At 52.5% G+C, this 55825-nt stretch carries 58 protein-coding genes and 3 pseudogenes (1 of these 61 cut by a window edge); 12 read left to right on the top strand and 49 right to left on the bottom strand.

What is annotated here, in order from left to right; genetic code table 11:
* The 4 genes in view from DWY76_RS12055 to DWY76_RS12040 are tightly spaced (at most 9 nt apart) and all read left to right on the top strand, a layout consistent with a single transcriptional unit that may run on beyond the window.
* Window positions 1-631 carry the 3' portion of a class I SAM-dependent DNA methyltransferase gene (locus DWY76_RS12055; protein WP_243112035.1) on the top strand. It extends 1202 nt beyond the left edge of the window, so the window shows 631 of its 1833 coding nt (coding positions 1203-1833); its start codon lies beyond the left edge, outside the window; its stop codon occupies window positions 629-631.
* A complete protein-coding gene (locus DWY76_RS12050) occupies window positions 628-1779 on the top strand; it encodes a restriction endonuclease subunit S (protein WP_120081453.1) in 1152 nt (383 codons plus the stop codon). The genes DWY76_RS12055 and DWY76_RS12050 overlap by 4 nt, the downstream gene beginning before the upstream one ends.
* A gap of 5 nt (window positions 1780-1784) precedes the next feature.
* The gene (locus tag DWY76_RS12045; RefSeq protein ID WP_120081452.1) at window positions 1785-3710 is read left to right on the top strand and encodes a hypothetical protein; all 1926 of its coding nucleotides are present in this window, start codon (window positions 1785-1787) and stop codon (window positions 3708-3710) included.
* Window positions 3711-3719: 9 nt separating this feature from the next.
* Window positions 3720-6857: a type I restriction endonuclease subunit R gene (locus tag DWY76_RS12040; protein ID WP_120081451.1), complete on the top strand. Its 3138-nt coding sequence runs from the start codon at window positions 3720-3722 to the stop codon at window positions 6855-6857.
* A 187-nt stretch (window positions 6858-7044) separates the two neighbouring features.
* On the opposite strand, the gene mcrC is transcribed toward DWY76_RS12040, so the two are convergent.
* The 4 genes from mcrC to DWY76_RS12020 form a co-directional block, all read right to left on the bottom strand.
* Complete coding sequence (gene mcrC / locus DWY76_RS12035; RefSeq protein ID WP_120081450.1) at window positions 7045-8112, bottom strand: 5-methylcytosine-specific restriction endonuclease system specificity protein McrC; 1068 nt, start codon at window positions 8110-8112, stop codon at window positions 7045-7047.
* Window positions 8102-10531: an AAA family ATPase gene (locus DWY76_RS12030; RefSeq protein WP_120081449.1), complete on the bottom strand. Its 2430-nt coding sequence runs from the start codon at window positions 10529-10531 to the stop codon at window positions 8102-8104. Before DWY76_RS12030 ends, mcrC begins: the two co-directional genes overlap by 11 nt.
* A gap of 116 nt (window positions 10532-10647) precedes the next feature.
* Window positions 10648-12294: a 23S rRNA (uracil(1939)-C(5))-methyltransferase RlmD gene (rlmD, locus tag DWY76_RS12025; protein ID WP_120081448.1), complete on the bottom strand. Its 1647-nt coding sequence runs from the start codon at window positions 12292-12294 to the stop codon at window positions 10648-10650.
* A gap of 12 nt (window positions 12295-12306) precedes the next feature.
* Window positions 12307-13167, bottom strand: coding sequence for an AraC family transcriptional regulator (locus DWY76_RS12020; protein ID WP_005939008.1), 861 nt, complete (start codon window positions 13165-13167; stop codon window positions 12307-12309).
* 230 nt (window positions 13168-13397) lie between these two features.
* On the opposite strand from DWY76_RS12020, the gene DWY76_RS12015 reads away from it, so the two are divergent.
* Window positions 13398-14690, top strand: a complete 1293-nt coding sequence (locus DWY76_RS12015) for a galactokinase family protein (protein WP_120081447.1) — start codon at window positions 13398-13400, stop codon at window positions 14688-14690.
* Between the two features lie 67 nt (window positions 14691-14757).
* On the opposite strand, the gene DWY76_RS12010 is transcribed toward DWY76_RS12015, so the two are convergent.
* From DWY76_RS12010 to rpsF, 10 genes are all read right to left on the bottom strand, one after another.
* On the bottom strand, window positions 14758-15117 hold the full coding sequence (locus DWY76_RS12010; RefSeq protein WP_005939003.1) for a hypothetical protein: 360 nt from the start codon (window positions 15115-15117) through the stop codon (window positions 14758-14760).
* Window positions 15118-15164: 47 nt separating this feature from the next.
* On the bottom strand, window positions 15165-15623 hold the full coding sequence (locus tag DWY76_RS12005) for a hypothetical protein (protein ID WP_120081446.1): 459 nt from the start codon (window positions 15621-15623) through the stop codon (window positions 15165-15167).
* A gap of 281 nt (window positions 15624-15904) precedes the next feature.
* Window positions 15905-17368: a 4-alpha-glucanotransferase gene (gene malQ, locus DWY76_RS12000; protein WP_120081445.1), complete on the bottom strand. Its 1464-nt coding sequence runs from the start codon at window positions 17366-17368 to the stop codon at window positions 15905-15907.
* A 15-nt stretch (window positions 17369-17383) separates the two neighbouring features.
* The gene (locus DWY76_RS11995) at window positions 17384-18226 is read right to left on the bottom strand and encodes a carbohydrate ABC transporter permease (RefSeq protein WP_120081444.1); all 843 of its coding nucleotides are present in this window, start codon (window positions 18224-18226) and stop codon (window positions 17384-17386) included.
* Window positions 18226-19077 (bottom strand): sugar ABC transporter permease, encoded by an 852-nt coding sequence (locus DWY76_RS11990; RefSeq protein ID WP_005938991.1) that lies wholly within the window; start codon window positions 19075-19077, stop codon window positions 18226-18228. The genes DWY76_RS11995 and DWY76_RS11990 overlap by 1 nt, the downstream gene beginning before the upstream one ends.
* Window positions 19078-19180: 103 nt before the next feature.
* Entirely contained in the window at window positions 19181-20521 is a 1341-nt protein-coding gene (locus tag DWY76_RS11985; protein ID WP_120081443.1) for an ABC transporter substrate-binding protein, read from the bottom strand.
* Window positions 20522-20591: 70 nt separating this feature from the next.
* A complete protein-coding gene (locus DWY76_RS11980) occupies window positions 20592-21599 on the bottom strand; it encodes a LacI family DNA-binding transcriptional regulator (RefSeq protein WP_005938985.1) in 1008 nt (335 codons plus the stop codon).
* Window positions 21600-21962: 363 nt separating this feature from the next.
* Window positions 21963-22220 (bottom strand): 30S ribosomal protein S18, encoded by a 258-nt coding sequence (rpsR, locus tag DWY76_RS11975; RefSeq protein WP_015538096.1) that lies wholly within the window; start codon window positions 22218-22220, stop codon window positions 21963-21965.
* Window positions 22221-22266: 46 nt separating this feature from the next.
* Window positions 22267-22749 carry a single-stranded DNA-binding protein gene (gene ssb, locus DWY76_RS11970; RefSeq protein WP_120081442.1) on the bottom strand — a complete coding sequence of 161 codons (483 nt, stop codon included), beginning with the start codon at window positions 22747-22749 and terminating at the stop codon, window positions 22267-22269.
* Window positions 22750-22779: 30 nt separating this feature from the next.
* On the bottom strand, window positions 22780-23064 hold the full coding sequence (rpsF, locus tag DWY76_RS11965) for a 30S ribosomal protein S6 (RefSeq protein WP_005938979.1): 285 nt from the start codon (window positions 23062-23064) through the stop codon (window positions 22780-22782).
* Window positions 23065-23393: 329 nt separating this feature from the next.
* On the opposite strand from rpsF, the gene DWY76_RS11960 reads away from it, so the two are divergent.
* Window positions 23394-24590: a cation:proton antiporter gene (locus tag DWY76_RS11960; RefSeq protein WP_005938977.1), complete on the top strand. Its 1197-nt coding sequence runs from the start codon at window positions 23394-23396 to the stop codon at window positions 24588-24590.
* A gap of 57 nt (window positions 24591-24647) precedes the next feature.
* Here the strand turns inward: DWY76_RS11960 and DWY76_RS11955 are convergent, their stop codons facing one another.
* Together DWY76_RS11955 and DWY76_RS11950 are read right to left on the bottom strand one after the other, a co-directional pair.
* Entirely contained in the window at window positions 24648-25523 is an 876-nt protein-coding gene (locus DWY76_RS11955) for a UTP--glucose-1-phosphate uridylyltransferase (protein WP_120081461.1), read from the bottom strand.
* Window positions 25524-25591: 68 nt separating this feature from the next.
* A complete protein-coding gene (locus DWY76_RS11950) occupies window positions 25592-26566 on the bottom strand; it encodes an RING finger protein (protein ID WP_082210830.1) in 975 nt (324 codons plus the stop codon).
* A 216-nt stretch (window positions 26567-26782) separates the two neighbouring features.
* Here DWY76_RS11950 and prfB point away from each other — a divergent pair, with 216 nt between their 5' ends.
* Window positions 26783-27904: a peptide chain release factor 2 gene (prfB, locus tag DWY76_RS11945; protein ID WP_097775423.1), complete on the top strand. Its 1122-nt coding sequence runs from the start codon at window positions 26783-26785 to the stop codon at window positions 27902-27904.
* 64 nt (window positions 27905-27968) lie between these two features.
* Here the strand turns inward: prfB and DWY76_RS11940 are convergent, their stop codons facing one another.
* Window positions 27969-28517, bottom strand: a complete 549-nt coding sequence (locus tag DWY76_RS11940) for a DUF1836 domain-containing protein (RefSeq protein WP_120081441.1) — start codon at window positions 28515-28517, stop codon at window positions 27969-27971.
* Between the two features lie 267 nt (window positions 28518-28784).
* Here DWY76_RS11940 and DWY76_RS11935 point away from each other — a divergent pair, with 267 nt between their 5' ends.
* The 3 genes from DWY76_RS11935 (at window position 28785) to DWY76_RS11925 (ending at window position 30479) form a co-directional block, all read left to right on the top strand.
* Entirely contained in the window at window positions 28785-29618 is an 834-nt protein-coding gene (locus DWY76_RS11935; RefSeq protein ID WP_120081440.1) for a DegV family protein, read from the top strand.
* An 85-nt stretch (window positions 29619-29703) separates the two neighbouring features.
* The gene (locus DWY76_RS14420) at window positions 29704-29964 is read left to right on the top strand and encodes a DUF6061 family protein (protein WP_081028504.1); all 261 of its coding nucleotides are present in this window, start codon (window positions 29704-29706) and stop codon (window positions 29962-29964) included.
* Between the two features lie 158 nt (window positions 29965-30122).
* Entirely contained in the window at window positions 30123-30479 is a 357-nt protein-coding gene (locus tag DWY76_RS11925) for a hypothetical protein (RefSeq protein WP_055187024.1), read from the top strand.
* Window positions 30480-30669: 190 nt separating this feature from the next.
* Here DWY76_RS11925 and DWY76_RS11920 read toward each other — a convergent pair whose 3' ends face one another.
* From DWY76_RS11920 to DWY76_RS11890, 8 genes are all read right to left on the bottom strand, one after another.
* A complete protein-coding gene (locus DWY76_RS11920; RefSeq protein ID WP_055187025.1) occupies window positions 30670-31185 on the bottom strand; it encodes a hypothetical protein in 516 nt (171 codons plus the stop codon).
* Window positions 31186-31380: 195 nt separating this feature from the next.
* Entirely contained in the window at window positions 31381-31566 is a 186-nt protein-coding gene (locus DWY76_RS14095; RefSeq protein WP_165852634.1) for a hypothetical protein, read from the bottom strand.
* Complete coding sequence (locus DWY76_RS11915) at window positions 31563-32342, bottom strand: ABC transporter permease (protein WP_002594767.1); 780 nt, start codon at window positions 32340-32342, stop codon at window positions 31563-31565. The genes DWY76_RS14095 and DWY76_RS11915 overlap by 4 nt, the downstream gene beginning before the upstream one ends.
* Before the next feature lie 2 nt (window positions 32343-32344).
* A complete protein-coding gene (locus tag DWY76_RS11910; protein ID WP_120081439.1) occupies window positions 32345-33130 on the bottom strand; it encodes an ABC transporter permease in 786 nt (261 codons plus the stop codon).
* On the bottom strand, window positions 33123-34049 hold the full coding sequence (locus tag DWY76_RS11905) for an ABC transporter ATP-binding protein (protein ID WP_117485112.1): 927 nt from the start codon (window positions 34047-34049) through the stop codon (window positions 33123-33125). The genes DWY76_RS11910 and DWY76_RS11905 overlap by 8 nt, the downstream gene beginning before the upstream one ends.
* Window positions 34050-34183: 134 nt before the next feature.
* Window positions 34184-35101 carry a HAMP domain-containing sensor histidine kinase gene (locus tag DWY76_RS11900; protein ID WP_120081438.1) on the bottom strand — a complete coding sequence of 306 codons (918 nt, stop codon included), beginning with the start codon at window positions 35099-35101 and terminating at the stop codon, window positions 34184-34186.
* Between the two features lie 5 nt (window positions 35102-35106).
* Window positions 35107-35799, bottom strand: a complete 693-nt coding sequence (locus DWY76_RS11895; RefSeq protein WP_120081437.1) for a response regulator transcription factor — start codon at window positions 35797-35799, stop codon at window positions 35107-35109.
* Window positions 35792-35980, bottom strand: a complete 189-nt coding sequence (locus DWY76_RS11890; RefSeq protein WP_120081436.1) for a helix-turn-helix domain-containing protein — start codon at window positions 35978-35980, stop codon at window positions 35792-35794. Before DWY76_RS11890 ends, DWY76_RS11895 begins: the two co-directional genes overlap by 8 nt.
* Window positions 35981-36127: 147 nt before the next feature.
* Between DWY76_RS11890 and DWY76_RS11885 the strand changes: the two genes are divergently transcribed.
* On the top strand, window positions 36128-36493 hold the full coding sequence (locus tag DWY76_RS11885) for a helix-turn-helix transcriptional regulator (RefSeq protein WP_207665856.1): 366 nt from the start codon (window positions 36128-36130) through the stop codon (window positions 36491-36493).
* Between the two features lie 169 nt (window positions 36494-36662).
* On the opposite strand, the gene DWY76_RS11880 is transcribed toward DWY76_RS11885, so the two are convergent.
* The 24 genes and pseudogenes from DWY76_RS11880 to DWY76_RS11760 form a co-directional block, all read right to left on the bottom strand.
* Window positions 36663-38078 carry a relaxase/mobilization nuclease domain-containing protein gene (locus DWY76_RS11880; protein ID WP_120081434.1) on the bottom strand — a complete coding sequence of 472 codons (1416 nt, stop codon included), beginning with the start codon at window positions 38076-38078 and terminating at the stop codon, window positions 36663-36665.
* A gap of 79 nt (window positions 38079-38157) precedes the next feature.
* Window positions 38158-38448: a CD1845 family protein gene (locus DWY76_RS11875; RefSeq protein ID WP_120081433.1), complete on the bottom strand. Its 291-nt coding sequence runs from the start codon at window positions 38446-38448 to the stop codon at window positions 38158-38160.
* Between the two features lie 175 nt (window positions 38449-38623).
* Complete coding sequence (gene mobC / locus DWY76_RS11870; protein WP_015564333.1) at window positions 38624-38965, bottom strand: plasmid mobilization relaxosome protein MobC; 342 nt, start codon at window positions 38963-38965, stop codon at window positions 38624-38626.
* Window positions 38965-39147 carry a DUF4316 domain-containing protein gene (locus DWY76_RS11865; protein WP_003500078.1) on the bottom strand — a complete coding sequence of 61 codons (183 nt, stop codon included), beginning with the start codon at window positions 39145-39147 and terminating at the stop codon, window positions 38965-38967. The genes mobC and DWY76_RS11865 overlap by 1 nt, the downstream gene beginning before the upstream one ends.
* A 12-nt stretch (window positions 39148-39159) precedes the next feature.
* On the bottom strand, window positions 39160-39750 hold the full coding sequence (locus DWY76_RS11860; protein ID WP_227618033.1) for a hypothetical protein: 591 nt from the start codon (window positions 39748-39750) through the stop codon (window positions 39160-39162).
* Between the two features lie 132 nt (window positions 39751-39882).
* Window positions 39883-40284, bottom strand: a complete 402-nt coding sequence (locus DWY76_RS11855; RefSeq protein WP_015567060.1) for a cysteine-rich VLP domain-containing protein — start codon at window positions 40282-40284, stop codon at window positions 39883-39885.
* Window positions 40285-40482 (bottom strand): hypothetical protein, encoded by a 198-nt coding sequence (locus tag DWY76_RS11850; RefSeq protein ID WP_005927616.1) that lies wholly within the window; start codon window positions 40480-40482, stop codon window positions 40285-40287.
* A complete protein-coding gene (locus tag DWY76_RS11845) occupies window positions 40479-41126 on the bottom strand; it encodes a DUF4366 domain-containing protein (RefSeq protein ID WP_120081431.1) in 648 nt (215 codons plus the stop codon). The genes DWY76_RS11850 and DWY76_RS11845 overlap by 4 nt, the downstream gene beginning before the upstream one ends.
* Window positions 41113-41379 (bottom strand): DUF4315 family protein, encoded by a 267-nt coding sequence (locus tag DWY76_RS11840; RefSeq protein ID WP_005927622.1) that lies wholly within the window; start codon window positions 41377-41379, stop codon window positions 41113-41115. Before DWY76_RS11840 ends, DWY76_RS11845 begins: the two co-directional genes overlap by 14 nt.
* 22 nt (window positions 41380-41401) lie before the next feature.
* Window positions 41402-43069: a C40 family peptidase gene (locus DWY76_RS11835; protein WP_120081430.1), complete on the bottom strand. Its 1668-nt coding sequence runs from the start codon at window positions 43067-43069 to the stop codon at window positions 41402-41404.
* A gap of 279 nt (window positions 43070-43348) precedes the next feature.
* Window positions 43349-45616, bottom strand: a complete 2268-nt coding sequence (locus DWY76_RS11825; RefSeq protein WP_120081460.1) for a VirB4-like conjugal transfer ATPase, CD1110 family — start codon at window positions 45614-45616, stop codon at window positions 43349-43351.
* A gap of 79 nt (window positions 45617-45695) precedes the next feature.
* Window positions 45696-46082 (bottom strand): PrgI family protein, encoded by a 387-nt coding sequence (locus DWY76_RS11820; RefSeq protein WP_120081428.1) that lies wholly within the window; start codon window positions 46080-46082, stop codon window positions 45696-45698.
* Window positions 46083-46126: 44 nt separating this feature from the next.
* Window positions 46127-46780, bottom strand: a complete 654-nt coding sequence (locus tag DWY76_RS11815) for a hypothetical protein (RefSeq protein ID WP_120081427.1) — start codon at window positions 46778-46780, stop codon at window positions 46127-46129.
* Between the two features lie 9 nt (window positions 46781-46789).
* Entirely contained in the window at window positions 46790-47431 is a 642-nt protein-coding gene (locus DWY76_RS11810) for a septation protein SpoVG family protein (protein ID WP_015567066.1), read from the bottom strand.
* Window positions 47432-47473: 42 nt separating this feature from the next.
* Window positions 47474-48340, bottom strand: a complete 867-nt coding sequence (locus tag DWY76_RS11805; RefSeq protein WP_005927637.1) for a VirB6/TrbL-like conjugal transfer protein, CD1112 family — start codon at window positions 48338-48340, stop codon at window positions 47474-47476.
* Between the two features lie 40 nt (window positions 48341-48380).
* A pseudogene (locus DWY76_RS11800) lies at window positions 48381-48476 on the bottom strand (Maff2 family protein); the annotation flags it as partial.
* 87 nt (window positions 48477-48563) lie between these two features.
* Window positions 48564-48893: pseudogene (locus DWY76_RS11795) on the bottom strand (DUF4368 domain-containing protein); the annotation flags it as partial.
* Between the two features lies 1 nt (window position 48894).
* A pseudogene (locus DWY76_RS11790) lies at window positions 48895-49845 on the bottom strand (type IV secretory system conjugative DNA transfer family protein); the annotation flags it as partial.
* Entirely contained in the window at window positions 49842-50312 is a 471-nt protein-coding gene (locus tag DWY76_RS11785) for a PcfB family protein (RefSeq protein WP_120081425.1), read from the bottom strand. The gene DWY76_RS11785 and the pseudogene DWY76_RS11790, both read right to left, overlap by 4 nt.
* A 91-nt stretch (window positions 50313-50403) precedes the next feature.
* Window positions 50404-51453, bottom strand: coding sequence for a hypothetical protein (locus DWY76_RS11780; RefSeq protein WP_120081424.1), 1050 nt, complete (start codon window positions 51451-51453; stop codon window positions 50404-50406).
* 14 nt (window positions 51454-51467) lie between these two features.
* Window positions 51468-52181: an antirestriction protein ArdA gene (locus DWY76_RS11775; protein ID WP_007887903.1), complete on the bottom strand. Its 714-nt coding sequence runs from the start codon at window positions 52179-52181 to the stop codon at window positions 51468-51470.
* A gap of 4 nt (window positions 52182-52185) precedes the next feature.
* Entirely contained in the window at window positions 52186-53271 is a 1086-nt protein-coding gene (locus DWY76_RS11770; RefSeq protein ID WP_120081423.1) for a DNA cytosine methyltransferase, read from the bottom strand.
* The gene (locus tag DWY76_RS11765) at window positions 53258-53614 is read right to left on the bottom strand and encodes a hypothetical protein (RefSeq protein ID WP_055247181.1); all 357 of its coding nucleotides are present in this window, start codon (window positions 53612-53614) and stop codon (window positions 53258-53260) included. The genes DWY76_RS11770 and DWY76_RS11765 overlap by 14 nt, the downstream gene beginning before the upstream one ends.
* A gap of 309 nt (window positions 53615-53923) precedes the next feature.
* Window positions 53924-55312: a ParB/RepB/Spo0J family partition protein gene (locus tag DWY76_RS11760; RefSeq protein WP_120081422.1), complete on the bottom strand. Its 1389-nt coding sequence runs from the start codon at window positions 55310-55312 to the stop codon at window positions 53924-53926.
* Window positions 55313-55575: 263 nt separating this feature from the next.
* Here DWY76_RS11760 and DWY76_RS11750 point away from each other — a divergent pair, with 263 nt between their 5' ends.
* On the top strand, window positions 55576-55758 hold the full coding sequence (locus DWY76_RS11750; protein ID WP_005924684.1) for a hypothetical protein: 183 nt from the start codon (window positions 55576-55578) through the stop codon (window positions 55756-55758).
* Window positions 55759-55825: the final 67 nt, after the last annotated feature.

The raw sequence follows: 55825 nt of genomic DNA, 5'->3' as shown, positions 1-55825 counted from the left end.
GGGCAAGCCGGAACATCTGCTGGACACCGTACTGTTCATCGACGCCCGCAACTATTATACCGTGGTGGACCGCACTCAGAACGAGTGGAGCGACTGGCAGCTGAAGAACCTCAACGCCATTGTCTGGCTCTATCGCGGCGAGGTGGACAAGTACAAGGCGCTTCTGACAGAGTATCATGCAGAGCTGGCGGACGACCGCCCCTTTGCAGAGATTCAGGCCGCACTGGAACAAAACGTGCAGGCCAAGCGGGAAGAAGCCAAAGCCGCTGTGGAGGCAGCACCCCGCAAGGAGCGCAAAGCTACGCAGGAAAAGTTCGACAAGGAGCTGGAAGCCCTCAACGAGAAGCTGACCGTTGCCAAGGAGGCTGTCTGGCTCACCGAAAAGTTTGGCGAGGGCGTTTATCAGGATATCCCCGGTCTGTGCAAGGTGGCCAGCCGAGATACCATCCTCAACGAAAAAGGCGCATCCCTGACGCCCGGTGCCTATGTGGGCGTTGCACCCGTGGAGGACGACGGTGTGGATTTTGCCCAGCGGATGAAGGAAATCCACAAGGAACTGCTGGAATTGCAGGCAGAGTCCAACCGCCTGATGGAAACCATCTCGAAGAATCTGGAGGAGATGGGGGTATGATGTGGGAAATTGCAAAGTTAGGGGATATATCAAAAAATATTCAGACAGGACCGTTCGGGTCACAGTTGCATCAATCGGATTATTCGGAATGTGGAATACCAGTTGTAATGCCGAAGGATTTGGTTGGTGGAAAGATTTCAGAAGAGTCGATTGCGAGAGTTGATAAAACACATGTTGAGCGTTTATGCCGCCATAAAATTGAAGTAGGAGATATTTTGTATTCGAGAAGAGGTGATGTTGGACGCTGTGCTCATGTAACTAAAAAAGAAGAGGGATGGCTATGCGGGACAGGATGTTTGAGAGTAACTATTGATTCCGAAAAAGCGGATTCTCGTTTTGTTTTTTTTCAATTGCAACATCCCGATACGGTTGGATGGGTTGAAAAACACGCAGTTGGTGCAACAATGCTGAATCTTAATACCACAATTTTGAGTTCGGTTCCGATTCGTCTACCTACACTGGAAATTCAAAAAAGAATTGCTGATATCCTCTCTGCCTATGATGACCTGATTGAAAACAACCAGAAACAAATCAAATTGCTGGAAGAAGCAGCCCAGCGGCTTTATAAAGAGTGGTTTGTGGATTTGCGCTTTCCGGGGCATGAAAACACGAAAATTGTGGATGGCGTGCCGGAGGGGTGGAGCAGGACAAATATCAATGAAATATTGACATTTCATCGAGGATATGATTTGACAAAAAACGAGATGAAAGCTGGACGATATCCAGTTGTTGGCTCAACTACGGTGATTGGATATCATAACGAATTTAAGATTAAGGGGCCGGGCATTGTAACGGGTCGTTCTGGAAGCTTGGGTAAGTATCAATTTATTTGGGATAATTTCTGGCCGCATAATACATCGCTTTACATAAGCGATTACAAGGATCATAATATTTTCTTTGTTTACAGCTTGCTACAAACAGTGGACTTTGCATCGCTAAATAATGGGGGAGCCATTCCGACATTGAATCGAAACGTGCTTTCTAATATTGAAGTAATTGAGCCGACAGACGAATTGCAAGAGATGTTTGCAAAGATTGCAGAAGCGCAATATCGGAAAATCAGAAATTTGGAAAAACAAAATAACCAATTAAAGATGGCAAGAGATGTACTGTTGCCTAAATTGATGAGCGGGGAAGTGGAGGTGTAATATAGATGGATGCGTATTTCGGTGTCGATTTTTATGGAAATGGCGAAGTTGTTAATCTGGGAGAATTAAAAAAGTGCGAGATAGTTTTTGACGATTATGATAATTGGAAAAGCTACACAGATATAAATAAAGTTATAGAACTTTATAATGTGAAAAAATATATCGACACTGGAATACGACTTGAGGACTGGACAAATCCTCAATATACAGATTATCAAAATAAGGCTAATCAGGTGTTCGGAGTTGTTGGCTGCTTCCTTAATTCAAAAGATATAAATGAGTTGGCAACATTATATAACGAAACTAATATAATGTACCGTCAAGATTTTGTTGAACTGGTTTGCAAGATAGGATTGTACAAAAAGTTTGATGATTTGCAATTTGCTGAATTTCTGGAAAAGGCTAATATTAGAATTGATCGAATACTGAGAGAAAAAGATATTGTATATAAATTTGGGAAGGTTGTGCGTGAATACATTTTAAAGGATGCAGAGAATGCAGAATTCTTTGTCAATAAGTTTTTGGAACGTTCTGAGGACAAAGAACTGTATTACATTCCAAAAGAATTGACAGTAGAAGATAAGGAAGGGTTAGTTCAAAGGTACATCGAATTGGATTCTCCTAATATGAATTATTTGACTGTGATTATGCAAGAAGAGAATCCGGACAAGCTTAAACTTAGCGAAATGACACGCTTTAAAGCATATAAAAAACTAGAAATCATGCGAAAAAAACTTTTTGAAACTGGCCTATCGTTTAGAACAGGAGTAGGAATCGGCTTTAAACCGATGGATGGTACCGGAAAGATAGAAAATGAATCAGAAGATCAGAATGAACTAAAAGTTTCATATGACAGTAAATGGATACTAGATAATCTTGATTATGCAACGCTTCTTAATAATTTCTACTGGTTTGAATTTGCTGATTTTTTTAACAGATGCCTATTGGTTTCGCAACCCTCTGAGTATGGTCTTGAAAACTTTTTGTTTGGAACAAGAGGATTGAGAGAGTACCAAGTCGGAACAAGTTTTCGTATAAAAAACACTATGGCATTTCTTCAAATGACAGGGTATTATAACATTTTGTGCCAGCGAGAAATAGAAATAGAAGATATTTATAAATGGTTTTTTGAAACATACCTAAAAGATGAGTTTAATGTGGAGGGGTTTGTTTATGAGAAAGTGAGGAGGGATGCGCCATTTGGGGAAAGAAACAGACTGATTTCTAGTAAAATAGATCATGTTTTAAAGCAATTTGATTTATACAGTAAATATGGAGCAATTGATAGAGATTATCTGGAGTTCTCATCTCAAAGCGTTGAGTTTTCACAAGTTGCAAGTCTAAGCACACAAAAGTATGCCTATTGTAATGATGAAAATATTAGATCGGAATATATAAGTATCTTTTCATCACAATCACTTTTAACTTACGTGGAAAGAATAGGAAAGGCCTATGATTCTTTCTTTAAACTTCTAGAGAATGAAACTGTATATTATAATGATTTTAAAACTATTCAGAAAGAAAAAATCGACTTCTTATTAAGTCAAGGTACTATAAGAATAGATGAAGCTGGGGAAATTGAACTGAAGTATGATAGATTGAGAATGTTGATTCAACTTTATAGATATGAATATCTTTGCTTGGCCTATGAAAAAACAGAAAATGATCCATTGAAGGATGCACTGAAAAATAATAAGTTGCTGGTAGAGAATACATTGTTCTCACGACCAGAACAAGATTATCTTGATTATTTACTTAATAAACATAAATTTTCAAATGGACTAGATTTGAGAAATAAATATATTCACTCGACTAATTCATTAGATGAAAAGGTACATAGAGATGATTATATGCGATTCTTAATTGTGATGGCAATTATAATCATTAAAATCAATGAAGAATTCTGCTTAAAAGAAAAGTTGAAAAAATGAGGTGATCCTATGAGCCGCGAATACTCCGAAAATGTCCTTGTCCAGAACAGTGCAGGCAACTTGCTGCAAAATGTTCTGGGCTGGGAGGTGGTGCTGGCTTACAACTCCGAAAAGCTGGGACCGGACGGGACGTTAGGCCGCACCAGCTATGGGGAAGTGTTGCTGACCCGGTATTTTCGGCAGGCACTTTTGCGGCTGAACCCGTGGCTCACCCCGAACCAGCTGGACGAGGTGCAGAAGAAATTCACGGCGCACGTTTCCACCGCATCTCTGATGCAGGTTAATGAGGAAAAGTATTTTCTGCTGCGGGATGGCATCCCGGTGACGGTCAAGCGGCCGGATGGCCGCACCGAAATCCGAAGCGCGGCGGTGATCGACTTCAAAAACCCGGAAAACAATCATTTCCTCGCCGTAAAAGAAATGAAGATCCACTCGCAGCTGTACCGCCGCCGTACAGACATTGTGGGCTTTGTCAATGGCATTCCGCTGCTGTTTATCGAGCTGAAAAAGCCCACCGTGGATGTGCAGAACGCCTACATAGACAATTATCGGGATTACCTCGATACCATTCCGCAGTTGTTCTATTACAATGCCTTTCTTATGCTGTCCAATGGATTGGAAGCCAAGGTGGGTACGCTTGGCAGCAAGTACGAGTTTTTCCACGAGTGGAAGCGTCTGAAGGAAAGCGATGCAGGCAGCGTGGAACTGGAAACCATGCTGCGGGGCATCTGCGAGAAAAAGACCTTCCTCGATCTGCTGGAAAACTTCATCCTTTACGACCATTCCGGTGGGCGCACCACCAAGATTCTGGCCCGCAACCACCAGTATCTCGGCGTCAACGAGGCCGTCAGTGCTTACGAGAACCGCAAGTTAAAAGACGGCAGGCTGGGTGTGTTCTGGCACACGCAGGGGTCTGGCAAGAGTTATTCGATGGTCTTTCTGGCGCAGAAGATCCGGCGCAAGTTTGCAGGCTCGCCCACCATTGTGGTGCTGACCGACCGTGACGAGCTGAACCGGCAGATCAGCGATACCTTTGAAAACTGCGGTCTGCTGGGCAAAACCAAGGCTTCGCAGTTCATTGCATCCAGCGGTACAGACCTTGTAAAAAAGCTGCGGGGCAACCCCAGCTTTGTGTTTACCCTGATTCAGAAGTTCAATCTGCCCAAGGAGCCGCCCATCTACCCGGATCACGACATTCTGATTTTGTCGGATGAAGCCCACCGCAGCCAGTACGGCATTTTTGCAGACAACATGATGCACCTGCTGCCCACGGCATCCCGCATCGGCTTTACCGGTACGCCGCTTCTGGCGGATGATCATATCACGGAACGCACCTTTGGCGGATACCTGTCGGTGTATGACTTCAAGCGGGCGGTGGAGGACGGCGCAACGGTGCCGCTGTATTATGAGAACCGCGCGGATAAGATCGCCCAGTTGGACAAGCCGGAGATCACCGGGCGGATCCTGGATGCCATTGAAGCAGCCGACCTTGATCCTTCGCAGGAGGAAAAGCTGGAACGAGAATTTGCCAAGGAGATCCATATTCTCACCGCAGATGAACGGCTGCGCTCCATTGCAAAGGATTTTGTGGAGCATTACTCTGACCTTTGGACCAGCGGCAAGGCGATGTTCGTCTGTCTGAATAAGGTTACCTGTGTGCGGATGTACAACTATGTGCAGGAATGCTGGCAGGCAAAGATCAGGGAGCTGGAAGCCCGGCAGGGCACAGTGACCCAGCAGGAAGCACAGGAGCTTGCCCGTAAACTGGCATGGATGAAAGAAACCGAAATGGCAGTGGTGATCAGTCAGGAGCAGAACGAGGTGCAGACCTTCAAAAAGTGGGGACTGGATATTTTGCCGCACCGTGCCAAAATGGAAAAGCGGGAGCTGGATAAAGAATTCAAGGACAGCAAGAATCCGTTCCGGGTGGTGTTCGTCTGTGCCATGTGGCTGACGGGCTTTGATGTAAAGTGTCTGTCCTGTCTGTATCTGGACAAGCCGTTGAAAGCCCATACCCTGATGCAGACTATTGCTCGTGCAAACCGTGTTTCGGAGGGCAAGAGCAACGGCCTGATCGTGGACTATATTGGTATCGTAAAGGCGCTGCGCAAGGCTCTGGCAGATTATACGGTCAGCAAGAACAGCTCGGCGGGCGTTGATCCAACGGTGGATAAAACGGAGCTGATCCAGCGCATCCGCACGGTCATCGAAAAAACGGACGGCTTTCTGGCAGAACACGGGTTCCGGCTGCAGGAATTGGTGGACGCACAGGACTTTGAAAAGATGAGCCTTGTACAGGATGCAGTCAACGCGATGTGCGAGACGTTGGAAACCAAGAAAACCTTCCAGACCTATGCGTCTGAACTGGCGCGGCTGTTCCGCTACGCAGACCGTGACGATGTGGACGATGCCGTGCGCGCCCGGAAAAACGCAATTCTCGCCATCTACGAGGGCTTGCAGCAGAAGCGAAAACACGCGGACAATACCGACCTGATGGTGCAGATCAACGGCATCGTCAACGAGTACATCCATGTGGAAAAGCCGGATCAGGAGGCTGTACCTTCCCGGCAGTTTGACATCAGCAAAATTGATTTTGACTTGTTGAGCCGGGAGTTCGCCCACACCCGGCGGAAGAATCTCTTGCTGCGCGATCTGGATGAACTGGTGAATCAGCAATTGGCGAAAATGTTGTTTGCAAACCCGCAGCGCATTGATTATTATGACCGCTATCAGGAGATCATCGATGCCTACAATGCGGAGCAGAACCGTGCGACCATCGAGAAAACCTTCATGGATCTGATGGAGCTTGCAAGTTCACTGGACACGGAGCAGCAGCGCTATGTGCGTGAGGGCTTTTCCAGCGATGAGGAACTTTCAGTGTACGATTTGCTGTTTTCGGAGAATCTCACAAAGCAGGAAATTGAAACGATCAAGAAGGTGTCTGTGGACTTGTTGACAAAAATCAAACAGCAGATTGCCAAACTCGACCATTGGACGGACAAGCAGGAAACTAAGGCGATTGTGGATAACCTGATCCGTAAGACCCTTTGGCAAGAACTTCCCAATAGCTATGATGTAAGCGATATCCAGACCTACCAGAAGAAAATCTACGAGTATGTATATATGCGCTACCCGGAAGTAGCATAACGCAAAAATCACCCCAGAGAGAACGCACAAGAGGCTATTCTCTCTGGGGTGATTGCGTATCAAATCATCTGAAAATGCCGCAATGCCTCCACAATCGCATCCTCTTTTTCCTTCGGACACTTAGGAGGAGAAAGTTTGAAAAAACAGACGGGCGGGTGTGAAAGCGGGTAAATCGACATGGAAAAGATCAAAGCGGATGCTTCCCGAAAAACTGCTGGGCAATTCCATCCAGCTGTGCGGTGATTTGCCGAAAATCCTGATTGAGATCCAAGGTGCGTGCACCGATCTGATTGCCGCCTAAGTTGAAGAGACAATTCGGCGTGATGGCTTCCTGCGTTTTGGCGTAGACTAGCAGCCCGGAAACGTTTCCAGTATGGGCAGCATCCTGATTTTTAACGTAGGTGTAGATCTGGTAGAGGTTGGCAGAATGCAGGGTCTCTTTATTAAACTGCTGCTGCAATGTCTGGCTGTAATACTTGGCATCCAGAATGAGAACTTTTTCGCGAAAACGCAGAAAAATATCGGTTTGCATGGCAGGGAGAAACCGCAGCATGGCAGCATCGTGCTCTCCCACAAGATCCCATTTGACCTGCGCAGCCTTGACCTCAGTAAGGTAGGGATGATTTTGTCGGTAATACTCCAGAATAAAGCGTTCGTACAGCTTTGCCATGCGTTCATCCGAAAATGCTGTCATTTTATAGCTGCCGTTTTCGGTGGTCTGCAGCATATCGTGCAGCACGAAATAGCAGAGATTCAACAGCATCTCGTAATTCTGGTTGCTCCGCTGATAATGTAACTGCTTCCATGGGATTTGAGAGGGAAGCAGTGCAGAAACCGTGTCCAGAAACAGAAGCGCTTTCTTCAATTCCACTTTGCGCTCAGTAGAAACATTCTTATCCCGAAGCAGCACATGCAGGGTGGTTTTCAGAATCTGGTTATACAGGTTATCCTCGGAAAGCTCGTCAAAGGTACAGGCGACCTGTGGCTTGTGCTGGATACGGGTCTTAATGGTCTGCGGAAGATCCAGCTTTCCACGCAAAACTGACCGGGTCTCGCTTCGGGAAACATATTCTCGATAGAGCCCCTGCTTCAGCTGCCGGGAAACACCCTTTGCAAGGATGGCAGCAAACAAATCGTCGATACGCTCAAACTTTTCCGAGGCGATGCACTGATAATCCTGCTGCTGCAGCACCTGATAGGCGTAGGAGAGCATGTAGTAGATGTTCTGGATAAAGATCCCTTTGTCAGTCGTCATTGAAAACACCACGCAGATTCTTTTCCCAACGGTGCAGTTTGTCGGGCGCGTCGAACCAGTATTCTGCCAGCGTAGGCAGAAGGTCAAACTCCACCACAGAGCGCATCCAGTCAGTGGTGCAGGCAGCAGGGTCGGCCAGACAAAAGTAACTGTGACCAACACGAAATCCGGGACCGAGGGAGGCATCTGTGGTAATTTCCCGGTTCAATGCCTTGATCTGTTCCACCAGAGCATTGAAGGTTTCATTGTCAAGCGCAGATTGATATTTCTGGAATCCATCGGAGGTGAACGCCGGTTCGATCTCGAAGAAACTGAAGCGTCTGCGCAGTGCATAGTCGATCATGGCCAGGCTGCGGTCGGCAGTATTCATCATACCGATAATGTACAAATTTTCCGGGACATAGAAGGGCATCCCGTTATAGGCCAGTGTGATCTTTTCGCCCCGATGGTCGCTTTCAATCAGCATCATCAGCTCGCCGAAGATCTTGCTCAGGTTGCCCCGGTTGATCTCATCGATCAGGAAAAAGTATTCTCGGTCGGGGTCGTTGGAAGCCTTCTGGCAGAAGCGGTAAAATACACCCTCTGTCAGCTTGAAGCCGGAGCCGTCCGGCCGGTAGCCCAGCATGATATCCTCGTAGGAGTAATTCTGGTGGAACTGAACAAACTCAACCCGGGAGGAATCAGCTTGACCCATTATAGAGTACGCCAGCCGTTTGGCAGCATAGGTCTTTCCAACGCCGGGTGCACCTTGCAGAATGATATTTTTCTTGTGGCGTAGCAAAGAAACCAACACTTCATAGCGTTGCTCACTCAGAAAAACATCGTGCAGAAAATCAACTCTGGTGTAGCTGTCGGCAGATGCCTGCCGGACGGGAGCAGGGTTTTCATCCCGGATCAGATCCAGAATAAAGTTGTACTCACCCTCCGAGAGCTTGAACAGGCTTCCGTTCGGCTGTACGAAGAACTCCATTTTCTCCAGCTCAGGGAAAGCCTTCAGTACAGCATAGTCAATGGGGGAAGTCAGGCTCTCGGTCTTTTCAAAATAAATCTCTTTGCCGTTGCTTTCCTGTGTGATCTTGGCCAGAGCTACCACTCGCTTTACCGGATTGGCCTCATAGCCGATCACTAGATCCCCGGCTTTTGCATCGAGGAAATTCTGGAAAATCCTGCGCTTGTTCCCGTTGTCATTGTACAGCGTATAGGTCTGCTCTTCGCCGACCCGCAGACTGGAATAACTCCAGATCTTAGGATTGGCAGTCAGCCACCAGTAGTGGCGTGAAGGTGCTTCACAGGCGGCAGCGGCAGCCGGTACTTTCGAGAGGTCGGCTTTTTTCAGAGCCTGTAAAAGCTCATCTCGCAAGCGCCAGATGTAAGTGCCATCCGCCTTTGTGCTGGCATTTTTGCCCACATATAAAATGGGCCACCAACGCATATTTTTGCTGTCGCGGGGCATGCAGCGGCAGCTAGTCTTTTCTGCCACCCGCTGTGCAAGATGGTAGGAGTTGGAGATGTAGAAGTTGCTGGTTTCACCGTATTTAATGGCAAGCTGTTTGCAGGTGGCCTGCCCGCCGTAATCCAGCATACATTTCATCACCCGCAAAGCCTCCGAGGTAAAAACCGAGGTGTCTTGCAGCAAAGCACTCCACTGTGCGGTTGTAATGCCCGGGTCATACTCACTTTCAGCAGGAAACCATCCGGCCTGCATCTGTGATGTCTTTTGTTCGGCAAGGTAGAAACGGCTCAGATAAAAGCCCAGATCAATGGCAGCGATATTCCAGTGTGTGTCTGGCCAGTATTTTCCGGCAGGGGCTGCTTCAATGGCACTGCGGATCATCTGGGTGATGGCAGCATTTTGGCTCAGTGCCGCCCGCAGCTCATCATAAAGGCGGTAGCTGTTTAGCAGCGATTCTACGGAACCATCCCGCTTGGGCGGAGCATCGAAGTTCAGCGCATCCGAGATGTCACGGGCAACGGAATAGCGGTAGATATAATATTGATCCGGATACCGGAGCCACAGATAGACGCTGATGGCACTGGTGTTCTGGTAGTGGTTATTCCAACTGCCGTCGTTGTATTTTGTGCGTATTTCTTCGGTGGCAGCCTGAAATGCAATAATGCGCTGGGAAAGTTCGGTGGATTCATCAAACAAGCTGCGGAACATTGCGCGTGTTGCTTCACAGTCCGCTGCTGCGAAATTCAGGATCATCGCACGGGGATAGGCATAGCCGGTATCCAGAAGCGAAAAGACCTTTGCAGTGGCTTCCTTGAACATTTCACCAAAATCTGCCGCGTCAATATTCCAATGGTCGTGGAAATGCTGCGCGGCTTCCCATTTGAAATCTTCAACATGAGGCCAATGCTTCGGGAAATAGGTCTGGTATCCGCCCAAAACAGGCTCCAGTTTTGCAAGATCGATCATGACGGCTCCCTCCGAAAACAAAAAGTCTTTAAGATATTGTACCACGATAAAAATAGAAACACCATATTCCAACAAAAGAAAATGCCCGCCTGAAAATCAGACGGGCATACAGTAAATCAAATCATTTGAAAATGCTTCAATGCTTCCACAATCGCATCCTCTTTCTCCTTCGGACACTGAGGTTGCTTTGCATTCTCGTTTTTCGCTTTATGGTAATTCTCCCGCTCGATGATGCCGTACTTCTGCTTCACCTGTGCGATATAGAGATTGGATACCTTCAACTGATGGTGTTCCCACACATAATCCCGAATCTCGTTGTAAGTCGCCTTGCTCTCTGCGGCAGTCACATCCAGCTCATCCATACTGACGTCCACCTCGATATGCCGCTCGACATGGAGTTTGGTCAAAAGGAGAACCGCTTCGCAATGCCGTGTTCTTGGAAACAGATCCACCGGCTGCACCTTCTCTGCGTGATATCCATTTTGTTCCAGCCATGCAGCATCTCTTGCGGCGGTGGCGGGGTTGCAGCTGACGTAGACCACCCGGCGGGGAGACATGCGCACGACAGCGGAAAGGGTGGCTTCGTCGCAGCCCTTGCGGGGTGGGTCCAGCATTACGATGTCCGGGTGAAGGCCCTCAGCGGCAAGGCGGGTGGCGGCCTGACCGGCATCTGCGCAGAAAAATCGGCTCTTTGCGGCCACATCTGCACCCATGCGGGCAGCGTTAGCCTTGGCACTTTCAATGGCTTCCGGTACGATCTCCACACCGATCAGCTCACGGCAGTGCGCTGCCATGGAAAGACCAATGGTGCCCATGCCGCAGTAGAGGTCCAGCAGCAGGTCGTCCGGGGTAAGCTGAGCATACTGGGCGGCAATGCCGTAAAGCTGCTCGGCAGCAAGGGTATTGACCTGATAGAAGGAAAGCGGGCCAAGCTGCACCGGAACACCGCACAGGGTGTCTTCAATATACCCCTGCCCATACAGGGTGTGGGTCTCGGTGCCAAGGATCACGTTGGTGTTTTTAGCATTTACGTTCAGCAGGATCGTGGTGATCTCTGCAAATTGAGCTTTCAGCCGGGTGCAAAGCTCTTCAGCGGAGGGCAGCTTGGCACGGGTGCAGACAAGGCAGACCATGATCTGGCCACTGTGAGCGCCGCGCCGCAGAAAGATATGACGCACAAGGCCCCTGCCGGTCTCCTCGCTGTACGGCTGGATGCCCTTTTCTGCAAAAAAAGCACACAATGCGTTGCCGATCTCATTCAGCACACCGGGCTGCAGGCGGCAGTCCGGGCAGGGGACGATGCGGTGGGTGCGCCCGGCGTAGAAGCCGATACAGGGCTTACCGCTTTTGTCTACGCCCACCGGGAACTGCACCTTATTGCGGTAGCGGTTCACTTCCGGCGAACCCACAATGGGCAGAACAGGCACATCCAATCCTCCGATGCGGGCAAAGGCATCTGCAACATTCTCCTGCTTGGCGCGCAACTCGGCAGCATAGTCCAGATGCCGCAGGCTGCAGCCGCCGCAGGGGCCTGCCACGGCACAATCCACCGGGATACGGTCCGGCGAAGGAGTGAGCACCTCGTCCAGAATACCGAAGGCGTAGCGCTTGCAGTCCTTAACGATGCGCACCCGGGCTTCGTCGCCGGGGGCGGCACCGGGAATAAACACGGTCTCACCGTCTGGGCTGTGTGCTACGCCGCTGCCATCGCTGGAAAGACGCTCTACGCGCAGGGTGAGAACTTGATTTTTCTGTAAGGGCATGAAGGGTCTCCTTTACTGGTGGTCGGGGCCGTCGGCGGGAGCATCAGCCTGCGCCGCAAAATACTTGCTGGGCGGCACGCCCTTGGCGCGCTTGAATACCCGCGAGAAATAGAACTGGTCAAAGAAGCCTACCGACACCGCGACCTCGGCAATGGAAAGGTTGCCTGCGCGCAGCAGCTTGCAGGCTTCGTTGATGCGGTATTCGGTAAGATAATCGATGGGGCTTTTGCCTACGTTCAGCATGAACACGCGGTACAGGTGACTGCGGGAGACACCTACGCTTTTTGCCACATCATCAATGGAAATATCGTGTGAATAATTGAACTGGATGTACTTGATGGCGTTGAGCACATACTGGCTGGAAGAGGAAGCCGTGTGCGGTTTGCCAGCGCTGGTCTCCTTCATCAGAGAAGCGATGAAGAGATAAAGGTAGCCCACCATGGCGGCTTCATCCTGCGGCTGCAGCCCGCGGGAGGAATAAATGTTGGCCAGAGCGGCACGCATCCCATCGGGGTCGTGGGTGTGATGCACCGGCGAGTCGTCGGTGAAGGGGAGCTGCGCGGCCAGTTTGTGGGCACACGCACCGTTGAAGCCTACCCAGCTGTACTCCCAAGGCTGCTGCTCATCGGCAGTATACCGGATCAGCTGGCTTGGCCGGGCAAAAAACAGCTGACCCTGGCTCACTTCCCAGGTGCGCCCGCCCACCTCGAATACGCCCTTGCCGGAAAGTACCAGATGGATCAGGTAATGGTCGCGGATACCCGGCCCCCATGTTTGGCCCGGAGCACAGCGTTCGATGCCGCAATTGAAGATGGAAAGCTCAATATTATTGGTATAATTTTGTTTGAAGGATTGCTTATATACATCTGCCATAGCCGCGTTTCCTCCGCTCTGTCACGTTGCGGGCAGCTTTGTGCCCGATCTTTGGTATAGTATACCACACATCTGCCCGCAAATTCAACAAAAGTACATCTTATTCTTTGAACTGGGTGCCAAAATTCGCGTTTTTTCAGCGTTGGAAATTGAAAAAAGCGGTTGGATGCATTACAATAGACGTAACATACCCATCTATCCCAAAGCAGCATATTGAGGGAGGAATCGTTATGGCAAACAGTGCGCAGCTCCGAAATGAGATCGCGGCGGGCAAATGGGACGATAAGCTCCGGGCACTGTATGGCGATGCGGCGCAGGAGATCTGTCGGCAGCGGGCACGCTACTGTGCTGCGCTGGAACAGTTTGAGCTGTACTTTGGGCCGGGCAGGCAGGTGCAGGTTTATTCGGCACCGGGCCGCGCAGAGCTGGGCGGCAACCACACCGACCACCAGCACGGTTATGGCCTTGCGGCGGCTGTCACGCTGGATCTTGTGGCCGTGGCTGCGCACAATACAGACGGCTACGTGCGGGTCAAATCCCGCGGGTTCAACAAGCTGGATGTGATCGACCTGACCGTGGAGGGGCCGCAGGAAGGGGAGAGCACCCACTCGGCCAGCCTGATCCGCGGCATTGCCGAGGGCTTCCGCGCGGCAGGCAAAGCGGTGGGCGGCTTTGATGCATACACGGCCAGTGATGTGCTGCGCGGCAGCGGCCTTTCCAGTTCTGCTGCCTTTGAAATGGGCATGGCTGCCATCTGGAACGGAGAATATGGCTGCGGTCTGGCCCCGGCGGAGCTGGCAAAGATCTGTCAGTATGCGGAGAATACCTATTTTGGCAAGCCCAGCGGCCTGCTGGATCAGCTGACCAGCGCAGTGGGCGGCATTATCTTTGCGGATTTTGCAGACCCCCAGCAGCCGGTTCTGGAAAAGATCCACGCCGACGGCCTGCTGCCGCCGGGCATGAGCCTGTGCGTTACCGATACGCGCGGCAGCCACAGCGAATTGACCGGTGAGTTTGCAGCCATCCGGCAGGAGATGGAGCAGATCGCAGCGTTTCTTGGCAAAAAGGTGCTGGGACAGGTGACGGAGAGCGCATTCTGGGCAGCACTGCCTGCGCTGCGCAAAGCCTGCGGCGACCGCGCGGTGCTGCGCGCCATCCACTATTTTGAAGAGAACGCTCGCACCCTTGCCCAGAGGGACGCGCTGCAGGCCGGGCAGTTTGCTGTCTTTGCAGCGCTGGTGCTGGAAAGCGGACGCGCATCCTTTGCGCTATGCCAGAATGTCTACTGCAGCACCGATGTGCGGCATCAGGGGCTTTCGGTGGCACTGGCGCTGAGCCAGAGTATCCTGCAGGGCAGCACGGGAGCCTGGCGGATGCAGGGCGGCGGCTTTGCAGGCACCATTCAGGCGTATGTTCCCCAGAGCCTGCTGGAACGCTATCACAGCGAGATCGAGCGGATATTCGGCAAGGGCAGCTGCTACATTCTGCGTCTGCGGGAGCAGGGGGCAGTGAAAGTGATCTGAAAACAAAAACGCATCTGCAAGATTTTGCAGATGCGTTTTTTGCTATGCTTTATACGGCTGGGAAAGTTCAGAAAACCGGTTTCGGGCCGGGAGCGGACTGAGCCTGCTCTTTCTCTTCTTCCCGGCGCTGCTGATCCGAGATATACTGCACCATGTCCCGCTCCTCGTGGGAAAAATGGAACAGGTCTGCGATGGTATCGTAGGCGCTCACCACGAAGTTGAAGCCTGTCTTTACCACATTGAACAGCAGCATGGGCACAAAGGTGAAAGAAAGTGAGATCAATCCGCCGCTAAAGAAAAGATCGTCCAGACGCAGATTGCTGAAGAAAAGATCCAGCGCATCGCCCAGCGGCCCGCCGCCGGAAATACTGCGCAGTTCTTCTTCGGAAACAGAAATGTATGAATGCGGCATCTGAAGGTTTTTCATGGAGAAAGCTCCTTTCTGACAAGATCGTTCCGGGAATGGGGTCAAACTCAGGCGGCAGCGGTTTCCTCGGCCTGAGCGGCATCAAAGCTCGGCATGGGGTTCACGATCTGATCGTAGATGCTTGTAACGGTACGAATGACGTTCATGACCTGCGAATAGACATAGACACCGGCCAGACCGGCAACGCCCACAGAAGCGATACGGCTCCAGGTGTTCATCTTATCCCAGGTGTGATAGAAGGTGCCGGACAGGCTCAGACCATTCGACAGACCGGACTGCACACGGCCTGCGATGTACCAGAAGGAATAGTTGCTCATCAACACGAACAGGTTGATCGCTGCATTCTGGCAGAATGTAGCAAACTGATCGGTGTTGAAATAAATATCGTGATTAAAGGCTGAGCCAAGGTAGATGGACTGACCGCCATCCAGATAGGTCATTTCTTCTTCGGAGATAACGGCATAGGAAGCCGGTAAAAGCATGGTATTCTGATTGGGATGATCCATGGTGGAAGAACTCCTTTCCGTAGTGGAATCTGCACAAAGGCAGACAATAATACTATCTGAATTGTAACATAACTGTGTCCAAATAACAAGAGCAGAGATGTGCAAAATCATGATACATTTGTGAATAAACTGTTACGGAAAGACGGTGAAATCACGAATATCAGCCCAAAAATGCGCAATATGTCCAGAATCTGGTCCTGAAAAAATGTTCTGTAGAAAAAGCAAAAGCGCCTGCACATTCCGGGTGCAGGCGCTTTTATGGGGAGAAAATGATCGGGGAATTACTGTGCCCGTTCGTAGAGCACGGTCAGCTGCGCAATGTGCCCGGCCAGTGCTTCCGGCAGGGGACAGGTGAGCCGCCACTGCCAGTTGGAGCCTTGGGTGCTGGGAGTGTTGATGCGGGCCTCACTGCCCAGATGCAGCCAGTCCGCCAGAGGGATCACAGCGGTATCCGATACACTGGCAAGGCAGGCACAGATCATGGCCTCGGTCAGCTCTTCCGGCTGGCAGCGCAGGTAGCGGCAGGCATAGGCCACATCCTCGGCACTGGCGTTGGTACGCCAGCCTTCGGTGGTCACATTGTCGTGGGTGCCGGTGTACACCACGCTGTTGCGGTGGTAGGTGTGGGGTAGGTAATTGCCGGATTCCCGGCTGTCAAAGGCAAACTGCATGATCTTCATGCCCGGGTAGCCGCTGGCAGAAAGCATGGCCTTGACCTCCGGGGTCAGGTAGCCAAGATCCTCGGCAATGATGCCGCCCTCGCCAAGGTTTTCGTGCATGGCGTTGATAAAATCGCGGTCAGGGCCTTTTTCCCAGTGGCCGCCCGTCGCCGTTTTGTTCCCGGCGGGAATGGAGTAATAGCTCTCGAAGCCGCGGAAGTGGTCGATGCGCACCACATCGTAAATGGAGGTGGCGTGCTTCATGCGCTGCTTCCACCACGCAAAGCCGGTGGCCTTGTGAACAGGCCAATCGTACAGCGGATTGCCCCATAGCTGACCATCCGCTGCAAAGGCATCCGGCGGGCATCCGGCAACCTGCGTCAGGTGCATCTGGCCATCGGTCTGGAACAGTTCCGGGTGGGTCCACAGATCGCTGGAATCCGGGCTGACATAGATGGGAATATCGCCCACCAGACGGACGCCCTTGCCGTTGGCGTAAGCCTTCAGGGCGTTCCACTGGGTGTAGAAGAAGAATTGCACCGCCTTGTAGTAATCCACCGCACCGGCGAGACGCTGTTTTGCGGCAGCAATGGCTTCCGGTTTGCGGCAGCGCAGGTCATCCGGCCAGTCGGCAAGGCCGGCCTGCCCCTGTTCGGCCTTGACAGCCATAAACAGGGCGTAATCCTCCAGCCAGAAGCTCTGCGCCTCGCAGAAGGCTTCATAGGAGGGGGAGGGGGCTGCCAGCAGGCGGTCGGCTGCCTTTTTCAGGATCACAGGCCGCTCGTTGTACAGTGCGCCGTAGTCGATGGGGCCTACAGGCCGTGCGGCGGGCACTTCATCGGCCGTCAGCAGACCGACGTCGGCCAGCAGGCGGTAGTCAATGAAGTAGGGGTTACCGGCAAAGGCGGAAAAGCTCTGATAAGGGCTGTCGCCGTAGCCGGTGGGGCCGATGGGCAGGATCTGCCAGTAGGTCTGCTTTGCATCGGCCAGAAAATCCACGAATGCAAAGGCCTCTTTTCCCAGCGTACCGATGCCAAAAGGCCCCGGCAGACTGAAAACGGGCATCAAAATGCCGCTTGCACGCATAGTGTGCGCACCTCCTTAGCCCTTGACAGCACCTGCCACAACGCCCTCAATGATGTACTTCTGGCAGGTCATGTACAGGATGATGATGGGGATAATGGCAATGATGATGCAGGCCATCATGGGAGCCAGCTCCACACGGCCGTAGCCGCCGCGGAAGTACTGGATGGCCATGGGAATGGTGCGGTATTTCTTGATGTCCAGCACCAGAGTGGGCAGCAGGTAGTCATTCCACACCCACATGGTCTCGAGGATGGCGGTGGAGATCATGGTAGGCTTGAGGATGGGGAATACGACCTTGAAGAAGATCTGAATGGGGTTGCAGCCATCGATCATGGCCGCTTCCTCAATTTCCATGGGCACGCTCTTCATGAAGCCGGTGAACATGAACACGGCCAGACCGGCACCGAAGCCCAGATAGATGATGCAGATGTTCCACGGGGTGTTCAGATTGAGCTGGTCAGCGGTCTTGGACAGGGTGAACATGACCATCTGGAAGGGCACGACCATGGAGAACACGATCAGCAGGTTCATGAACTTGCTCAGCTTATTGTTCACGCGGGTGAGGTACCAACCGGTCATGGAGCAGCACAGCAGGATCAGCGCCACACTGGTAACGGTGATGACAAGGCTGTAGCCAAGGCTGGAAAGGAAGCCCATCTTGGTGACACCGTAAACGTAGTTGCTCAGGCCCGCAAAGGTCTCGGCGGTGGGCAGCTTGAACACGGTGGAGGTGGTAAAGCTGCCCTCGACCTTCAAGCTGTTCAGCAGGATCAGCACGATGGGGTAGATCCACAGCAGACTCAGCAGCGTCATGATGACGGTGAGGATGTTATCCCACATTTTTTTCTGTTTAGGCATTACTGCTGCACCTCCTTGGAACGGGTAAAGTGGAGCTGGATCAGAGAAATGACCACGACGATCAGGAAGAACACCACAGCCTTCGCCTGACCAATGCCCTTCCACTGGGCACCGGAACGGCCATAGAAGGTGTTGTAGATGTTCAGGGCCAGCATTTCACTGGCGTTGGCGGGTTCGCCTGCGGTCAGGGCAACGTTCTGGTCGAACAGTTTGAAGCTGTTGGTCAGGGTCAGGAAGGTGCAGATGGTCACGCTGGGCATGACCATGGGAATTTTGATCTTGAACAGGATCTCGCGGTCGTTGGCACCGTCGATCTTGGCGGCTTCGATCAGGTCGCCGGGCACGCTCTGCAGGCCGGCAACGTAAATGATCATCATGTAGCCGATCTGCTGCCAGCACATCAGGATCACCAGGCCCACAAAACCAGCCTTGGCGTCCAGCGCCAGCAGAGGTTTCTGCAGGTTGGCCAGCACACCGTTGAGCAGGATCTGCCAGATGTAGCCCAGCAGGATGCCGCCGATCAGGTTGGGCATGAAGTAGACGGTACGGAAGATGTTGGTGCCGCGGATGCCGCGGGTGAGCACCAGCGCAATGGCAAAGGCGCAGACGTTGATGAGCACGGTGGATACTACAGTGAACGCTGCGGTAAAGCCGAAGGCGTGCAGGAAGGTGGAATCCTGAAATACGTTGATGTAGTTCTGGATGCCCACAAAGGTGGTCTTGCTAACAGTAGTGAACCGCTGGAACGAAAGGTAAATGCCCCAGATGAAGGGCCAGATAAAGCCGATGATGAACGCGAGCAGCGTGGGCAGCACGAACACCGGCCAATATTTGCTGATGGCTTTTTGCATGATGTACCTCCTATATGCGGAGTGGTTAACAAAAAAGGGGAGGCGGGGCGAACTTCTTCGCCCGCCTCCCTGTTCAGTTCTTTTTTATAGACCGATCAGGAGCTTAGCCGTTTGCCAGCTTGTATTCCTTAGCCCAGCCATCGACGAAGGCGGTCACAACGCCGTCCCAGTCGCCGGTGCCTGCTGCGTAAGCAGTCAGAGCGCTGCCCACGCCGTTCTTCCACTCCTCGGAAGGCATGGTGGAGAAGCACCAGTCCACACTGGTCTTGCCGTCGGCCACATACTGGTTTGCAATGGTGATCAGGGGGTTGGTGGAGTCCTTAGCCTTCTTGAAGGGGATGACGAAGCCCATCTTGTCAGCCATCGCGCTGGTGCCGGCCTCAGAGGTGACGCACCAGTACAGGAAGTCCAGAGTAGCCTGAATATCGGCATCAGAAGAGTTGTTGTTCACGCACCAGAAGTTCTCGGAACCGGTGCACAGGCCCTGATTCTCCTCGCCATCCACGCCGATGTAGATGGGCAGCATACCCAGGTTGTCGCCGCCCAGATCCTTCACGTCATTGTAAGCCCAAGTGCCGTTCTGGTAGAACACAGCCTTCTTGCCCACAAACTCAGCCACAGCGTCGTTGCCGGTCTTGGAAGCCAGCAGGGTGGGGTCACAGGTGGAATCGGTGATGTACAGATCCCAAATCTGCTTATAGTTGTCCAGATAGGTGCCCTTGATGGCGTCGGTAGAGCTGATGCCGTCTGCCTTGTACTCGTAGTAGATGGGCAGGTTTGCCAGATGGGTCTTGAAGCGCCAGTCAGAAGAACTGTCCATGCCGGCAGAAGTGAAAGCACCGTCCACGCCCAGCTCAGCCTTGCGTGCCTGAATATCGTCAGCGACCTTCTTCAGATCGGCAAAGCCCTTGATGTCGTCCTGGGTATAGCCAGCGGCGGTCAGCAGTTCCTTGTTGTAGATGATGCCGTAGGTCTCGAGGACGTAGGCGATGGCAGCCACAGCGTCGCCATCCTTCAGTGCGAAAGAGTCGCTGGTCAGCTCACCGTACAGCTGGCTGCCGGACAGATCGTAGCAGTAATCCTTCCAGTTTGCCAGACCAACAGGGCCGTTCACCTGGAACAGGGTGGGAGCCTCGCTCTTCTCCATCTCGCTCATCAGGGTGGTCTCGTACTGGCCGGAAGCGGCGGTGACAACGGTCACAGGCACGCCGGTCTCCTTGGTGTACTCAGCGGCCAGATCCTGCCAATCCTGATCCTGCTCGGGCTTGAAGTTCAGGTAGTAGACCTTGCCGTCTGCCTTTGCAGCGGTGCTGGAAGCAGCGGTAGAGCTGGCAGCAGAGGAAGCGGTGCTGCTGGAGGAGCCGCCGCAGGCAGCCAGACCCAGAGCAGCGGCGGAAACGCCAGCGGCCTTCAGGAAGTTACGACGAGTGATCATTTTCTTCATAATAAGTTCTCCTTCTTATTAAAAATAAACTATTCAAAATCTCCGTCCCCTGACGGAGGGAAAACAAAATTTAAATCGCCCTTACGCTTTCGCCCTGCTGCAACTCCGGCTGCAAGGTGATGGTCTGGGCCGGTGCACCGTGCTCGATCTGCCGCACCAGCAACTCAATGCTCTGCAGCGAGATCTGTTCACTGGGCTGCACAACGGTAGTCAGAACAGGCACACAGTAACGGGACATTGTGATGCCGTCAAAGCCGATCACCGAGACATCCTCCGGCACCCGCAGCCCGGCGCTCGCCAGCGCGCGGATGGCACCTAAGGCGATCACATCGCTCATGGCGAACAGGGCGGTGAAGTCGGCCCGGCGGGCCAGCAGGCTGTTCACGGCGTGATAGGCAGACTCAAAATCGTAGTTGGACAGGCCGTACAGCTTATCGCTGAACAGGATGCCTGCGTCCTGCATCGCCTGCTGTGCACCCTCGCGGCGCATCACGCTGGGATAACTGGTGACCGGACCACCCAGCACTGCGATCTTACGATGCCCTTGCTGGATGAGGTAGTCCACAGCAGTGTAGGCTGCAGCGCGGTCATCCACGCCCACCATGGAAAGATTGGGAAAGTCCAGCTCGTCGGAGACCAGTGTGGTCAGCACCGAGGGGACTGTGATGTTGGCAAAGCCTTTTTTGAAGTTGGCTACGCTGCCGCCCAGAAAGATCATACCTTTGGGCTTGATCTCCCGCAGGATCTTTTCGGCGGCATCGATCTCGTTGGCGTTTTCATCCAAATAGGAAACGATGCCATTGTAGCCATACAGGGTGGCGGCCCGCTGCAGCTGGACTAAGAAGTCCGAGAAGAAGAGATTGCGGGTGCCTTTGACCACGAACACCAGACTGCGGGACTGCTGGATCTTCAGCTGCCGTGCATTGGTGTTGGGCACGAACCCGGCCTCCCGCATTACCTTGAGTACATGCTCCTTGGTCTCGGGCCGGACATCGGGCCGGTCGTTGATGACACGAGAAATGGTGCTTACCGAGCAGCCGCTGATCCGGGCAATGTCCTTAATGGTCAGATTCGGCATTTTGTCGGAGTACCTCACTTTCGGTAATAGATTCGGGAACGTTGTCGGGAACGTTTTCAGTAGCTATAGTATGGCATAATTTGCATAAAAAATCAATAACCCAAAAGTGTTTTCGTGAAAATTGCATAGCATTCTGAGCTGCTTTTGTGCAGATTGAATTGCGCGCAAATCAAAATGTGCCGACAGTTCCGCAAATTCCCGGTACAAATCAGAAACAACCGGTAAAACCGTACCGATTTGTAACTTTTCAACATAGAGCAGTGGTTTTATAAAAGGAGAAAGAAAAAAAGCGCTCCCACCTTGTCATCGGTGAGAGCGCTTTGCTGATTGCTGATTATTTTGATTGAGTTGATTCTTTAAAGATTAGTCACTGACGTAGGGCATCAGAGCAACGTGACGAGCACGCTTGATGGCGATGGTCAGTGCGCGCTGATGATAAGCGCAGGTGCCGGTCACACGGCGGGGAATGATCTTTGCACGCTCAGAGACGTACTTACGCAGACGGGGCACGTCCTTGTAATCGATGGTGTCGATACGATCGACACAGAAGCTGCAAACCTTCTTGCGGCCGCGACGCATGGGGCGTGCGGGGCGAGAGCCTTCGGTTCTTTCAAAAGCCATTGCTTATTACCTCCTATTGGATTTTTAACGGATTGACCGTTTCGTGTCAGAACGGCAGGTCGTCGCTGTCGTCGATGACGGCGAAGTCGTCTGCATTGCCGGCAGAGTAGCTGGGAGCTGCCTCCACAGCGGCCGGGCGGGCAGGCGCTGCATTCTGGTAGGCGGGAGCAGAATGATTCTGATAATTTGCTCCGCCGCCTGCATTGCTGTTTTTGGAGCCTGCAAAGTTGATATTGTTGGCTACCACTTCCACAGCGGTGCGGTTGTTGCCGTTCTTATCCTGATACTGGCGGGTCTGAAGACTGCCTTCAATGGCGATCAGACTGCCCTTTTGGAAATACTTGCTAACAAACTCGGCCTGCTGACGCCATGCAACGATATCGATGAAATCGGCCTGACGCTGCTCGCCCTGACGCGCAAAATTGCGGTCACAGGCAATGCGGAAGCTGCACACATTGGTACCCTGCGGGGTGGTGCGCAGTTCGGGATCCGCCACAAGACGGCCCATGATGGCAACAACATTCAACATTTTACGGTCTCCCTTTCTGTCACAGAAGAATTACTCCTCGTGAGCAATGATCAGGCTGCGCATAACACCTTCGGTGATCTTGTACACACGGTCCAGCTCAGCAGGGAAGCTGGGCTCGCTGGTGAAGTCGATCACGGTGTAGACGCCTTCCTCCTCGTCGTTGATGGGATAGGCCAGACGGCGCTTGCCCCACTCGTCGATGGAATCGATCGTACCGTTAGCCTCGATCAGGGACTTGAACTTACCAACCAGAGCGGCGGTAGCCTCCTCGTCGAGAGCGGCGCTGGTAATCAGCATGGTTTCGTACTTTGCCATTTTGTAGCACCTCCTTTTGGACTTAAGGGTCCTGCAATCACAGGACCAAGGGTACACACAAAACGCGGCATCGCGCCTTGTGTGCGGCGTGTCTGTTCAGACAGCAATTTATTATAGCAAGCTGTGTGGATTCTGTCAAGCTTTTTCCGAAAAAAGATATAATAAAAAATATTTTGATTTTTTTGTGAAAGAGGAATATAATATAGTGGCTTTCAGAGGATGAACGGCAGGGCAGCCGGGGAACGGCCGTCTCTCTGCTCTCTGTTATCCATCTTCGGAAGGAATGTATATATGGTTCTGGGAATTTTATAGTAAAGGAAGGATTCTTTGTGTATTCGGTTTTCCGTAACCTGGCAATCATCATCCTCAGCGCAAAGTTCTTTGGTCTGGTGGCCCGCAAGTGCAAGGCCCCGCAGGTGGTGGGTGAGATCCTTGCCGGTTTGATCATCGGCCCCTGTGTGCTGAATCTGGTGCAGACCAGTGATGCCATCTCCACCTTTGCAGAGATCGGCGTGGTGATGCTGATGTTCACCACCGGCCTTGGCACCAATCTGAAGGAACTGATCAAAGCCGGCCCCATCGCCACCCTGGTCGCCTGCGTGGGCGTAGCCGTTCCGCTGGTGGGCGGCACCCTGCTGTACAGTGCGTTCTACGGCTTCTCTGCCGTGGGCAGCCCTGAGTTCTATCGTGCCCTGTTCATCGGCACCATCATGACGGCCACCAGCGTGTCCATTACGGTGGCAACCCTGCAGGAGCTGGGCCACCTGAAGAGCTTTCTCGGCACCACCATCGTCAGTGCCGCCGTCATTGATGATGTCATCGGCATCGTAGTCCTCACCTGCGTACTGGGCGCAAGCTCCGGCACCGGCACGGGTCTGGGCAAGGTGCTCATTAATACGGTGCTGTTCTTTGCCACTGCCGTGGGCGTGGGCGTTGTGGCTCACTTTGCTATGACATGGCTGGACAAGCGCAATCCCCACACCCAGCGCATCACCATCGTGAGCATGGCGTTCTGCTTTGCCATGGCCTACATCGCCGAGGAATACTTCGGCATTGCAGATATCACCGGTGCCTATATCGCCGGTATCGTTCTGTGCACCATGGACGATGCCCCCTATGTGGAGCGCCGCGTGGATATCAGCAATTATATCATTTTTGCGCCCATCTTCTTTGCATCCATCGGCTTGAAGACCGACATCAGCGGCCTGACGCCGGAAATTTTCCTGTTCTGTGTCTGCTTCGTCATTGTGGCCCTCATTACCAAGATCATCGGCTGCGGCCTTGCGGCCAAGATCTGCCGCTTCAACTGGGGCGACTCCCTCAAGATCGGCGTTGGCATGATGACCCGCGGCGAGGTGGCGCTGATCGTGGCCCAGAAGGGCCTGGATGTCGGCGTGGTGGACTCGGTTTACTTTACCGCTGTGATCCTGCTGATCGTGGTGTCCAGTGTGGCAACGCCGCTGGTGCTCAAGGCACTCTTTACCAAGATGCCGCCGCAGAAGCACCCCAGTCAGGTAAATGGGTAAACAATAAAAAAGATCCTCCGACAGGTCTGCCGGAGGATCTTTTATTTTCAGGATAAGTTACAGTGTCTTGCAGAACTCCTTCAGGTAAGCGCGGAATTCTTCGCCGATCTCCGGATGCTGCAGGGCCAGCTCCACCTGAGCTTCCACCACCTTGAGCTTGTTGCCCATGTCGTAGTGCTTGCCGGTGAACTCTACGGCCGTCATGCCGCCGCGGGTGCGGGCATACTCGGCCATGGCATCGGTCAGCTGGATCTCGCCGCCTGCGCCGGGCTTGGTGTGGGCAAGGATATCGTAGATCTCCGGGGTCAGCAGCACGCGTCCCAGAATGGAGTAGTTGCTGAACTCCTGTCCCTTCTTGGGCTTCTCGATCATGTCGTCCACAAAGAAATAGTTGTCGTGGATGGGGGTGGTCTTCAGGCTGCAGTACCGGCTCACATCTTCCCATGGCACTGCGGAAACGCCTGCCACCGGGCGGCCGAACTCCTCGTAGGCGCGGATCAGCTGAGCACACACCGGGTCCTCGCCCCAGATCACGTCGTCGCCGTAGATGACAACAAAGGGATCATCGCCGGTGAAGGCCCTGGCGGTGTTCACAGCATGGCCCAGACCCAGCGTCTGCTTCTGGCGCACAAAGAGGATGTTTGCCATGTTGGCGATGCCAAGGCACTCTTCCAGAGCCTTTTCCTTGCCGGGCTTTGCCAGCTTTTCTTCCAGCTCAGGGCTGCGGTCAAAGTGATCCTCAATGATGCTCTGGTTGCGGCCCAGAATGATGAGGATATCGGTGATGCCGGAACGGACGGCCTCTTCCACCAGATACTGGATGGCAGGCTTGTCCACAATGGGCAGCATACCCTTGGGCATGGCCTTGGTAGCGGGCAGCACGCGGGTGCCAAGACCGGCGGCAGGGATGACGGCTTTGGTGACTTTCTTCATCATGATCCATATTCTCCTATTACTATTTTGAAATCCGCAATGCCAGCCTTTGCAGGCGGCATTGCAGATCAGAGCATCCCGGCCAAAGCGTCCAGATTCGGACCCATCAGCACGGTAGCGCAGGCACCCAGCACCATCAGCAGTACAAAGGCACCAATCACACCGGCGATGCTCACGCCGCCCTGCGCAGACAGGACCGCACGGCGCTGGGCAGCGTCCGGGAACTCGGCACGGATGCGCCGGATGCGCTCGGCTGCGCTTTTGCGGTACAGCCACTTGGCGTACAGGGTGCGCAGCATCACCAGTGCAAAGCTGAACACTGTCATAATGCGGGAAAGCACGACGATGGCAGTGCTGCTGATGCCCGCAGTGAGCGGACTGCCGGTGGCCTGCATCATGCTCAGCAGGGTGGGCAGGGCCACCACCAGCTCTGCGGCCAGAAAACCAAAGGCCGGCTTCCACGCCTTGCGGTAGAAGAAATAGAACGGGCCGAACACCAGCGCCGAGAAGCACATGGAAATTTTGGTGTGCTGCAGCTGCATCCGGCTGTAATCGTTCAGGTAGACGGGCGCGGCCTTGCCAATATAATCGTTCCAGTCGCTGTAAGGGATGCCGTCGATCAGCTCTTCCTTGCCAAAGGCCGCCTGCACGTTGCGGCGGGTGGGCTCCTCCACCGTCTGCTGATACTGGCGGTAAAGGTCGTTGTAATCAAAGCGTCCGTCTGCGTCGGTGCCGGGCTGGCTTTGGGTGGGCGGCTCCGGGCACTGGCTCTCCGGCGGAAGAACGGCACCGCAGCAGCGGCAGCGCTCTTCGGTGCGCAGGGTGCGCTCACCGCAGCTGGGGCAGGTGCGCAGAGCATCGTCTTTGTACGGGAACGTCCATTCATAGCCCGCGCCATGGGCGGGGGTGTGGATGCAGCGGCCAAGCTTTTCGTAGCACTCGCGGTGATAGGGTGCGCCGCAGTCCGGGCAGACCACGATATCATCGGTCAGCGCCAGCGGTCTGCCGCAGCCTTCACAGGGACAGCCATAATATTTCGGCATGATTTCCTCCTGTTGTATGGTTCATACTGGTATTATACTCCCCTGAAAGAGAAAAGAAAAGGTGAAAATCTTCAAAATTCCAGCAGGATAATCCATTTACCCCTTTACTTTAGCATAGATTCTCGGTATACTAATGAAGTATCTGTGTATAAACTGTGTCTTTTGGCAAGTACAAAGGACTTTATCTTATTTATCATTTCGAGAGGGATTTAGAGAATGATCACGATTGACGAACTGAAGGTGCAGCTTGCCGATTACGGCAAGGCGGTCAAGGACTTGGAAGAAGCCCTTGCCATTGATGCCTCCCGCAAGCGCGTGCAGGAACTGGAGCACACCATGAGCCGCCCCGGCTTTTATGATGATGCAGACCTGAGCAAGAAGGTCTTTGACGAAGTGGGCGACCTGAAGGGCAAGCTGAGCCGCTTTGAAAAGCTGCAGGGCCTGTACGATGACGCCGAGACCATGCTGGAAATGCTGGATGAAGAATACGACCCCGCCATGATCCCCGAAGCAGAGGAGTCTGTGAACGCTGTGGGCAAGGCAGTGGATGAGCTGCAGCTGATGACCATGCTGAACGGTGAGTACGACCACAGCAACGCCATCCTGACCTTCCATGCCGGTACCGGCGGCACCGAGGCACAGGACTGGGCCGAAATGCTGTACCGCATGTACAACAAGTGGGCTTCCAACCACGGCATGACCGTGGAGGTTCTGGATTATCAGGACGGTGATGAAGCCGGCATGAAGAGCGCCTCCATGATGGTGAAGGGTGCCAACGCCTACGGCCTGCTCAAGAGCGAGAACGGTGTGCACCGTCTGGTGCGCGTGTCGCCCTTTGACGCCAACGCCCGCCGCCAGACCAGCTTTGCTTCGCTGGAAGTGATGCCCGAGCTGGATAACACCATTCAGGTGGATATCCGCCCCGAGGACATTGAGATGCAGGTGTACCGTTCCTCCGGTGCCGGCGGCCAGCACATCAACAAGACTTCTTCCGCTGTCCGTCTGATCCACAAGCCCACCGGCGTCGTGGTCAGCTGCCAGACCCAGCGCAGCCAGTTCCAGAACCGTGACTACGCCATGGAAATGCTGAAGGCAAAGCTGTATCAGATCGCAAAGCAGCAGCACATGGATAAGATCGACGACATCAAGGGCGTGCAGAACGAGATCGCATGGGGTCATCAGATCCGCAGCTATGTGTTCATGCCCTACACCATGGTCAAGGATCACCGCACCAACTACGAGACCGGCAATGTGGATGCCGTGATGGACGGCGATCTGGACGGTTTCATCTTCGCATACCTCAAGGCTGCAAGCCGCGGGGAGCTGCAGGATACCTGATCTTGAACGTATAAAATGCAAAGGCCGTGCTTCCTTTTATGGAGGCACGGCCTTTTTTGTGTTCTTACGCCAGATCAGGCAGAATGGTATCCCAGAGATTTTCCTCCTGCCGCAGGGCGTTGAAGCAGCAGTCCAAGTACATTTTGTTTGCCGCTGCAAGGATCGTGCTGCGCAGAAGCAGCTTTTCATCTGCGGCATCCACGGCAAGGTCGCGGATCTCCCTGGTGCAGCCGAATACAAACGGCAGGCAGTTTTCCATCTCGTCGCAGAAGTAGTCGTAAGCTGCCCCGGCGGAACAGTGCGCCCGCTGCATTTTAAACAGGGAATCGATGTTTTCCATTGAGAGCACCGTTTTGGAGACTGCAATGTACATCAGGGATGCGATCTGATCGCGGGCGTACTTCTTGTGCACCGGGTGGGACAAAATGCCCTTTTTAACGTAGTTGCTGACCATGGAAGAGGTGAGCTCCACGCCGCAGAAGGTGCGGAAATAGCTGTTGACGTACTGCACGGTCTGGTCAAGATAAAGCCCCATCTGCGGGAGATCGGCGTACCGGGGCAGGGCAAACCCGGCGGCGCAGGCCGCAACGCGGCATTTGGTTTCAGTTTTCATATCGTAAGCAGTTTTCTAAGGTTGGTGCAGCAGGGCTGCGCGGGATACAGAAAATGGTTTTCTGGCGGTATTATAGCGCAAATCGGTTCTCTGGTCAACGGATTTTTAAAACTTTTGAAAGAATGCATAAAATCCCTTGACAGGTTTTTGAAAAACTGCTATGATGTCTGCAGTGAACCGAAAAACCATGCAGGCGGAAGTGCGTGTAAGGCACGGAAAATAAAAAAATGACCTGCTATCACAAAATAGATTTGGAGCGTGCATTTTATGAAAACCAAGATCGTTGTGGATTCTTCGTCCAGCCTGTATGCCCTGCCGGGCGTGGATTTTGCCTGTGTGCCGTTGAAGATCATCACGGATGAACAGGAATATCTGGATGACGGTACTCTGGATGCTGTGGGCATGGCCCGGTCTCTGCGTACTTACAAGGGCAAGACCAGCACCTCCTGCCCCAATGTGGCAGACTGGTTGGCTGCTTATGAGGGTGCGGAGCAGATCTTTGTTGCCACCATCACGGGCACACTGTCCGGCAGCTACAATGCTGCACTGCTGGCAGCGGAAGAATACAAGGAAACGCACCCGGAGGCCCGTGTTTTTGTTCTGGACAGCCTGTCCGCCGGGCCGGAGCTGCGTCTGCTGGCAGAGCGTCTGCGGGATTTCGTCCGGATCGGGATGGAGTTTGACGAGATCTGCGAGGCGATCCTGGCTTACCACAAGCACACACATCTGCTGTTTTCGTTGGAATCGCTGGCCAATCTGGCCCGCAATGGCCGTGTGAAGCCTGCTGTTGCCGCTGTGGCACGGATGCTGGGCATCCGGGTCATTGGTCAGGCCAGTGAGAGCGGCGAGCTGGAGGTGCTGTGCAAGACCCGCGGCGAGCACGGTGCACTGGAGCGCATCGTGCTGGAATTGAAGGATCACGGCTTTACCGATGGCAAAGTGCACATTGCCCACTGTGATAACCCGGAAGCTGCCAAGCGCCTGAAGCTGATGATCCACGCGGTGTTTGCAGGGGCGCAGGTGGATGTGGCCGAGTGCGGCGGCCTGTGCAGTTACTACGCTGAGCAGGGCGGCCTGATGGTGGGCTATGATGCAGGGTAGTGCGGTTAGGTGACTCAAGAGAAAGAAAAAAGAGACCTCATCTCGTCAAAAATCAAATTTCAAAATCATTAAAGGAGCTATTCAAATGAAACGAAATCAGAATTTCGACCATAATCACTCTCAAAAACTGCTTTCCTTCCGCTACAACATAGACACCAACCGAGTGGAAGCCCGGTTCACGGATGGCTCTGCCGTCGCCAACAGGATGCCCAACTGCCTCAGAACATCCTCAACCCGCTACTTTACAGTGGGGTTGACACGGAGGATTGAGTGTCATCGTTTTTTCATGGCTACCGCCGAAAATCATTGTAACGTATTTTGTGTTACAAATTGGTCAAGCGAATGATTATGATTAAAATTCTCTTACTCGCACAATAAGTCATTTGATAAACTGGTTAAAATGCCAAATAATTTCAAATCATAGTCCAACACACAACAAATGTGGTATAATAACAATATATTTAATGCTTTAACTGTGTTTGCAAAAAGGAAAAGAAGATAAGTATGGAGATTACATGGTTGAAAAATGAAGATAATGCCATTCAATACGTCTATGCCTCTGCTGTTCCCCAAAAAATACCATTAGACATTTTTAAAGAAATTGTTCAGAGCAGTAAAGAAAACTGTCTACCTGAATTTTATGTGATATCTGAACAGGGAAAGTATATCGGATATATTTTATTATTGGCCGATAAAAAAGAAGACATCCCTAAACCTTTTACATTTCTTGCATGTCATAATGGCGATACTCTGCCAAAAGAAACTCACAAAAAAATATTGGAATTTATCGGCAAACGGTGTCGTGTAAACAACTGGAATAAACTCGCTTGGTTGGCCGAACAAGAAATCCAGCAATTGTGATATCATCGTTTTTTAAGCTATCTCTCTATAAAAACTCCTTAAAGACATAAAGGCAAACTTGAATAAATAAATTTATCTAAAAGCCCCACCTACAATAGATATTCCAAATCGAAGAATCTACTGCAGGTGGGGCTTGTTCTATGTGATAAGCTATTTTGTAAAAATCAAATACGTAGATTATATGGCAGAATCATTTGGTGACACTGAAAGCTAATGTTGCGCCATCAACGACACTATACATATCGCCGTTAGCCGCAGTAGCAATTCCAGTAAACTCAACCTCCCATTTTCCTTTAGAGAGTCCATATTTTACATCTTCCGTACCGATTGTGCCGTATGCAGAAATGGCATGATCAAAGGTTCCAAAGGGTGTACCAAGTTTATTGAAATGCAGGTTACCTTCAAAGGAAACAATTACTGCACCCGGAACGGTAATCGTCCATTGGATATACCCTTCAGACAGATAATCAAGTGTACATGAACCAGCATCGCCCCAGAAGGTTTCGCGAGAAATTGGGACAAGTTTGAATGTTGCAGAGTTTACAGTTGTTCCTTTATCAATTTCGATACTAGATTTTTTGGAAGAAAGTGCTACAACGCCTGGTTCAACTGCAACAGCAGCAGGCATCAAAACTGTGTTGAAAACAACCAACGCAGCACTCGTTCCAGCCATTTTAAGGAATTCATTTCGGGTCATCTTTTTCATGTCGATTTGCTCCTTATATTTTATTGACTGTTACAAGTCACCCAGCTACAATTTGGATTCTTTTTCGCTTAATTCTGCACTGGAATCACCTCTTACAAAATTTTAGTATATTGGCATCATCGTGATCAAAAGCAATATCACTAACAGCCACCTCATCACACTATAAAGCCGCAAATTTTCAACTCAGGTGTATGCTCATCGGCAAATAAATGTGAACCATACGAATGCCGCTGTTAAACAACCTGCCAAAACCACTAAAATACAACTTGCCAACTTTGGCTCAATAGCAACTTTTTGATTTTCGCACAGCGCAAATTTCTGAAGTTCCTGAAATGTTGTTTGATTGACATTGCCGTGTATTGCTTTCCATAAAATCATCACCAGCCTTTCTTTGGAGCTACCTTTTTGGCCTTTTTCTTTGTTTGGGTTGCTTCTCGTTCTTTCATGCACAAAATCAAGATGGCAGAAATAACGACAGCAAGCGCAAGACTGCAAGAACAGGTTCCGATATTCCAGTTGACTGCGGTATCATAGCTACGGTAGCCTACCATTCCAAGACTTGCGGTAATCGGATAAAGGTTTGCTAATGTCATATTTCCTGCGGCAAACATCCCTCCATATCCATAGACAAAAGCAATGATTACACCGACTAAAAAGCTGCCTGCCCTCCGACAAGTAAGAGCGATAATCGGCAGAACCGCAAGATATAAAAAGAAATTAACCGCAGTAATCTGCAAGGCTGCTTTTAGAGCTAAGGAAATCTCAAAGCCGGGAAATCCCACAATCATTTCTGCTATGATTGTAAACAGACTGCATATCAGCCCGAAAATAATAGACAATACGCCGCACACAATCAATTTTCCGGTCAACAGTTTCTTAAAAGAGATCGGCACAGTCAGAATATTTTTCAATGTGTCATCCGTCTGCTCACGAGAAATCATATATCCAGCAATTAGGCTGATACACATCGGAAAAATCATGGACATATTGTTTTTGATGACCTGTTCTGTAAGATAGGCAAAATCCCAAACGGAACCATCATTCGCCATAGAGGTAAACAAGGTCAGCAGGACGGATAGGAGCATGAGTGCAACGCCCGCCCAAAGGATATGATACCTTTTCAATTTATAAAATTCTGTTTTTACAATGCGAACCATGTTTATTCCCCCCTCTGCTTATATAATCTGTCAATCAGTAAGAACGAAATCAATGCCATGATCCCAAGAATGAATACAACTTGAAATGTTGAGGGAATTAGCCCTGTCATTTGCTCCAAGTCCATTTTTATTCCATGAGCCGCCATATCTCCCGCACTCCAAAATGTAGTCAGTGGCGTGGGCAGAAGCCATAACATAGTTTTAGGCAGTGTGTCAAACAATGCCGTAGCACTCATGTTCAGAACGCTGTAAAAGACACACAACAAAATGGAAAAAACATAGGTCTTACTGAAAAAGACAACAAGGACAATCAACGGGAGTGTTCCTGCCGTAATGAAGATTCCCGTTTCAACCGCCAAAAACAGCTTATAACCAATTCCATAAACTTCTAATGTTCCAATTCCGCAAAGAATTGTTGCAATGGTAGAAGCCACACAAAAAACAATTCCAAAAAGAAAAAGGACAATAATCTTTGCAAGCACCATTTGCGTGCTGGTTACGGGAATTGTACGCAGATTTTTGAATGTATCGTTGTCGCGTTCCATAAAAAACAGAATAGCGGCAATCACTCCGATAATGCAGGGCAGTAAAAACTGGATACCATATCCCAACACCATGTTAAATAGTCCATCGAAAGCATCTGCCCGATCCGTATATCGCTCCATCATAGAGGGCGTTGTCATCAGATAAGTCAGCGGGATTGGAAACAGGAACGCAGCCAAAATAATCAGCGGAATAAATTTCTTCCGTTTCAATTTTAAAAATTCGCATTTGATTAGTTTAAGCAATTCCTTCGCCCCCTGTCACACGCTTGAAGTAATCTTCAAGACTTTCTTCACAGGTATGTGCTTCTGATACCTCCAATCCGTTTTCTACAAAAGCAGTTACAATTTTCCCCACGGGTAGCTCCATATTGTGTAGACGCAGATTGTGGTCGTCTTGTATGGAAAAATGGGTTTCATGGAAATTGCGTTCCAAAATTCTTGCCGCCTGTGCAGTATCAGAGAGCGTAAAACGGATATGCTTACTGCTTTTTTGCTCCAGCTCAGCAAGGCTTTCTTCTTCCAGCAACGCGCCGTGGTCGATAATTCCAATATCGTCAGCCAGCAAAGAAATCTCCGAAAGAATGTGACTGGAAATCAAAATAGTTTTTCCTCTTGCGTCGCAAAGCTCCCGAATAAAGGAGCGTACTTCTGCAATACCGATGGGATCGAGGCCGTTGATCGGCTCATCCAAAATCAAAAGCTCCGGGTCGTGCATAACGGCAAGGGCGATGGCAAGCCGCTGCTTCATACCAAGAGAATACTGTGAAAAGAGCTTTTTATCTTTGTAGGGCAGTCCTACCAGATCCAGAGCATCTTTGATAGCATGATTGTTTGGTACGCCCCGCAGAGTAGCAAAGATACGTAGGTTCTCTGTGCCGGTCAGATTGGGATAAAAACCGGGGGACTCAATCAGGCTTCCGATACGGGGCAACAGCTTCTTTTCATTCCCTTGCAAAGACTTTCCCCAGATTTTGACCTCCCCGGAAGTCGGCTTCGTTAAGCCCAACAGCATTTTCATGGTAGTGGTTTTTCCGGCTCCGTTTCTGCCCAGCAGACCGTAAATTCTCCCACGCTTCACATGGATATTTAAGTCAGCCACACTCTTTTGTGAGCCGTATTGCTTCGTCAGATTTTTTGTTTCAATGATATAATTTGTATCCATATTCAAAACCTCCTGTTCTGTAAGGTATTCTATCATGCCAACCTTGCATTAACCTTGCCGCAACCTTGCATTAACCTTGCAATTTGAAATCCAGTAAAATGACAAAGGCTCCCGCCATAAAGACGGGAGCCCGCTTAACTCTCCAAAGGAAAAAGTAACATAAATTCAGTTCCTTTTCCCGGCAAACTTTCAACTGTTATACTCCCACCCATCTTTTCTACAAGCTGATGGACAATAGAAAGACCAAGACCGCTTCCTTTTTCAGACCGTCCTTTGTCACACTTATAGAGCCGTTCAAAAATGTGTTTCAAATCTTCCTTCTCAATTCCCACTCCATTATCCGCCAGCAGCAGCTCCATGTTATTTTCCTTCTTTGACAGGGCAATTTTGATTTTGTCTGCATGGCTGTGAGCGATTACATTTTGAATGAGATTATTGACAATCCTCATATAGCTGTCCATATCCAATCTTACCCGGACAGGCTGTTCGGGAATATCAATGTCATAATCAACCTGTTTATCCTCAAAAATCGGTATCCAGTCAATCAGGATATTTCTTGTCAGCTCTGCGGCCTCAACGCTCTGGATCTCCAAAGCAAACTCGTTGGAATTTAACTTGAACCAGTCAAAGAGCACATCAATATATTCTTTCAGATCATGGGCTTTCCGACGGGCGGTTTCAATATAATCATCCCGGTCTTTTCCTGTGACCAGTCCTTTGTGTGCAGCGTCAAGATACCCAAGCAGAGTAGTAAGGGGCGTTCGCACGTCATGGGAAAGGCTCGTCATAAGTTGGCGGTTGGTTTCTTCTGTCTGCCGTACAGTTGAAAGTCTGCTTTCATAGGCCACAACGATCTCATTGATTTCATAGGCAAGAGGTGCTGTCAGTTCATTTGTTGCAGATAGAATACGCCGGTTGCCATTTCCGTTTTTCACATCAACCAGCACATCGGTCATTTCTGCTATTTGTTTTTTTACACGCCGAACGAGAACGATGGAAGTCAATACAGCCACAACAGCAATCACAATGGACAAGAATACGATAATTTCCATGCTGACTACACCTCCTTATTAAACCGGTAGCCAATCCCTTTGACCGTTTGTATATACTTTGGGCTTGAAGGATTGACTTCTAATTTTTTACGAAGCCGACTGATAATCGCCATAATGTTACTGTCATCATAGAAATATTCTTCGCCCCATACTTCCTCATAAATCTGCTGTTTGGTCAAAATTTTCCCTTGATGTTTTGCACAGTACAGGAGCAAATCAAATTCCTTTGGGGGCAGTTCAAAAGTGCCGTTTGATGTAGTAGCAGAACGATTTTCAAGGTCAATCTGCAATCCGTCAAAATTTAGCTTTTGTATGGCTCCAGCTTGCTGATTAAAGCGAGTGTAGCGGCGAATAAGAGACGCAATACGGGCAATCAGTTCATCCATATCAAACGGTTTTGTAAGATAATCGTCCGCTCCGGCCCGTAAGCCCCGTACTTTAGAAATACTGTCATTTTTAGATGTGAACATCAAAATCGGCAAGCTGTACTCCTTGCGAATTTCTTCCAGCGTTTCAAACCCGTCCATGCCGGGCATCATCACATCCAGCACCACAAGCTGGTATTCCTGCTCTCTTAATTTTTGTAAGCCCTCTTTTCCGGTATTACAAAAATCAGCTTCTATGTTTTCTGCTTGTACGCTACGTTTAATCAAAGCGCACAGTTCTCTGTCATCATCTATAATCAGGATTTTATTCATGGTGCAACCCCTTCCCTTGTTTTGTCCTTCCGTCAATCGGCTTTTCTGCGTTCTTTGGGATCAGCCAAACACCAGCCATCTTTACAGCGTCGGGGATACGCCCAGCAGCGCAATAATAATTTACCCTACGAGGTGTCACGCCCCACTTTTCGGCGGCCTCTTTCAATGTCATATAGTCCATTTCGCACCTCCACAGAGTACATTATAGTTCTTTATCTCGAATAGTACAAGTTGGAGGCTGCATATTGATGAAATGAAATACTACTTTATGTAAAATCCCATTACATTCTCATAATCCAACCCGAAATGTACAATGATATAGGGTGATATGAGAATGAACCAAAATGAAAGAAGGTTTGACTTTCACGGCCTCGGGGCGGCTCTCAAACGGGCCAGAGAAGAAAAGGGCTGGACACAAGCCTATGTTGCGGAATTAGTAGACCGTGACTCCCGTACCATTATGAATATTGAGAACAAAGGTCAGTATCCCAGCTTCGATCTTTTTGTTAAACTCATTACCATGTTTGACGTTTCAGTTGACCAGTTTATTCATGCGGACGGAGGGGCACAGACAAGTTCTTGCAGAAAACACATTGATGTGCTGCTAAACTCCATGAACGAAAAAGAGCTTGTCGTGATAGAAGCCACAGCCGAGGGCATTAAGAAAGCCAGAGAAACGGAGGTTCCAGAATAAGGGCCTCTGTTTTTTTGCGCCATTTTAGGGACTGCCGCTAAGTGGCAAGCAATGCCTCTGTGGCCACAAGTGGCACAAAGGCGGCTTGTTGGGGCCCGCCCCAAACCCGTATCTTCGGGCCAACATGGCCCGAAGTGTCAGCGTCGCTTTGCTCCTTGTTTTCATAACCTTAACGCTCCTTTTCCTGCTTTCGTTCTGGCTCGGTGTAGCCCATCAGAGTGTCAATGTTCGCCTTGATTGTGACGATCTCCTGCATATCCCGTCGTGCCTTCTGGTATTCTCCATAGAGCTGTTTTTTCTTTGCTGTGAGCTTGCGGCCTTCCTCCTTCAGCACATCCATTTTAGGGAGCTTCGCCCCGCCCAGCAGAGAGCGCATTTCCGCTTGTGCAGCCCGGTACAGTTCAAGGTCGGCCTCATGCTCCGCAAGGAATTTCCGGCTGTACTTCGTCGCCTTATACTGCTCAAAGACCGGACGGGTTTTGGCATACTGAACCGTTGCGGCCTTTAGCCCGGCATTGGTTTTCATGGCCTGTTCCGTCTGCTTGATCTGCTCGGAAATGGCATGGAAACGGTCTGCCGCCTCGGTGGCTTTCTGTGCCAACTGCTCATAATCGGTCAGTCCATTGTCCTGTATATAGGCAAGGGCAGCGGCCATCTGCTTAATGTTAAATACCTTCGCCCAGCGTTCATATCCCGGCCCCTTACCGGCAGCCAGCTTTGCTTGAATATCCACCGCCAGACTGATTTTCCGTTCCGAGCGCCCGGGGCGTTTTTCTTTGCCCTCAATGGCAGACAGAACATCTTGCAAGTCGTAGCCGTCCCCCAGCGTGGAGGCACGCAGACGGGTGAAGCGTTCCTGTCCCTGCCCGGTCAGCCGGAAACTGATACCGCCGCCCCGAACCGTCTTGACCTCATATCCGGCCCGCTTCATCAGATTGAGAAATTCGTCCAGATCAGCGGGGCGTTCCGCCAGCGCAGTATCAATGGCAAGGCGCAGCCTGTCCTGATAGGAAAGCGGCCCTTTCCGGTCTTTCTGCCACTCCCCATAGTTCCGATACTTGCCCTTGCTCCGGGGCTTCGGGTTCTCCACGATGGACAGCCCGTTTTCAAGGCACAGCTTGTCAGAGAGCCGCCGAAGGGCGAAGCTGGAGCCCCAAAAGTTTCGGAATTTCCGGGTGCAGTCAAGGGTGGTGGAGTTATAATAAATGTGACAATGGATGTGCTGGCGGTCTGTGTGCGTGGTAACGATAAAAGCGTGCCGCCCCTTTGTCCAGCTCATAGCCAGCTCATAGCCGATACGGTTTGCCTCCTTCGGGGTGATCTCGCCCGGATAGAAGGATTGCCGTATCTGATAGCACAGCACATTATTTTCTTTCTTCTGTTCCCGGCCCGTCATAGCGGCATAGCTGGCCTTTGCCAAAAGGAACTCGTCCGCCACGGTGGCCGGATCACATTCATAAGCGGAGATGTACTTTCCGCTTTCTGTTTTTTCCGGGTTCTTGCCATAGTCCAGACAATCCCGGATAGCCTCAGCAATCGTTTCGCCTTCGCCCGCATGGCGCTGCAACAAAGCTGTAGTAGCCAAAAATCATCCCTCCTTTCCATAAGAAAGAGGCGGCCCATTCAGACCGCCCCGACTTCGGGCCAGTATGGCCCGAGGCTGCTTAACTTTCCAGAAACCGGTACAGAGCGGATTTGCCTCCGTCCAGCGCCCAGAGAAGGGAGCCCGCCGTCGCTTGCAGTCCATACGGCGAAAGAAGGAAGGCAAGAAATAGAAATACAATCCCTCCTATGGGCGTCGGCGTGAAAAAAAGAGCGACACCCAGCACCGCCAGGATCACAGAGGCAATCGTCAGCAGGACGGCACAAATCTCAAACAGAAACACCAGCAGAGCCGCCAGAAGGGACAGCGCCAAAGCAAAGGGAGCAACCAATATTTTCAGCAGTATCTTCATCTTCAAAACCTCCTTTATCTATCCTTTCTACCTCTATTTTATCATGCCTGCCCGGGGACATAAATGTTGCGAAAGATTAGTAAATTCTGTCCTAAAACTTCGGGTCATACTGGCCCGAAGTGGTAAAAAAAGAGCAGGGCGGCAAGCCCTGCAACGGAAGCCTGCCGCCCTCGTCTTACTTTGCCACCAGCTCGGAAAGCTCCCGCAGCACCTTTGACACCTCGCCCCACAGCTTTTCATAGTCCCGCTTCAATCCGTCGATTTCCTCCGGGTACACGCCATAGGTGTGTGCGTGTATGGCAACCTGATTGAGATTGTTAGAACAGCGCCGTTGCAGAGAGATCAGCTCTTTTACGGGCGCAAGGTCGATGTGCAGGATATACCCATTCAGAGCCATTTTCCGTACATAAGCCCCGGCGTTGGAAATGCCCACCTCAGCCATCCGTTCATGGATGGCTGCCAGCTCGTCCGGCGTTACCATGACGTGCAGATGGACATTCCGCTTGCGGTTCTCCATCAGCGTTCCAGCTCCCGGCCTTTCCGGCGCTCTTTGGGCTCCTTTACCTTGTCCAGCGGCTTTGCGTCCAGCTCCGGGGGCGTGGGTGGGATGGGCGTATTGTTGGGTACGCCGTCGATCATGTTGCAGTTCTGCTCCGTGGAGAGCTCGGCGGTTTTCAGATAGTTGTCTTTTTCGTGCATGGCGATCCTCCTTTATCGTTCCTCATGGTTTTGATGGCTCCGCTTCTGGCCAGGCTCCTTCGGGGGGTCCTGCCCTCTGGTTCCTTCTTTGAGCCGGGCGGTAATGGATGGGCGCACCCGGTCAAGATTGCCCGGTGCTGGTTTCAGTTCATAATCCTCCATCTGCTTTTCGGTCAGCGGCTTTGCGTAGGTCAGTTCGCCCCATGCCATCAGCCTGCCGTCTGCCACAGGACGCCGCCTGTCATCGTCGTAGTTGACAATGGAAAGAGGCTGGTTATCCGGCGGCTTCGGGTAAGTTCCTATGTCCACGGGTCGCTGGGTGGAATAATAGCGGTAAACGCCCTCCGGTCCCAGCTCGGTATGCTTGACCGCCGCATGGTAAAGCTGCTGATAGTCGTCCACCCGGCGGTCAAAGTCCCTCTGCGCCCACGCCTGACTGGTTCCATAGCGGCCCCAGTAGTAATCCCGATGGCCGTTTTCCCCCTCGGTAAACTGCCAGGTCACAAAGGGGCTCGGTGCTCCCGGATTATGCCCCAGCGCAAAGCCGTGTCCGGTTTCAAAGGTGGCAGCTTTCAAAATCACATATCCTTGTACTGTCTCCAAGAGATCCCTCCTTTCTGTGCCTCGGGCCAACATGACCCGAAGTGCTGGATGTTACGAAATAAGAGGGCAGACCGGGGAGGAATGTAATAAGATATTCCCACCCCGGAAACACCCTCAAAAAAGCCCGGAATGTCAAGCCTTTGGAGGCGGCAAATCGTAACAGCCGCCCGGCCTTTTCTCCCGCATTTTCCTCATGCGTTCCCGGCTTTTCCGGCGGTTCCCTTCGGCCTTGCAGGCGTCGGAGCAGTAGGCTTGACGCCCCTCGGGCAAAAATGCCTTTCCGCAGACCGCACAGGCCCGCAGCTCCGGGGAGATGCCTTCCGTTGTCAGCGCCGCTTGAAGCTCCGGGTCAAGGGGCAGGACAGCCTCACGGAAATAACGGCAGTACGCCCCTGTCCAGCACTTGTGCAGCATATAGCAGGCACAGTCAAGAGGAAGGCACAGGCCGCTTTCCCGGTCATAGTTGGCGCACATCCCCGTGACAAGAGAACGGATTTTCTTCTTCTCGTCACGGGTCAGCTCCCGGGCGTCCATTTAAGACTTCGGGCCACGATGGCCCGAAGGGCGGGGCTCCACGATCAGCGCCCGGAACTTCTTCCGGCACTGTTTTTTCTTTCCTTTGCACTCCTTGTAATAACGACATCCCTTACAAGGGTCGTCATTGTCCCAGCCGGGGTGCGGTACTTCCTTCATCATTCGTTCAAAAGGGCTGCTTGTAAAATTCATTCTCATTCCTCCGTATCTTCCTCCCACGGCGGGGTATCTTCGTCCTCGGGTTCCTCTGCGATCTCCTCCAGCTCCCCGTCCTCATATTCGCAGTAATCATCTTCCAAATCCGGGGCCTCATGCTTCGGCTTGTAAATCTTGAAATAGTAACCAATCCCACCGCCGGCCAGCACCACCGCACCGATCAGGAGCAGAGAGAGAAGGGGGCTGTCCTTTTTCTCCGGCTCGGGGTCCGGTATTTCCTCCACCGGTTCGGTGGGCTTTGGCTCTGGCTCCGGGGTCACTTCTTTGGGCGGTTCCTTGCCCTGTTCAGCAAGCGGAAGAAGGTCGTCTACGGTAACGGTATTGAGGAAATAGACGTTCTCGCTGGTTTTCTGCTTGTCGATCACCAGATAAAACACGCTCTCGTCTGCTGTGGTGATGGTGTAGAACTCTTTACCGTCCTCGTCGGTGGCGTTGTCCACCACGGTTCCCGTCCCGTCCGGGGTAAAGGGGTTCTGGGTTTCCGGCTCCGCTTCGGTTTCTGCCGGGGCGGGAGCTGTCTCCGGCTGCGGCTCGCTGCTCTGGGCGTAGGCCGGGACCGTAAAGATCAGGCAACACAAAAGGCTGGCAGCCATCGCCGCCAGCCTGCGAAATTTAGTTTTCTTCATGGGCTGTGTCCTCCTTTTCGGGTGCCTCCGGCTTCGGGTCAGTATGGCCCGAAGCGGTAAGGCTGTTTTTGGGGTCATTCAGAAATGCCATCAGCTGGGCGGGCGTCAGTTTAAGGGAGCGCACCGCCTGCACGATCTGGCTGTTTTCTTCCTCCTGTTTCTGCTTTTCCAACTCCCGGATTTTGGCCTGCCACTCAGCAGCCTTCTCCCGTGCTTTTTCCAGTTCCTTATCGAGCTTGTCGATCTTGTTCATGCAAGGACTCCTTTCCTCTGGCTCACAAACGCCCGAAGGCATAGAAATGTGTCTGCCAGTAGCTTGAATTGATGTTTGCGTATTGGATGGGCGAACCACAATGAAGCATCATCCCGCCGCCCACATAAATCCCCACATGGGATACAGGGCCGGGGCTGTCATAGGTTCCCGTGAAAAAGATAATGTCGCCGGGCTTTGCCTCGGAGGGGGAAATGATAGCACACTGGTTGTAAATGCCCTGCGCCGTGGTACGGGGCAGGTTGTGGACGCCGCTGGCCGTGTACACCCAGCAGACAAAGCCCGAACAGTCAAAGGAGGTGGACGGGCTGGAGCCACCCCATACATAGGGCCAGCCGATGTACTTTGTGGCTTCTTCCATGAGCGCCGCAAAAGCCGGGTCATCCAGCGCCTCGCCGGGTATCTCATAGCTGGGGCCGGTATCTTCACCGCCGTTGTAAATCCCTTCCCACAGATAGGGCTTGTTGCCTTTGAGCTGCTGCATAACGGTGTAGATTTCCCGCTGCTGTTCGTTAAGCCTCGGCAGGATCACGGCGGGCAGCGTTTTGTTTGTGAGGGTCACATTGAGAATGTAATACTCATAGGGGACTTCCTCGGTGGTGGTTTCCCCGGTCTCCGGGTCAGTGCTGGTTTCGGTGCGGTAGCGTATCTCGACTTCCTCCGTCAAGGTCAGCTCATACTGTGCCTCGAAGATTTCCCGCAGTTCGTCCTGCACCTGTTCCCGGAAATACACATGGTACTTTGCCGAGAGATAGGACGCCAGCTCATAGGGGTTATGGCCGATCTCGTCCACGGAATAGCGGTACTCGTCATAGCTGGGATGGGTGCTTTCGATGTTCGCTACCGTCTGCGCCAGCTCGTTTTCCAGCGCCGTGTAGTCCTCGTCCACCCCCAGCAGGTCCGTATCCTCCGAGGCGTAGGAGGTGCCGGATAACGCATTGGCAAGGCCGCTGCCAAGCGTGGGGAAAATGGAACTTACCGCCGACACAAGAAAACAGAGCAGCAACAGCAGGAGCAGGATCAGCACCGCCACAGGATGACGGGTCACAAACTGTGCCGCCCGACGGGTCGCAGTTCCCGAAGCGGCAGCGGTTTTCTTTGCGACCTTTGCGCCCTGTTTTGCAGCCGCCTTTGCTTCTTTGGAATACCGGCGTTTCAGTTTCCATTTCTGCTGCACACGGGAAAGCGGATTGCTGGCAAGCTCCGGGTGCTCGGAGGCCATCTTCTGAAAATCCATATTGGCCCGGGCTTTTATGTCCTTACGTTCCCACTTTGCCACCTTCCGGGCCGGGTGCTCCCGGTATCTCCGTTTGGCATACCGGGTCAGTTTCCGGGCTCCGGCCTCGGCCACAAGTTCCGACTTATGGGCTCCTTCCACACCCACATTTTCATGCTCAACTTCGTGTATCTTGTTGTGGACATAGAACCATGCTTCTGTACGGGCTCCCCGGACTGCCTTTTTTGCAAGCCCCGGTGGTTTCTTCGCTGCCCGTTTTGCCTCGGTCTTGTCCAGTTTCTCCCGGGCCTTTCCCAGCTTTTCCCCGGCGTGTTCCGCTTTTGCCTGTGCTTTCTGGTACTTATCCTTTTTGCTCCCGGCCTTCTCGGCGGAGCCCTCCGGCTCCTGTGCCTTGCCGGTATCCTGCGGCCCGTCCGCTTCATCCTCCTGCCTCATGCGGTCAGAGGGACGGCTTTTGCGGCTGTCCTCTTGAAACTTGCCGCTTTTGGACTTCGGGCCATCGTGGCCCGAAGGACTGTCCTGCCCGGTATCCTCGTCCTCAAACCGCAGGCGTCGGGACAGTGCGGGGGAAGGTCCTTCCCGTTCAGCCGGTCCGGGGCGATTGCCCCCGGTATCCTCCGTCGGCCCCGGCCTTTGAAAATTCCGTTTGTCCGGTTTCTTTTCGATGATGTATCCCTCCTTTCCAAACCTCGGGCCAGCATGGCCCGAAGTGTGTTATGCCCGGTTCATTTCCTGTTTTTTGTCCTCCGGGCGGGTGGTCATAATGGCGTACAGCTCGGTATTCTGCGGGAAGCGGTCAACAAACGGGATGGTGGTGTTTCCGAAGAACAGCAGTCCTTCGCCGGAATTGGTATGGGTCACATAGGAAAGCTGATGGGGGCTGATCCCAAGCTGTTTGGCTAAAATCTGCCGGTCCCCCTGTGCCTGCGAGAGAAGCACAAGGAAGTCCGAGTTTTCAAAGATGTTCTCGATCTCCGGGCTTGCCAGAAAATCCTTCACGTTCTGCGTTAAAGCACTGGGAACGCACCCTTTTTTTCGCAGCATTTTCCAGATCGCCACACAATAGCTTGCCGTCAGACGGTCACGGAGCAGCACATGAAATTCGTCGAAGTAGCACCATGTAGCGATACCGCGCAGGAAATTCATGGACACCTGCGAGTTTACCAAGTCCTGCATAATGAGCATAGCAATCGTCCGAAGCCCGGCACCCAGCTTTTTTAAGTCAAGGCATACCAGACGGCGGTTCAGGTCCATATTGGTTTCATGGTTGAACACGTTAAGGGAACCCGACACATAGATTTCAAGGGCAGTTGCCAGCCGTACCGCCTCGCCCTCCGGCTGGGAACAGAGCAGGTCATACAGGGTTTGGAGGGTCGGCATTTTGCTTGTTTCCGGGTCCTGCAAGTGTTCCCGGTACATCTGGCGTACACAGCGGTCAATGACGGTCCGCTCCACCGGCTGCAAGCCATCCTTGCCGCCGACGATCAGCTCCATCAGCGACAGGATAAAGTCGGCTTTCAGCGCCATCGGGTTTTCCTCGTCAAAGCTCAGGTCAATGTCCATCGGGTTGATGTGGTGGGGGCTGTCCGGGGCGATCTCGATGACCTGTCCGCCCAGCCGCTTGATAAGGGGCGAGTATTCGCCCATCGGGTCCACCACGATAATCCGGTCACGGGTGGCAAGGAACACATTCACAAGCTCCCGCTTTGCGGCAAAGGATTTGCCGGAACCCGGCACACCGAGGAACAGGCCGTTGGGGTTTTTGAGCTTCTTCCGGTTTGCCATGATGACGTTATGGGAAAGAGCGTTGAGCCCGTAATAGACGGCTTCGCCATCCATGCGGAGCTCCTGAGTCATAAAGGGAACGAAAATGGCCGTGGAGCTGGTCGTCATGCCACGCTTGATCTCAATGCCGTTATGACCCAGCGGAAGGCTGGAAAGAAAACCGTCCTCCTGCTGGAAGTCCAGCCGCTTCAAGGTGCAGTTGTATTTCTGGACGATACCCGACACCGTGAACAGGTCATTGTCCAGCTCCCGGCGGGTCGGGGCCATGTTTACCACAAGGAAGGTCAGCAGGAACATTCTTTCATTCCGGCTCTGTAAATCTTCCAGAAGGGTCTTTGCGTCGTTGCTGTACGTTACAAGGTCGGGCGGAAGTATGTCCATGTCGTACCCGGACCGGGCTGCCTTCTTTTGTTCCTCCACCTTCATCTTGTCAATGTCGGAGACTTTGGCCTTGATGGATTTTACGGCGGCGGCCTGATCGACGGTCTGGATATGGAGGGTGATGGTCATTTCCGCATCCATTTCCAAAAGCTCCGCCAGCAGCTTGTCCGAGAGCTCCGAGGCCAAAATCTGCAAGTAGGAGGCGGCGCCCCAAGTCGTCCCCACCCGGAACAGACGGCTGAAACGGAAGTCGAAGCTGTCCGGGGCGATAAAGTCTTTGGTGGAAAGCCCGGTTTTGGGGATCATATCCCATGAAAACCGGAAGGGGGAGCCGCTGCCGGGGTGGAGCTGCCCGTGAAGAAGCTCCAGCCGTTCCAGCCCTGAAAGGGAGCGGCACTTGACGCCCAGCTTTTTGAAGTTCCCGCAAATGTCCGCCTCTACACGTTCCAACCTTGCCCTGGCGGTGGAAAGGTCGTCCACGTTCACGCCGAAGGTCAGGAGCTTTGTGCGAACAATGCCGTTGTTGCTTTTGGCGATCTGGTTTTCCAGCATTTCCACATACTCACACCGGACGCTGTTGTAATCATCGTCCTGCATGGGGATGTTCACGCTGTACCGGCTGCCCGGGCGGCTCCGGTGGTTGAGGAAGGAAAGCTGGAACGGAAGGCTGCTGTCAAAGTAGTTGAGGCAGGCGCTCCACCCGTCAAAGATGGCCGCCTGATCTTCGGACTGTGCGAGCTGATAGTTGATGTCCTCGTATTCAATAGTTTTGGTGTAATAGCGGTCCGCTACCCGGCACACCCCGTCCCGGTACATTTCCCGGTAAGGGAGGGTCTGCTGGGCGGTGGTGGGAATGTTCTTTCCTTTCGTGAACAGGCCGGTAAGGCCCTGTTTTTCAGGCTTTCTGCTTGCGGGCTTTCCGGCCCTTCTGTTGTTTCGCAATCGGCTGCGCCTCCTTTCTGGCGCTAAGCAGCGCATAGAAGTTTTCGGTTTTGTAAGGCCGCACACGGGGATAGAGGAACCGGGTGCGGATGATGTTTTTCAGCACTTTTTCCAGCGGCAGACCGTCTCGTTCATACATAGCCAGAAAGAAGAACGGGAGCATGAGGCCGATCATCAGGAACATGGCGGCACTGTTCCCGATACTGCCACGGGAAAACAGGTAAGCCGGGAGGCCCACCGCCGCCGCGCTGGAAAAACAAACAAGCTGGCGCTTCGTCAGATTGAAGGCCAGCTTTGTCTTGATTTTGGAAAGGTCTTTTGGTACTGGTACATAGGCCATTTTGGTACACCTCCTTTATTGCTTCGGGCCAGCATGACCCGAGGTTATCTTGCGGCCTCTTTGGCCGGGGCTGTGCTGCGGGCAGCTTCGGCGGCCTCTCGTCCGCTCTGCCTTGCCCGCCAGTATTCGGGGTGATACTGCCGGATGGACTGATTGAGTTTTTCTTCAAACTGTCCTTTGTCCTTAATGCGGTCAGGGATTTTCCACAGCTTTTTGTCCAGCAGCTCCCGGAGCACTACGCTTTCCTGTGCGTCCTCCTCATAGCAGATATAGCCCTTGTCCTTGAAGCCGCATTTTTTGGCCGCTGGGGAGAGAACGGCGGCTACCTCGTTTGCCACCATCGTTCCGCCGTGGCTGGCGGTAGATACCAGAAACACCCCCGGACAGAGGGTTTCACAATTCTGCACCTCGCCCCACGGGGAGCTTTTCGGCGCATGGAACATTCCGCCCGTCCGGCTCCGGTCCGCCTGCATGAGCGCCGCCTTTTCCAAGATGGCTTTCAGTTCTGGGGAAAAATAGGCATATTCCCGAAGAACACGGGCAGCCTCCCCGCCGCAGGCGTTCATCAACAGGGTATAGGCGTCGCTGTCCGCTTTGGTACAGCAGCCCAGCAGTTTTCCGTCGTAATAGCAGGCCGCGTCATAGCCCGTCCGTTTGCGTGGCATGGTTCCCGCCTCCTTTCTGCTTCGTGCCAGCATAGCCCGAGGTCAACGCTCTGCACTGCGGCTGGGCTTTTCCTTCGGAGGCCGCTCTGCCTTTGCCTGTTCGGCAGCCGCTTTTCCGGCTTTGAGCTGGTCGCTGATGGACGCACGCCCCACAGAGCCGCGCTCCGCCATCTGTTCCAGCTTTGCCTCATAGGCTTGCAGAACAGCAGTATTGAGCTGTTCCCGGAACTCCTTTGTGACAGGGTAGGCCATATCCCGATAGCCGCCTTTGCCGTCCGGCTGGCTGGGCATCCCAAGAAAGAGACCCTTGCTGCCCTGTACGATTTTCAGATTTTCCACCACAAAGCAGTCATTGAATTTCACGCTGGCAAAGCCCATCAGATTTTTCACAGGTTCGATGACCCGCACGCTTACATCCAGCTTCAACGGTGCGGCCGGGGTGGTGTTTGCAACCTTTTCCTGCATGGTTTCCTCCTTTCCGGCGGGAACAAGGTTCCCGTCCTTGTAGTCATAGCCTTCCGCCCGGAGTGCCGCCAGCGTGTCCGCCGATACGCACCCGGACAGTTTCAGATCGGTTTCCACCATAAAGCGCATGGTGTCTGCTTTAGAAAATTCTTCGGGGAGCTTTCCATAGAAAGCCGGGTGCGGCTGTCCGTCCGCACCCTGTTTGTAACGCCGAGGCATACCGCCTCCTTTCCGCTTCGGGTCAGCATGGCCCGAAGTCTCTTAATGGCAGCCGAAGATGGATTTTGCAAGACTGCCTGTTTTGAATAAGGTAAAACACAGCAGCACCGTATATCCCACGCAGCCCCAGATCGCCCCGATGGGGTCGCCGTCGGTGGCGATACTCTGGATCAGCACCGCATAGATGGCGACACAGACTAAGATCAATAGACCTTGAAAGCCCACCGCAAAGAGGGAGCGGAAATAGTTCTGCCCCATGTGTCCGGTTTCCCTGTTGGGGACTGTGGCAAACGGGATAGGCGCTAAACTTGTGAGTAAATAAATTTCAATCATACGGCCATATACGATGACGAAGATCACGATGTTTAAGGCAATCATGGTAAGCTGGATCAGGAAGGACTGGAGCCAGAGTCCGAACAGAGGGCCTAACTCCATCGCCTCAAGCTCTGTCCGCAGACTGTCCAGCACATCCGGCGTGATCTCTGTCCCGTTCTGGATAATGCCCGCTGACTGCTGTATCACATGCTGGCTCACATCAAAGACCGCCAGCACGATATTGAAGGTATTCGTCAGGATCATCACAGCCACAAAGGTTTTGAACACCCACTTAAAAAACATCCATGTGTCAACTTCATGGAGGTTGTTGCGTTCTATGAGCATCTGTATCAGTTCATAGGTCATAACAAAAGTGAGGATGACCCCGGCGATTGGCAGAATGGCAGTTTCGGAGATCTGTCGTATCATGGAAAAGACCCCGGCGTTCCAGTCCGCCGGGGTCGTGCCTACCTGTGTGGCGATCTCGCCAACGCTCTGATTGACGTTATCGAAAAGGCCATCCAGATTTCCCATGATACCATCGACGAGCAGACCTTTCAGCCATTCAACGATTGCGTCGATGATAAAGTCCATACATCAGCTCCTTTTCTGGAAAAGGGACAACGGGTGACACTTAGCTGAACAGGCCGGACAGCAGAGGGATAAGCTGAAGGCCGATCAGAACGACACCGCCGCCCGCCATGAGCTGCTTAATGCCCTGTGATTTTGCTTATGTGTGATAAAGAAGTAATAGAAGTGTAAAAAATTTTGCCTTTCCTATCCGATACTTGCCTTTGGTATCGGATAGGGCGGGCGGTCATTCGGGCAAGTCCACCTTGCCAACGAAAGAATAGTAAATCTCAATGTCCTGTCTGCGTGTGCCGTTTTCATCGTAGCTGCACTCATGCACAACGATTTTCTCTACAAACTCACGTAAGAGGGTGTGGGTCAGTTCTTCAAAGTTCATGTGCTTGCGGACAATGTTCATAAACTTTTCTGCGTTTACGGTAGCTTCCTGTGCTTTGGAAAGCTCCGCCTGTATTCTGGCAACACGCTCTTTCAATTCCTGCTGTTCGGCTTCATAGTCTGCCGAAAGCTCCGTGAAACGCTCGTCAGAAATGCGACCGCTTACGCTGTCCTCATACAACACCGCTGGCGAGCTTGTATTTCTTATACTGCCTCACGGCGAAGTGCTGGGGGCTGCGGCGTTCCAGCCCGTCAAACATATAGTCCACCGCATTTTTGAAGGTTTCGTCATCCTCCCGGACTTCCATGCTGTTTATCATTTCTACCAGCGTATTCATGTTGCGTTCTTCCTCCGGCCCCTCAAAGACGATGTAGGCCACAAGGGCGCAGTACAAGAGGGTTTCAGCTTTAGTCCAGAACTCGTCGCCCTCCTTGCCGTCGCCTTTGGTGTTGGCGATCAGAGCAGTAACGAATTTCAAAACATCGCTTTCCGTCTTGATATAGGCCAGCGGATTGTAGTGCATGGATTTTGAAAAGTCGATACTGTTGAACACCCGCACCCTGTATTTCTCCCGTTGCAGAAACCGCCCGCACTGGTCGAGGGTGCCGCCCTTCGGGTCTACCACCACATACGAGGAATGGGCTTGAAGGAGCTGCGGGGTCAGCCAGAACCTTGTCTTTCCCGAGCCGGACGAGCCGATGACACAGGCGTTTAGGTTCCGGGCATTGGCGGGAATCTTCGGGCGGGTGTTCATGGTAAGGAACTCCGTCCCGGTCAGAATGACATTGTTCTGAAATTTAGGGTCTACAAACGGCTTTATATCCTCCTTTGTTCCAAAGCGGGCGGTGCCGTACTCCGCATCCCGCCGGAATTTTTTCGCCTGCCTGATCTTTGACTGTATCAGCAGATACACCCCAGCCGCACCGGCAAGGCCCACCAGCAGGTCAATACCGCCCAGCCCCGGCCAGTAGGTTTCAAAGGCTTTGGGGAAGGTATCGAGCATCCCCATGAGCTTTGTCCCGAAGTCTGTGCCGGGGGCGATCCGGTAGGCCGTCCCGATTTTGGAGAAGAACCAGAACACAAAGAGGTACGGCAGGTTTGGGAGTACATATTTTCTGATCTTGTCACTCAACGTCCGTCCTTCACCGCCTCTCTGGTCCGCTGCTTTTCCTTTGCCTGCGTCCTGATCTGCTCCGTGAATTTCCGAAGCTGACCGAGGATGGAAGCCTTGTCCTGCTCTTTGTTCAGCACCTTTGCGCTGTACTTCTGGAAGGCCGCCGTGATAGCGTCCGCCTGATTGGCTTTGAAGAACAGCAGGTAATGGCCGGGGCTCACTTTATGGAAAGCGTAGTCCACATGGAACTCCTTCGCAATCCGGTCAAAATCCTTTGGGGCTCCCACATAGGGCATGGCGCTTTTGCCGCCATAGTGGTTCATCAGCTTTTTTACGCTCTGGCGTCCCTGCGGGGTCAGCGCTTTCCGGTGGTGCTTTTGTACCGCCCGCGCTACCTTCCCAAGAGCGGTAGCCAGCACTTTTCCCGTGAGCTTCGTTGTCCTGATCGAAAGGGCAACCGTTTTTTGGTTTACTTCTTCCTGCATAAAACCTCCTTTCCGTCGGGGTTCCCGCTATCCGGGAGGCCCCCGTACAATCTCGGGGAACAGAAAACCTCGGGCCAATGTGGCCCGAGGCTTACCGCTCGGCATCTCTGCCGGACGGAGCTTTCTTTTCCGGCTCCGTCTGGACTTTTTCGCCCTGTTCCCGCATGGTCTGCAAGATAGAGGGCTTCTTTTGAAGCTGGGAGGGCTTTTCGCCGGACAGCGGCTTGATACATTCCAGACGGTCAGCCGCCCGGATGGCGTTGTCCGTGAGCTGCCTCTGCCATGCGCCTACACTGGGAGCCCAGCGGAAACCGCTGCTTTTCAACTCGGCCCGGGTGTCCGCGTCAGGCTTTCCATCAAAGAATACCTGCAAGCGGTTGTCCTCCCGGTTCATTTCCACACGGCCCCCGTCGAACTCCCAGCCGGAAAACTCCTGCTGTGCCTGTTTGGAGAGCTGTTCGATACGCGTCTTTACCCGGCGGATCTCCGCATTGTTGTTGGTAAGCTGGTAGCTTTCAAAGGGCCTCGGGTCGCTCCGCCAGTTTGCCGCCATGCTTGCTTTCAGCTTTTCGATCTGGTCAGGCGACAGCAGCGCACAGCCATCCAGCTTGCCATGCTTGCGGTAATAGGCGTTGACCTCCTTCATAATGAGCTGGGAGCGTTCCAGCCCGTCCAGCTTCTTCTGGAGCTTTTCAATCGCTGCCGGGTCATCGGCGCTGATCCCGCCCATGCCGGTACTGCATATCTTATCCAGCAGCCCTTGAATATACCGCCATTCCTCCATGTTGCTGTCCCGGGCCCGGTTCTGTTTTTCCTTCTTTCCCACCGGGAAATTGGAAGGCCCGGCGATCAGCACAGAGGGAACCCTCGCGTCAATGGCAAAGCCTTGGTTCATGTTTTCGGCCAGCTTGCGGGCGTAGGTGTCTAACAGATGGTCGATCTTCTCATGGTACATGGGGTCCACCCGGGATTTCTGCTGTTCCGCTATGGCGGCGGCCTTGTCCACCATTGCCCGGTATTCCGCCGTTGCGCTCCCTTCCTTGTAGTCGGAAAAGCTGTTCATTTCTTTTGCCCGGCGGGCGGCCCCTTCATTGATAGGGTAATAGTTGATGGTATGCACCTCCTTCATGCTTCGGGCCATGCTGGCCCGAAGTCTTACCGTTCTTCATGGGAAGGCTCCGCCTTGTCCTTTTTCGGAGCGGGCGGGGCTTCTTGAAACCGTTTGAGTGCAGCGAGAATGGAGTGGACAGGCTCGGCCTTTTCAGGGTAGGCAAATATCCGGTGTTCCGGCGGAATGTCCTGCGGCCCGTGGTAATACTCCTTGAAGCCCTTCGGGACTGCCGAGACATACCCACCGGGAGCGAATACGCCGCCCTCGTTGATACGCACATCCCGTCCGTATGCCTCATAATCGAAGTAGTTCTGAATATGCTCCGGTATGTCGATAGTCCCAAGCTCGTCGGCGTAAAGACGGCCCAGCCCTTCATCATTAGAAATATCCGGGTAAAAGCGGTACAGGTCAAGGTTCTGCGTCAGGTTTATCAAATCCTTCACGCTCCTTGTGTGGTTTCCTAAGACAAGAGCGGCTTCAAAGGTTTCCAGTCCGCCCTTATCCCGTACTTCCAGCAGGGCGTGGCCCAGCTCGTTCAGCTCGTCGATGTTCTCACATTCGTAGAGATGATCGTAGAGCCCCAGCACATCACTGTCAAAGCTGGTAAAGAACACTTCGCTGTACCGTTTTCCGTCTATCCCGATTTTGGCAAGGGCGGCCTGCAACTCCTGTGTCGTCATGGGGAAATGTACCGTTGTCCCTACCTCGATCCCCATTAAGGGGTATAGGGCTGTATTGGTTATATAGGCTTCAAACATGGGCTCATTCCTCCTTTCCGGCCCGGTCAGCCAGCACCTCATAAATCCCGGCCATAATGTAATCGGCGCAAGGGAGGGCAATCGCATTTCCCAGCGCCTTGTAGCGTTGCAGAGGCCGAATCTCCACGCCGTCCGCCCCGTACTTTGTCCAGCCCTCTGGCAGCCCCATCAGCCGTTCGCTTTCTGTTTCCGTCAGAAAACGGATACAGCCGCCCTCCGGGTCGCCCTCATACCAGAAGGCAAAGGGCGTTACATCACTGGCTAAAAGAGTGGGAAAAGGGTCAGTTGGTAATCCGAAGCTGTTTCGGAAGGCCGTTTCTTCCTGCCTTTTTGCCGCTCCCCGCATACGGAAGCACTGAAAGGGGTGGATGACTGGTATCTGCCGCCCTGTTTCAAAAGAAGCTGTTCGATCTCTTTCGGCGGCGGCCCGCCCGCCCTCTCCGCAAGGCGGAGGAAGTGGGAGCATTGGACGGGGCTTAAATAGTATGTCTGCGGCACGTCTGCCTCCAAAATCCGCCACGACGAAAATCCGCTGCCTTCGTGCCAGCCTTCGGGAGCCTGCCCAATACTGGGCGTCCATGAGCCGCCAGCACACATCAGGCGTTCCCCCTCGCACCATTCCGGCGTTTCCCCATCTTCCCGAAGGAGGCATTGGAACTTCGGTGTCCGAGAAGGCGGATAGGACGGCTCTAAAGTCCATCCGGTCATTTGTAGAAAACGCTCCCATGACGTTTTCCCAAACAGCGATAGCTGGATATAGGTTATCAGTAGCATCCCTCATTTCCTGTATGATACGAAACGCCTGATAGAACAGGCTTGATTTTGCCCCAGCAAGGCCGGAGCGGTTGCCGATCAGAGAAAGGTTCTGACAGGGAGAGCCGAAGGTTATCACATGGACCGGCGGGATTTTCCCGCCGTCCACCTTCGTAATATCCCCCAAATGCGCCATATCGGGAAAGTGCCTTTTGGTTATGGAGATGGGTGCTTTTTCAATCTCGCTGGCCCATACCGGACGGATACCGCACCGGGAGGCGGCCAGAGGGAACACGCCAATCCCGTCGAAAAGGCTTCCCAGCTTAATATCCGGCATGGCCCGGGGTGCCGTGTCCCTTTACGGCAAGCACCCCTTCCAGTGTGGTCGCCGCAATGCCCAGCCGCCCGGCAACCGCAATATCGTTTTTCACATCCTCGTCCACAACGCTGCCGCAGACGATCAGGGTATGGGAGCGCCGCAGCATATCCCGGCGCATATCAATCCCGGCCTTATGTTCCTCGGGAACGCTGTCATTCAAAAACAGCGGCAGGTACAAGAGCGGGCAGATCGGGGAAAAGCCCGCCTCATAAGTAAGACGGCAGTAGTGGGCCGCCAGCTCCATATCAACATCCGGCTCGCCGCTCCATGCGGCAGTCAGGTATGCTAAAGGTCGTTTCATTGGTTGAGCCTCCATTTCTGTTTTGGTTTAGGGAAAAGCAAGAGTTCGCCCAACCCCTCCGCCCCTTCCCCCGGGAAGGGGAACGGCTCTGGAGAATTTATATCCCCGTCGCTTGACCGGGAAAAAGCATAACCGGGAGAAATCCGTCAAGGGTGCCTCTGGCACCGCCTGCGGCGGCGCTGCCCTTGACTGATTTTCCCGGCTATGCTACGGAATAACTGGCGACGGGGAATAATTTATATCTCCAGAGCTTCGGGGCGCGGGGCAGAGCCCCGCAATCCTCGGGCCATGCTGACCCGAAGTTTGGGCTTACTTTTCCTGTTCGGTTTTCTTCTCCGGCTTTTCGTGTTCCTTCTGCTGACCCTTCCAGTCGTCCAGCAGCTTGATGATCTGGTCCTTCATTTCCCTCGGCGTAGTTTCCTTGCCGAAATACTTGCTCAGTTCCGCACCTGTCAAAATCACTTTGTCTACCTCCTTTTTGTCCTCCATCATAATGCCGTCGATCACATCCCCGTTGAGCAGCTTCTTTTCGTCCAGCTCACGCATACGCTTTGCCTGCGCCTGTGAAGGCGAGGACTGCTGGCTGTCAATGGCAACGGCGATATAGTTCTGGTTCTTTTTGCTGACATAGGAAAGCTCCACCGCCGTAGTAAAGCCCAGCTTTTTTTCATCCATCAACTTCATCAGGTCGGGAACCAGCTCATTGAGACGGATATACCGCTGCACCTGCTTGACCGCCATCTTATTGCGCTCGGCCACGATCTCGTTGGAGCGTTTGCCAGCGTCCTTCGGGTCAATCTGGCCCGAAGTGCGGGAGCCCTGGTGCTTGATGGCCTCAAGCTGCATTTTCAAGGCTTTGGCCCGCTCACTGGGGAGGATTTCTTCACGCTGGTTGAGATTGTCCTCGACCATCTGTGTGATGGCTTCATCGTCTGTCAGGTTTCGGACGATACAGGGCATATCCGCATACCCGGCAAGCTCGCTGGCTTTCTGGCGGCGGTGGCCGGACACGATCTCATAGCCGCCATCCTCACGGGGACGGACGATAGCGGGCTGAGTCACGCCCTTGTCCTTGACGCTGGACACCATAGCCCGCATTTCTTCATCATCCCGGACTTCAAAGGGATGGTTTTTGAAGGCGTAGAGCTCGTTCAGCTTGATATAGACGATTTGCTCCTTGCCCCGGCGTGGTGCATCCTTCGGCTTTTCGGGTTCCTTCGGAGTGGGAGCGGTCTGCACCGTTGGAGCCGTTTTTTTCTCCGGTTCCTTTTTGACCGCCTTTTCCGGTTTCTGTGCGGGAGTTTTGGACTTCGAGGCTGCGTCCTTGTCCTTATCTGCTTTCGGGGGACGGCCCCGGCGCTTCGGCGGTTCCGGCTCTTTGGGCTTTTCCTGTTTTCCCTCAGCCTTTTTGGGAGCCTCCGGCTGCTTTTCCGGTTTCTCCACTTTTGCCGGGTCAGGCTTTTCCACGCTGGGAGCTGCCGCCCGTTCCTCTGCTTTCTTTTCTTTCATAATTTCAGCGAAGTTATAGACAGAAACCTGTGGGTTCTTTACCTCCGGTTCCGTCTTTTTTTCCGGCTCCGGGGAAACGGAAACCTTCTCCGGCTCTTTTGGGGGAGCGGGAGGCGTTTCCTTGCCCGGTCCGGTATCCGTTACCGGCTGTTCCGACGTTTTTGTGGTTTTATCATCTGCCATAAGCATTTACCTCCTGTTTTTTGGCATGAAAAAAGGGGCTCAACTTTTCAGTCAAGCCCCCGTGGGAAGTTCCTCCTTTCTCCGCCATGATACAAAAATACCGCCCATAGTCTCGTTTGGGCGGTACTTTGTGTAAGATTGGCAGTCCATTATTAAGTTTTTTATTATGTTCCCTTTGTACACCGTTGCAATAAAACAAAAAGAGAAAAACGAATAGAATCCATCCATTCCTTTCCGTATTTGCACCACATGAATGAGGAGGTCTGCCCTTGAACAAAGAAAAATCTGAGAAGAAGCCCACCACACGCAAACGTGCGCCGAGAAGTCCGAAGTCCGTGCGCCTGATCGTGGAACGCCATTATATCGGCAATGTGCCGATGAATACGCTTTTTCAGCGGCTTGCGGAAGAAGAAATTCGTAAAACTGCCGAATCGTATCTCGCCGCTGGTTAATTGGACGTTTTACTGCGGAAAAGGGCTTGCATCATCACGCAGCATCCGCTACAATGTGATTGATGAG

This window comes from Faecalibacterium sp. AF27-11BH (assembly GCF_003603005.1).
GTDB lineage: Bacteria > Bacillota > Clostridia > Oscillospirales > Ruminococcaceae > Faecalibacterium > Faecalibacterium taiwanense.
Note: the sequence above shows the minus strand (reverse complement) of the source record. Positions and strands in the feature narration are given on the sequence as shown.

Excerpts from the sequence above, each read along its gene's own strand:
- DWY76_RS12050 (WP_120081453.1), top strand. The coding sequence starts at position 628 with ATGATGTGGGAAATTGCAAAGTTAGGGGATATATCAAAAAATATTCAG.
- DWY76_RS12045 (WP_120081452.1), top strand. The coding sequence starts at position 1,785 with ATGGATGCGTATTTCGGTGTCGATTTTTATGGAAATGGCGAAGTTGTT.
- DWY76_RS12040 (WP_120081451.1), top strand. The coding sequence starts at position 3,720 with ATGAGCCGCGAATACTCCGAAAATGTCCTTGTCCAGAACAGTGCAGGC.
- mcrC (WP_120081450.1), bottom strand. The coding sequence starts at position 8,112 with ATGACGACTGACAAAGGGATCTTTATCCAGAACATCTACTACATGCTC.
- DWY76_RS12030 (WP_120081449.1), bottom strand. The coding sequence starts at position 10,531 with ATGATCGATCTTGCAAAACTGGAGCCTGTTTTGGGCGGATACCAGACC.
- rlmD (WP_120081448.1), bottom strand. The coding sequence starts at position 12,294 with ATGCCCTTACAGAAAAATCAAGTTCTCACCCTGCGCGTAGAGCGTCTT.
- DWY76_RS12020 (WP_005939008.1), bottom strand. The coding sequence starts at position 13,167 with ATGGCAGATGTATATAAGCAATCCTTCAAACAAAATTATACCAATAAT.
- DWY76_RS12015 (WP_120081447.1), top strand. The coding sequence starts at position 13,398 with ATGGCAAACAGTGCGCAGCTCCGAAATGAGATCGCGGCGGGCAAATGG.
- DWY76_RS12010 (WP_005939003.1), bottom strand. The coding sequence starts at position 15,117 with ATGAAAAACCTTCAGATGCCGCATTCATACATTTCTGTTTCCGAAGAA.
- DWY76_RS12005 (WP_120081446.1), bottom strand. The coding sequence starts at position 15,623 with ATGGATCATCCCAATCAGAATACCATGCTTTTACCGGCTTCCTATGCC.
- malQ (WP_120081445.1), bottom strand. The coding sequence starts at position 17,368 with ATGCGTGCAAGCGGCATTTTGATGCCCGTTTTCAGTCTGCCGGGGCCT.
- DWY76_RS11995 (WP_120081444.1), bottom strand. The coding sequence starts at position 18,226 with ATGCCTAAACAGAAAAAAATGTGGGATAACATCCTCACCGTCATCATG.
- DWY76_RS11990 (WP_005938991.1), bottom strand. The coding sequence starts at position 19,077 with ATGCAAAAAGCCATCAGCAAATATTGGCCGGTGTTCGTGCTGCCCACG.
- DWY76_RS11985 (WP_120081443.1), bottom strand. The coding sequence starts at position 20,521 with ATGAAGAAAATGATCACTCGTCGTAACTTCCTGAAGGCCGCTGGCGTT.
- DWY76_RS11980 (WP_005938985.1), bottom strand. The coding sequence starts at position 21,599 with ATGCCGAATCTGACCATTAAGGACATTGCCCGGATCAGCGGCTGCTCG.
- rpsR (WP_015538096.1), bottom strand. The coding sequence starts at position 22,220 with ATGGCTTTTGAAAGAACCGAAGGCTCTCGCCCCGCACGCCCCATGCGT.
- ssb (WP_120081442.1), bottom strand. The coding sequence starts at position 22,749 with ATGTTGAATGTTGTTGCCATCATGGGCCGTCTTGTGGCGGATCCCGAA.
- rpsF (WP_005938979.1), bottom strand. The coding sequence starts at position 23,064 with ATGGCAAAGTACGAAACCATGCTGATTACCAGCGCCGCTCTCGACGAG.
- DWY76_RS11955 (WP_120081461.1), bottom strand. The coding sequence starts at position 25,523 with ATGAAGAAAGTCACCAAAGCCGTCATCCCTGCCGCCGGTCTTGGCACC.
- DWY76_RS11950 (WP_082210830.1), bottom strand. The coding sequence starts at position 26,566 with ATGCCGAAATATTATGGCTGTCCCTGTGAAGGCTGCGGCAGACCGCTG.
- prfB (WP_097775423.1), top strand. The coding sequence starts at position 26,783 with ATGATCACGATTGACGAACTGAAGGTGCAGCTTGCCGATTACGGCAAG.
- DWY76_RS11940 (WP_120081441.1), bottom strand. The coding sequence starts at position 28,517 with ATGAAAACTGAAACCAAATGCCGCGTTGCGGCCTGCGCCGCCGGGTTT.
- DWY76_RS11935 (WP_120081440.1), top strand. The coding sequence starts at position 28,785 with ATGAAAACCAAGATCGTTGTGGATTCTTCGTCCAGCCTGTATGCCCTG.
- DWY76_RS14420 (WP_081028504.1), top strand. The coding sequence starts at position 29,704 with ATGAAACGAAATCAGAATTTCGACCATAATCACTCTCAAAAACTGCTT.
- DWY76_RS11925 (WP_055187024.1), top strand. The coding sequence starts at position 30,123 with ATGGAGATTACATGGTTGAAAAATGAAGATAATGCCATTCAATACGTC.
- DWY76_RS11920 (WP_055187025.1), bottom strand. The coding sequence starts at position 31,185 with ATGAAAAAGATGACCCGAAATGAATTCCTTAAAATGGCTGGAACGAGT.
- DWY76_RS11915 (WP_002594767.1), bottom strand. The coding sequence starts at position 32,342 with ATGGTTCGCATTGTAAAAACAGAATTTTATAAATTGAAAAGGTATCAT.
- DWY76_RS11905 (WP_117485112.1), bottom strand. The coding sequence starts at position 34,049 with ATGGATACAAATTATATCATTGAAACAAAAAATCTGACGAAGCAATAC.
- DWY76_RS11900 (WP_120081438.1), bottom strand. The coding sequence starts at position 35,101 with ATGGAAATTATCGTATTCTTGTCCATTGTGATTGCTGTTGTGGCTGTA.
- DWY76_RS11895 (WP_120081437.1), bottom strand. The coding sequence starts at position 35,799 with ATGAATAAAATCCTGATTATAGATGATGACAGAGAACTGTGCGCTTTG.
- DWY76_RS11890 (WP_120081436.1), bottom strand. The coding sequence starts at position 35,980 with ATGGACTATATGACATTGAAAGAGGCCGCCGAAAAGTGGGGCGTGACA.
- DWY76_RS11885 (WP_207665856.1), top strand. The coding sequence starts at position 36,128 with ATGAGAATGAACCAAAATGAAAGAAGGTTTGACTTTCACGGCCTCGGG.
- DWY76_RS11875 (WP_120081433.1), bottom strand. The coding sequence starts at position 38,448 with ATGAAGATACTGCTGAAAATATTGGTTGCTCCCTTTGCTTTGGCGCTG.
- mobC (WP_015564333.1), bottom strand. The coding sequence starts at position 38,965 with ATGGAGAACCGCAAGCGGAATGTCCATCTGCACGTCATGGTAACGCCG.
- DWY76_RS11865 (WP_003500078.1), bottom strand. The coding sequence starts at position 39,147 with ATGCACGAAAAAGACAACTATCTGAAAACCGCCGAGCTCTCCACGGAG.
- DWY76_RS11855 (WP_015567060.1), bottom strand. The coding sequence starts at position 40,284 with ATGGACGCCCGGGAGCTGACCCGTGACGAGAAGAAGAAAATCCGTTCT.
- DWY76_RS11850 (WP_005927616.1), bottom strand. The coding sequence starts at position 40,482 with ATGAGAATGAATTTTACAAGCAGCCCTTTTGAACGAATGATGAAGGAA.
- DWY76_RS11845 (WP_120081431.1), bottom strand. The coding sequence starts at position 41,126 with ATGAAGAAAACTAAATTTCGCAGGCTGGCGGCGATGGCTGCCAGCCTT.
- DWY76_RS11840 (WP_005927622.1), bottom strand. The coding sequence starts at position 41,379 with ATGAACAAGATCGACAAGCTCGATAAGGAACTGGAAAAAGCACGGGAG.
- DWY76_RS11835 (WP_120081430.1), bottom strand. The coding sequence starts at position 43,069 with ATGAGGCAGGAGGATGAAGCGGACGGGCCGCAGGATACCGGCAAGGCA.
- DWY76_RS11825 (WP_120081460.1), bottom strand. The coding sequence starts at position 45,616 with ATGTACCGGGACGGGGTGTGCCGGGTAGCGGACCGCTATTACACCAAA.
- DWY76_RS11820 (WP_120081428.1), bottom strand. The coding sequence starts at position 46,082 with ATGGCCTATGTACCAGTACCAAAAGACCTTTCCAAAATCAAGACAAAG.
- DWY76_RS11815 (WP_120081427.1), bottom strand. The coding sequence starts at position 46,780 with ATGCTGGCACGAAGCAGAAAGGAGGCGGGAACCATGCCACGCAAACGG.
- DWY76_RS11810 (WP_015567066.1), bottom strand. The coding sequence starts at position 47,431 with ATGCCTCGGCGTTACAAACAGGGTGCGGACGGACAGCCGCACCCGGCT.
- DWY76_RS11805 (WP_005927637.1), bottom strand. The coding sequence starts at position 48,340 with ATGGACTTTATCATCGACGCAATCGTTGAATGGCTGAAAGGTCTGCTC.
- DWY76_RS11785 (WP_120081425.1), bottom strand. The coding sequence starts at position 50,312 with ATGCAGGAAGAAGTAAACCAAAAAACGGTTGCCCTTTCGATCAGGACA.
- DWY76_RS11780 (WP_120081424.1), bottom strand. The coding sequence starts at position 51,453 with ATGGCCCGAAGCATGAAGGAGGTGCATACCATCAACTATTACCCTATC.
- DWY76_RS11775 (WP_007887903.1), bottom strand. The coding sequence starts at position 52,181 with ATGTTTGAAGCCTATATAACCAATACAGCCCTATACCCCTTAATGGGG.
- DWY76_RS11770 (WP_120081423.1), bottom strand. The coding sequence starts at position 53,271 with ATGCCGGATATTAAGCTGGGAAGCCTTTTCGACGGGATTGGCGTGTTC.
- DWY76_RS11765 (WP_055247181.1), bottom strand. The coding sequence starts at position 53,614 with ATGAAACGACCTTTAGCATACCTGACTGCCGCATGGAGCGGCGAGCCG.
- DWY76_RS11760 (WP_120081422.1), bottom strand. The coding sequence starts at position 55,312 with ATGCTTATGGCAGATGATAAAACCACAAAAACGTCGGAACAGCCGGTA.